Here is a 57,118-nt window from a genome sequence, read left to right as displayed (position 1 = left end):
CACGGTGCCACGCAGGGCGCGGTGGAAGGCGTGGCTGTGGGCGTTGGCGAGCCCGGGGAGGGTCAGCCCGCGCAGCGCCTCCGCGCCCGGTGGCGGCGTGGGCGTCCCGGTGCGGACGGCGGTGATCCGCCCGTCCGCCACGTCCACGGCCACGCCCGGCTCGACGTGGGTGCCGAGCCAGGCGTGCTCCAGCCAGTACGTCATCGGTGTTGCCTGCGGCGTCAGCGGCACGCCAGCCCCTCCAGTACGTCGGCGAGTGCGGTGACCCCGGCGACGCAGTCGTCCTCGGTCGCCGTTTCGGCGGGCGAGTGCGAGACGCCGGTGGGGTTGCGGACGAACAGCATGGCCGTGGGGACGGTTCCGGACAAAATACCGGCGTCATGGCCGGCGCCGGTGCCGAGGACGGGCACCGGCCGCTCGCCCTCCTTGCCGAGGATCGCGCCCAGTTCGTCCCGCAGGGCGTGCTGAAACTCCACGACCGGGGTGAAGGACTCCCGCACGACGCTCAGTTCGACGCCGTCGCGGGCGGCGCGTTCGGCGGCGGCCTGCTCGATGCCGGTGATCACGGTGTCCAGGGTGTCCTGGCCGGCGGCGCGGGCGTCCAGCCAGCCCCGGACCAGCGAGGGGATGGCGTTGACGCCGTTCGGCTCGACGCTGATCTTCCCGAAGGTGGCCAGGGCACCGGCCAGCCGGGCCTGCTCGCGGGCGGCGAGCACGGTCGCGGCGTAGGAGAGCATCGGGTCGCGGCGGTCTTCCAGCCGCGTGGTGCCGGCGTGGTTGGCCTCGCCGCGGAAGTCGAACCGCCAGCGGCCGTGCGGCCAGATGGCGGAGGCGATGCCGACCGGGTCGCCGGACAGGTCGAGGGCGCGGCCCTGCTCGACGTGGAGTTCGACGAACGCACCGATGGCGGCGAGCCGTTCCGGGTCCGGGCCGATGGCCTCGGGGTCGTGGCCGGCGCGCTCCATGGCTTGCGGGAGGGTGACGCCGTCGCCGTCGCGCAGCCGGTGGGCGGCCTCGGTGGTCAGCGCCCCGGCGGCGAGGCGGGAGCCGACGCAGGCCAGGCCGAAGCGGGCGCCTTCCTCGTCGCCGAAGTTGACGATGGCCAGCGGCCTGCCGAACTCCGCTCCCCGCCGCCGGAGTTCGTCGAGCGCGGCGAAGGAGGAGACGACGCCCAGCGGGCCGTCGAAGGCGCCGCCGTCCGGTACGGAGTCCAGGTGCGAGCCGGTGACGACGGCCTCGCCGGGGGCCACGTCCTGGGAGGTGGTCGCGCCGAGCCAGGCCCACTGGTTGCCGTTGCGGTCCAGTTCGTAGGCCAGCCCGCGGGCCTCGGCCTGCGCCCGGAACCACGCCCGGCAGTCGGTGTCCGCGCCGGTCCAGGCGAAGCGCCGGTAGCCCCCGGAGGAGGAGTCGCGGCCGAGGGGCCGCAACTCCTCCCACATCTCGTGGAACGAGGAGCTCACGCGCCCTCGCCCTCGCGCATGGGGATGCGGACGCCGCGCTCCGCGGCCACCTCTTCGGCGCGCTCGTAGCCCGCGTCGACGTGCCGGATGACGCCCATGCCGGGGTCGTTGGTGAGCACCCGGCGGATCTTCTCGCCGGCCAGCGGCGTGCCGTCGGCGACCGTGACCTGCCCGGCGTGGATCGAGCGGCCCATGCCGACGCCGCCGCCGTGGTGCAGCGAGACCCAGGAGGCGCCGGAGGCGACGTTGACCATGGCGTTGAGCAGCGGCCAGTCGGCGATCGCGTCCGAGCCGTCCTTCATGGCCTCGGTCTCGCGGTAGGGGGAGGCGACGGAGCCGCAGTCGAGGTGGTCGCGGCCGATGGCCAGCGGCGCCTTCAGGGTGCCGTCGGCGACCATCTCGTTGAACCGCTCGCCGGCCTTGTCGCGTTCGCCGTAGCCGAGCCAGCAGATCCGGGCGGGCAGGCCCTGGAAGTGGACCCGCTCCCCCGCCAGCTTGATCCAGCGGGCCAGCGACTCGTTCTCGGGGAAGAGGTCGAGGATGGCGCGGTCGGTGGCCGCGATGTCGGCCGGGTCGCCGGAGAGCGCCGCCCAGCGGAACGGTCCCTTGCCCTCGGCGAACAGCGGCCGGATGTAGGCGGGGACGAAGCCGGGGAAGGCGAAGGCGCGCTGGTATCCGGCGAGTTGGGCCTCGCCGCGGATCGAGTTGCCGTAGTCGAAGACCTCGGCGCCGGCGTCCATGAAGCCGACCATGGCCTCGACGTGCCGGGCCATCGACTCACGGGCGCGCTGGGTGAAGTCGGCGGGCTTCTCGGCCGCGTAGGCCGCCATGTCGGCGAAGTCGATGCCGACGGGCAGGTAGGCGAGCGGGTCGTGGGCGCTGGTCTGGTCGGTGACGATGTCGATCGGGGCGCCCTCGGCGAGCATCTGCGGGAGGAGTTCCGCGGCGTTGCCGAGCAGGCCGATGGAGAGCGGCCTGCGCTGGTCGCGGGCCTCGACGGCGAGCTGGAGGGCGTGTGGGAGGCTGTCGGCCTTCACGTCCAGGTAGCGGTGCTCGATGCGGCGCTCGATGGCGCGCGGGTCGCAGTCGATGCAGATCGCGACGCCGTCGTTCATGGTGACGGCGAGCGGCTGGGCGCCGCCCATGCCGCCGAGGCCGGCGGTGAGGGTGATGGTGCCGGCCAGCGATCCGCCGAACTTCTTGGCCGCGACCGCCGCGAACGTCTCGTAGGTGCCCTGGAGGATGCCCTGGGTGCCGATGTAGATCCACGAACCGGCCGTCATCTGGCCGTACATGGTCAGGCCGAGGGCCTCCAGGCGGCGGAACTCCTCCCAGTTGGCCCAGTCGCCGACGAGGTTGGAGTTGGCGATCAGCACCCGCGGCGCCCACTCGTGCGTCTGCATCACGCCGACCGGCTTGCCGGACTGGACGAGCATGGTCTCGTCCTGCTTGAGCGTGGTCAGGGTGCGCACCATCGCGTCGAACGAGCGCCAGTCGCGGGCGGCCTTGCCGGTGCCGCCGTAGACGACGAGCTGGTCCGGATGCTCGGCCACCTCGGGGTCGAGGTTGTTCTGGAGCATCCGCAGCGCTGCTTCCTGCTGCCATCCCAGAGCACTCAGCTCCGTACCGCGCGGTGCCCGCACGGGTCGCGGTCCCGACATGGGCCGTGCCTCCCTGACATCGAATGGATTGACCTATTCACATCTTGGCTTCGCTGAATAGCCCTAGTCAACAGGGCAGGGCGAGGTCGTTTCGACTTGCCCGCCAGGAAAGCCGGTGCTAACTTTCCCAGTAGGCAAGTAAACGCGGGGGCGGTCCGGCCTGATCCGGTCCGACGCGCCCCGGCGGTCCAGCAACGTCTTCGGGGAGGCGATGGCATGACCACGACGGTGGATGCCGAGCGGGCCTGGCAGGATCTCCAGCGGATCCGGGTGCCGCAGGAGCGGGTGTACGACGAGGTCGAGCGGTGCGCGCACGGCGATCCCAAGGTGACCTACGTCATGGCCACGGTCATGTGGGTCTACCTCGCCGCCATGGGGCTCAAGCTCCCGGGGTGGGGCATGTGGCTGACGATCGCCGCCTATGTCGGCATCCTGGGCACCCTGGCCGTCGTCTACAGCCGCCGCACCCGGGTGCGGCTGCACCGCTCCCGGTACAGCTGGCGCACCTACGCCACGTTCCTCGCGGGCATGGTCGTCACCGGCGGCACGATCCTGCTCTCCGACCAGCTGGCGGACTCCTTCGCCCTGCCCTACCCCAGCCTGATCACGGCCACCGCCGCAGTCACCGCGTTCGTCCTCTTCACGGGACCGGCGAACCGCTGGGCGGTCAGCCCGCTCCGCGAACGTGCGCTGCGCGACCAGGCCACAGAAGCCATCCACGAGGAGGCGGGCCCTTGAGCACCCCCACGGGATTCGACGAACTGATCCATCCCTCCACCCGGTTGTCGGTGGTGGCCCTGCTGGCCGCCACGGAATGGGCTGACTTCCCGTTCATCCGCGACAGCCTCTCGCTCAGCGACTCCGCGCTCTCCAAGCAGCTGCACACCCTGGAGGAGGCCGAGTACCTGGAGATCCGGAAGGAGGGCGGCGGACGCAAACGCCGCACGCGGGTACGGCTGACGGCCCGCGGGCGCACCGCCTTCGAAGGCCATGTCGCCGCTCTTCGCGCCATCGTCGAGGGCGCGAGCCCCGCGGCGGCGCAGCAGACGGCACCCCAACAGCAGCACGCGGAGGCGAGCCGATGACCGGCACCACGACCAGCACCCCCACCACCGCGGCCGGATCCCGCCAACCGGTCGTCTCCGCACGGGACGTGCGGATGTCGTACGGCAGCACCGAGGTGCTCCAGGGCGTCGACCTGGACATCCACCGCGGGGAGATCTTCGCCCTGCTGGGCCCCAACGGCGCCGGGAAGACCACCACCGTCGAGATCCTGGAGGGCTTCCGGCAGCGCTCCGGCGGCGAGGTCCGGGTCCTCGGGGAGGACCCGGCGCGCGGCGACGATGCCTGGCGCGGCCGGATCGGCCTGGTGCTCCAGTCGTGGCGCGACCACCGCCGCTGGCAGGTCGCCGAGCTGCTGCGGCACTTCGCGACGTACTACCCCGATCCGCGCGACCCGGAGGAGCTGCTGGAGCTGGTCGGCCTCACCCACCGGGCCGGGCACCGGGTCGACCAGCTGTCCGGCGGCCAGCGCCGGCGCGTCGACGTCGCGCTCGGCATCATCGGCCGCCCCGAGCTGCTCTTCCTGGACGAGCCCACCACCGGCTTCGACCCCGAGGCGCGCCGCGAGTTCCACGACCTGGTCGAGCGGCTGGCCCGCGACGAGGGCGTCACGATCCTGCTGACGACCCATGACCTGGCCGAGGCCGAGCGGCTCGCCGACCGCATAGCGATGCTGGTCAACGGCCGTATCCGGGTCTGCGGCACACCCGCCGAGCTGGCCGGTCGGGCCGCCGCCCAGGCGGAGGTCCGCTGGACGGGGGCGGACGGCGCCCCGCGCCGCGAGCGCACCGCGGACCCCTCCGGGCTGGTCTGGGAGCTGCACCGCGAGGCCGCCGGGCCGATCGCCGACCTGGAGGTCCGCCGGCCGACGCTGGAGGACACCTATCTGCACATGGTGCACGAGCACGCCGACGGCGCCACGGGCGCCCGTGCCACCGGGACATCCGGGAACGCCAAAACCGCCGGAACCGCCGGAACCGCCGGAACCGCCGAAAACACGGCCCTGGTGGGCGCCGGGACGGGGGAGGAACGATCCGTATGAGGGAGAGGGACATGACAGCGGTGCGGGACAGGACCGCGCGGGGCGGGGCCGGTGCGACGGACGGGACCGGCGCCCCGGGGCCGGGCCGCGCCCGCGGCCGGCGGCTGCGTTCATGGCAGGCGGGGGTGCGGCGCGGCGGTATCGAGGTGCGTCATCTCCTGCGCAACCGCAAGGAGTTCGTCAGCTATCTCAGCAATGTGGTCGTCGCCCTGATGGTCGCCTCCTTCATCCATGACGACCTGCCCGGCACCCACATCCCCGCGGCGCATCTGACGATCGCCGGGTTCGCCGCCTATCTGCTGTTCCAGGTGGGGCTGATCAACCTCCCGCAGATCCTGGTGACCGAGCGCGACGAGGGCACCCTGCTGCGACTGCGGGCCACGCCCGGCGGCATACCGGCCTATCTCGTCGCCAAGTCGGTGCTGATCGTCGTCATGGCGGTGGGCATCATGACGGTCCTGCTGGGCGCCGCCGCGCTGCTGGTGAACGGGCCGCTGCCGCACAGCCCCGCCGGCTGGCTGACGCTGATATGGGTCACCGCGCTCGGTCTGCTCGCCGTCGTGCCACTGGGCGCGGCCATCGGCGCCGTGCTGCCCAACGCCCGCGAGGCGCTGGCGATGATCATGCTGCCCGCGATGGCGCTGCTGGTGACCTCGGGCGCGATGTTCCCGATCAGTCATCTGCCGGTGGTGGTGCAGGACGTGGCGTCGGTCTTCCCGCTCCGGTGGATGGCGCAGGGCGTGCGCTCGGCCCTGCTGCCGGACGCCGCACGGGCCGCGGAGCTGTCCGGCTCCTGGCAGCTGCCGACGGTCGCGCTGGTGCTGGCCGGCTGGGCCGTGGTCGGCTTCCTGCTCGCCATCCCGCTGCTGCGCCGCGCCGCCCGCCGCGAGTCCGGCTCCCGGCTGACCGAGCGCCAGGGCAAGGCGCAGATGAGCGGTTCCCTCGCGGCGTAGCGGGCCGCACGCACGGCGGGCCGGGGCGGAATCCAGGGGTTGTCGTTCGGATCCTGCGAAGATCCGGAGGACAGGCCCCGGCCCGCCCCGCAGCTCGTGGCGCGACCCCCCTGCGCAATGATGAAGTTGAGCCATGACCTTCACGGACCGAGACCGTGCCGTTCAGGCAGCCATTGCGCAGGGGCTGGTCAGCCCGAGGCAGCCCGTTGCCGGGTTCCTCGACATCGCCGCGATCCGCAGATCGGCTGCCGAACTCCGCTCCGCCTTCGAGGAGTTCACCGCCCCCGGCACCCCGGTCCTGCACGCCTTCGCGGTGAAGGCCGCCTCGCTCGTGCCGGTGCTCAGACTGCTCGCGCAAGAGGGGCTCGGCTGCGAGGTGGCCAGCCCCGGCGAGCTGGCGCTGGCCCGGGCCGCCGGCGTCCCGGCCCGGCACACGGTCCTGGACTCCCCCGCCAAGACCCTCGCCGAGCTGCGTGAGGCGCTCGCCCTGGGCATCGCGGTCAACGTCGACAACCACGAGGAACTGGCCCGTATCGACCGGATGATGGCCTCGGCCCCGTCCACCGCGCCGATAGGGCTGCGGGTCAATCCGCAGCTCGGCGGCGGCGCCATCGGCGCGATGAGCACCGCCACCGACACCTCCAAGTTCGGCGTCCCGCTGCGCGACGCGGGCGCCCGGGACTGGATCGTCCGGGCCTTCCTCGACCGCCCGTGGCTGACCCGGCTGCACGGCCACGTCGGCTCCCAGGGGATGCCGCTGGAACGGATGGCCGAGGGCGTGCGGGCGCTGTACGAACTCGCGGAGGAGGTCAACGAGAAGGCCGGCCGGGCGCAGATCACCACCCTCGACATCGGCGGCGGCCTGCCGGTCAACTTCTCGTCCGACGCGGTCACCCCGACCTTCCGCGACTACGCCGCCCTCCTCCGCTCGGCGGTCCCCGGGCTGTTCTCCGGGCGCTACGGCCTGGTCACCGAGTTCGGCCGCTCACTGCTGGCGAAGCACGGCACGGTCCTGGCCCGCGTCGAGTACGCGAAGTGGGCCGGCGGGCGTCCCATCGCCCTCACCCACGCCGGCGCCCAGGTCGCCACGCGTACGGTCTTCGCCCCCGAGTCCTGGCCGATCCGGGTCGCGGCCTACGACGCCGCCGGCCGCCCCAAGACGGGCACCCCGGTGCCCCAGGACATCGCGGGCCCGTGCTGCTTCGCCGGCGACCTGGTCGCCGAGAACCGCCCGCTGCCGCTCCTGGAGTCCGGCGACCACGCCGCCCTCCTGGACACCGGCGCCTACTACTTCTCGACCCACTTCGCCTACAACTCCCTGCCCCGGCCGGGCGTTTACGGCTATGCGACCGCGCCCGACGGCAGCGTCCGCTTCGCCACCGCCCGCACCCCGCAGACCCTCGAAGAGATCACCGCGGAGAGCGGCGGCGCGCATGCGAACGAGCTGCGGAGGCTGGGGCTGGGCTGACGGCCGCGGGCCGGTCGGCACCGGCCCGCGGCTCACTCCACGAACAGGCCCCGCTCCGCCGCCTTCGCGTCGAACTCCTCCAGGCGCGCCTGGGCGTCCGGAAGGGCGTCGCACATGGCCTCCAGGAGGACACGGCCCAGGAGCATCGGGGCACAGGCCGTGTCGAAGGCCAGACCGGTGCCGACCGGCGTCGGCAGCAGCAGGTCGGTGTGGTGGGCGACGGGGGCGAAGGCGCTGTCGGCGACGGTGACGACGGTCAGGCCGGCGGAACGGGCGTACTCCAGCGCGTCGATGACCTCGCGCGGGTGGCGGGGCAGCGCGAAGCAGATCAGGGCGGTGGCGCCGGCGCGTACCGCGGCGTCGACGCGGTCGGTGAGCATCGTGCCGCCCTCGTCCAGGAGCCGGACGTCGGGGTGGACCTTGCGGGCGAAGTAGGCGAAGCCGGCGGCCTGGGCGGTGGCGGCGCGCAGTCCGAGGACCGGCAGCGGGCGGGAGGCCGCGAAGAGCCGGCCGGCCTCGATCACCGGCCCGGGGTCGGCGAGGGCGTCGGAGAGGTGCCGGAGGTTGTCGATCTCCTCCTGGACGGCCTGCTGGTACTCGTTGTACGTGCCGGTGTCGCCGGGCTTCTCGGCGGGGGCGACATCGCGCAGATGCCGGCGGAGCGCCGGGTAGCCGTCGAAGCCGAGGGCGACCGCGAAGCGGGTGACGGACGGCTGGCTGACCCCGGCCAGTTCGGCCAGTTCCACGCTGGAGAGGAACGGCGCGTCGGCGGCCCGGCGCACCATGCAGTGCGCGATCCGGCGCTGGGTGGGTGTCAGCCGGTGCCCCTCGAAGAGCCGCTGGAGGCGGGCGGCGGTCCCGATGGTGGCGGTGGCGTCGGCAGCCGCGTCCCACTCTGCGTCGCCGGCCGCACCGGGACGCACCGCCGGTGCCGTGCCGGCCGGCGCCGGGCCCGTACGCGTCTCGTCGGCCGCGGCGGTGCGGCCACCGTTGTCCCCGCTCATCGCCTCTTCTTCCCGCCCCGTTCGGGGCCTTGTCGTATGTCGACCGACTGTACGTAATTCCCGGCCCCGGCCGGTGCCGGCTACCCGTCGGGGACCGGATCCGGCCGGATCCGGGCGCAGGATCCCGAACGCCCGGACCGCGCGCCGCCCACCTCATCCCTCATCGCGCCACCCCCTCAGACCGCCGCCAGCCGGTCCAGCAGCGCCCCGGCCGCCGCGACGTCCTCCGTCAGCGGGCGGTCCGCCATCCGGGCGTCGAGGGCCCGGGCGGCGATCCGGAAGGCGCCGGCAAGCGGGACGTCCGGCTCGGGCTCCAGCGACCGCAGCCGCAACGCCCGTACCGCGGCGACGAGTTCGCAGGCCAGGACGTGCCGGTAGGGGCCGCAGGCGCGCAGCGTCTGCCGGGCGGCCAGGGAGGCGAAGCTGGCTTGCTCCTCGACGCCCCGGGAGAGGACGGCGTCGCCGAGGGAGGCCGGGTGGGAGACCGCCCGCAGCTCGCCGAGGGCGGCGCCGGCGGCATATTCGAGGATCATGACGCCGGAGCTGGCGGGGGCCGCGTCGCCCAGGAAGGGGCGCAGCCGGGTGAGGTCCGGTTCGGAGAGCGCGGCGAGCCGGGCGGTGGAGAGCCTGGCGGTCTGCAGGACGGCCAGCCGGAAGGCGTCCAGGGCGAGCGCGGTGTGCGCGGCGTAGAAGTTGCCGTGGTGGTAGGCGGCCTGGTCCTCGACGCTGATCAGGGGGTTCTCGGCGGCGGCGTTCAGTTCGACGGTCAGCACGGCGTCGAGCGCGTCGGCGGCGTCCAGGGCCGGGCCGTGGATCTGCGGGACGCAGCGGAAGCCGTACGGGTCCTGGATGCGGCCCAACGGCGCTGCGGGGCGGGCCGGGACGCCGGACAGGGTGCGGATGCGGGCCGCGGCGGCGGCCGAGCCGGGGTGCGGTCGGGCGAGCACGACGGGTTCGGCGAACGCTTCGTAGGAGCCGCCGACGGCGAGGAGGGAGAGCGCCGCGACGGGGAGCGCGGCGGCCAGCAGGCGGCGCAGTTCGTCGAGGGCGAGCGCGGACTGGCCGAGGGTGAGGGCGTTGCTGCTGATCAGGGCCAGTGCGTCGTTGTTGTCGAGCGGGACGGTGGCGGGCGGGTGGCCGCCGGGGGCGCAGCGCCAGGGGTGTTCGCCGGCGAGCGCGAGACCGGTCTGGGCGAGGGCGGCGAGGTCGCCGGTGCCGACCGCGCCGTATTCGTTGACGACGGGATAGGCGCCGGCGTCCAGGGCGGCGATCAGGGAGGTGATGACGGCGGGGTCGAGGCCGGCGCCGCCCGCCAGCAGCTGGTTGGCGCGGACCGCGAGCATGGCGCGGACCTCGCGGCCGGGCAGCGGGTCGCCGATGGCGCCGGCGTGGCTGCGCAGCAGGCGCAGTCCGTGGTCGGCGTCGGCGGCCCCGACGTCCTCGGTGCGGTTGGCGCCGACGCCGGTGCTGCGCCCGTAGACCCGGCCGGTGGCGGCGAGCCGGCGGGCGATACGCCAGGACTCCGCGGCGCGGGCGAGGGCCTGGGGTTCCGGGGCGGCGGGGCGGGCGGTGCGCTCGGCGAGGGCGGCGACATCGGCGGTGCGCAGCCCGCTGCCGTCGAGCGTGATGCGCCTGCCGGTGTCCGGCACGGGGGAAACCACAGGGCTCAACTCCCTTGCGCGGCGCCGTTCGCGGACGTGAGCCGGCCGCCTCGTTCCGTACGGTGAGCGGAAGGGACGGGCGGGGGAAAGGCCCCCGGAACGAGCGGTGCCGCCCGCGCCGCACCCACGCCCAACGCCTCGTATTCACTCAGCTATAACTCTGCATGACATTATGCAGGCCAGGCAAGGGAACGGGAACGAGATCCCGGGAACGAGATCTGCGGCTCCGGGCCGTAAGCCTCGGGCCGTAGCGGCGGGCCGCGTCAGCCGTCGTACCGCATCGGCAGCCCGAACAGCGGGAACAGCCGCTCGGTGTCCAGGAAGGAGTTGAGCGCGGTGATCCGCCCGCCGGCGCTCTCGACGACCTGGATCGCCCAGGGCGTGCCGTCCGAGCGGTACTGCCCGAAGGCCGGCATCCCGTTCGCGGACAGCGGCACCAGACGCGACCCCGCGCAGCCGCAGCCCGGCCCCAGCATCCACGCGATGACGTCCGCCCGGCCGCGCAGCCACAGCGCGTACGGCGGCATGGAGAGCGTGGAGTCCTCGTGGAGCACGGCCGTCAGCGCCGCCATGTCGAAGCGCTCGAAGGCGTCCACATAGCGCCTGAGGAGCTCCTGCTGCGCCTCGTCGAGCGGTTCCACCGGGGCGCCCGCGGTGTCGCCGGACGCGGCCAGGGTGGCGCGGGCCCGCTGGAGCGCGCTGTTGACCGAGGCGACCGAGCTGCCCAGCAGCTCCGCGACCTCGCTCGCCGACCAGCTCAGCACCTCCCGCAGGATCAGCACCGCCCGCTGCCGGGGCGCCAGCCGCTGGAGCGCGGAGACGAACGCCAGCCGGACCGACTCCCGGGCGACCGCGGTGTCCGCCGGGTCCCCGGCCCGGGCCAGCACCCGCTCGTCGGGCACCGGCCCGATCCAGGTCGTCTCGGGCAGGCCGGTCCCGACCGGGGTGCCCACGCCCGACGGGGACGCGAGGTCCATCGGGCGGGCGCGCCGCCGGCTGCCCTTGAGCAGGTCCAGGCAGACGTTGGTGGCGATCCGGTACAACCAGGAGCGCAGCGACGCCCGGCCCTCGAACCGGTCGTAGCCGCGCCAGGCCCGCACCATCGTCTCCTGCACGGCGTCCTCGGCCTCGAACGCGGACCCGAGCATCCGGTAGCAGTAGCCGGTCAGCTCCGTGCGGTGCGCCTCCAGCCGGTCCGCCAACTCCCCCGGCGCCGCCTGCCGTTGCGCGCCACCAGGCGCCGCGTCCGGGTCCGCCGCATCGCCGTGCCCGCTCGTCGTGGACCGCTTCATGAGAACCCCGCCATTCCGCCCGTCTGCCGGCCGCCGGCATGCGTGCCGCACGCTACCGGAGGGCCGGGCACCGGTCTTCGCCCCCACCCCGTACCCCACGACCGGGGCCGTAGGGGCCGCGGCGGGCCAGGGTCCGCCCGATGGGTCAGGCTCCGGCCGCCCCCGGTGCCCGCAGCGCCGAGCCCCGCTCCGAGAGGCGCGGGGCGCACAGGATCCGCTTGCGGCGGACCCGGCGGCCCTCGATGGCGGCCACGGCCAGCCGGGCGGCCTCCTTGGCGATCTCGGTCAGCCCCCAGTCGACGGTGGTCAGCGGCGGGGTGAGGACCCGGGAGACCGGGTGGTCGTCGAACCCGACGACGGAGACGTCGCGGCCGACGGCCAGTTCCGCCTCGGCGGCGGCCGCGTAGACGCCGTAGGCGATGGAGTCGGAGAAGCAGAAGACGGCGGTGGGCGGGGCGAGGGCGGCGGGGCCGGTCCGGCGGCGGCCGGCCGGGCTGTTGGTCAGCACCCGCCGGGCGACCCCGGTCGCCTCGCCCAGCTCCTGGGCGCAGGGCACGACCTGGACCTCGATGCCCAGGCGGTCGGCCGCCTCGCGGACGTACACGTCGGCGGGGCGGTCGGGGGTGGAGGGGCCGGTGGGGGTCAGCACGGTGACCCGGCGGTGGCCCAGGCCGCGGAGGTAGTCCAGTACGGCGTCGATGCCGGCGCGGTTGTCGAAGAGCACCTCGCCCGCCGTGCGGGCCTGGCTGAGCGCGTCGCCGATGGACACCACCGGCACCGCCTCGGCGATCTTCGCCCAGCCCTCGGCGGACGGGTCGACGGGTGAGACCAGCAGGCCGTCGACGCGCTGGTCACGCAGCTGCTTGGCGAGGGCCAGTTCGCGTTCCGGGTCGCCGCCGGCGTCGAGGATCAGCGCATAGCGGTCGCCGGCGAGCAGCTCGCGCCCTATGGCCGCCATCAGCTGCTGCTGCCACAGGTCCTGGAGGTCGCCGGCCAGCACGCCGACCGTGCTGGTCCGGCCGCTGGCGAGGGCGCGGGCGATCGGGTCGGCCTCGTAGCCGAGTTCGGCGGCGGCCTTCCGCACCCGCTCCTCGGTCTCCTTGGAGACGTGCTTGCCGCGCAGCGCGTAGGAGACGGCGGCGGTGGAGAGGCCGGTGGCCTCGGCCACCTCGCGGAGGGTGGTGCGCTTGTTGGGCCTGGCCATGTCCGGAAGCCTACCCAAACGGGCGGTCCGCACCGCGTACGCCCTTGACAGCGCCGCCGGTTAATCGCTTCACTTAAACGCATCAGTGAAGCGGTTAAGTAGTGATCGAGCAGTGCGCGACCACGCCGTGCGGGTAGCGGCCGAGCAGCGATCCGGCAGCCATCCGGCCGTGGTCCGGCTGCGGTCGGGTCCCCGGCGACGGCCCCCGCCCCCAGCCCCGCCCCGTACAGCCCCGCCCCGGCCCCGAGGGAGGGCCCGTGCCCGCCGACGTCCACCAGCACATCTGGCCGCCCGAGTTCGCGGGCCTGCTGCGCGCCCGCAGCACGCCGCCGCGGCTGGACGGCTGGACGCTGCACCTGCCCGGCGAGCCGCCGTACGCCGTCGACCCGGCCGACCACGACATCGCCGCCCGCACCCGGCTCGCCCGCGCCGACGGCCTCGACCTGGCCCTGGTGTCGCTCTCCAGCCCGCTCGGCGTCGAGTACCTGCCGCCCGAGGAGGCCGGGCCGCTGCTCGCCGCCTTCCACGACGGCGCGCTGGACCTGCCCGCCCCGTTCGGCGTCTGGGCCTCCCCCTGCCTGTCCGCTCCCGAGCCGGACCCCGGGGCGGTGCGCCGCGAACTGGCCCGCGGCTGCGCCGGGTTGCAGCTCCCGGCCACCGCGCTGCTCGACGCCGCGGGCTGGGCGCGCTGCGCCCCGCTGCTGGACGCCGTCGCCGCGCTGGACAAGCCGCTGTTCGTCCACCCCGGCGCGGCGCCGCCCGCCCCCGCGGGCACACCCCCCTGGTGGCCCGCCCTCGTCCCGTACGTCCAGCAGCTGCACGGCGCGTGGTTCGCCTTCCGCGCCTTCGGCCGGCCGCGCCATCCGCGGCTGCGGGTCTGCTTCGCCGCGCTCGCCGGGCTGGCGCCGCTGCACGGCGAGCGGCTGGTGGCGCGCGGCGGCGGCCGGGACCGCGGCCGGGTGGACCGCGACGCGTTCTACGAGACGTCCTCGTACGGGACGCGGGCGGTGGACGCGCTCATCCGGGCCGTCGGCATCGACGTCGTGGTCAGCGGCAGCGACCGGCCGTACGCCCGGCCCGCCGCGCTTCTCGATCCGGTGATCCCCGGCCTCGGCGGGGACGCCGCAGGCCACGCCCTGCGCACCGCCAACCCGGCCCGCCTGCTGGGCCCGACGAGAGGAACCCGCCGATGACCGACCGCACCGCCCCGGCCGGCGCCGCCGAGGTCTACGGCACCGGGGGCGACGGCTGCGCCGCGCCGTTCGCCGCGCTGCCCGAGCGCAACCTCGACAAGCGCGAACTGCGCGCGCTGGTCGACGCGTTGGCGGCCCGCCCGGAGCTGTGGCGGGACCAGGTCGCGTTCTCCGACACCGAGCGCCACTACGCGTCCCTGCACCGTGACACATTCGTCGACGTCTGGCTGCTGTGCTGGACCCGGCGGAACGACACCGGCTGGCACGACCACGACCTCTCCTCCGGCGCGGTCCGGGTCGTCCAGGGCGCCCTGACCGAGTCCAACCCGCGGATCGGCGGCGAGCACCTGGCCACCGCGGTCGGCGCCGGCGAGTCCTTCTGCTTCGGGCCCGACCACATCCACCGGCTGACCGGCGCCACCGACGACGCGGTCTCGGTGCACGCCTACTCGCCGCCGCTGTGGCGGCTGGGCCAGTACGACATCACCGAGGACGGGCTGCTGCGCCGGATCTCGGTGTCGTACGCGGACGAGCTGCGACCGGTGGGCGCGGCGGCGGGCGGCCGACTGGCGGCGGGCGCCACCCCGGCGGCCTGAGTCCGGCCGCACGCTCCCCTGCCAGGGTGACCCGCCACGGCGATCCGCGCGGCGACCGGCATCGCGGTCGGCGCCCGCCCATCGGCCTTCGCTCGGTGATCGCCGCCCGCCTATTGACCTTCCATTCACCGGCCATGATCCTGCATGAACTCATGCACGCGGCGTGGCGGGAAGAGGGGGCACCCATGGCAGGCGTGGTCGAACGGCACTCGATCGACGTGGTCCCGGACGGCGAACGGCACGGCAGCGCGGTCAGTCAGTTCACCCTCTGGCTGGGCGCCAACCTCCAGATCACCGCGGTCGTCACCGGCGCCCTGGCCGTGGTGTTCGGGGCGGGCGCCTTCTGGGCGCTGATCGGGCTGCTGCTCGGCAACGTCCTGGGCGGCACGGTGATGGCCCTGCACTCCGCGCAGGGCCCGCGGCTGGGCCTGCCGCAGATGATCACCTCGCGGGCGCAGTTCGGGGTGCACGGGGCGGTGGTGCCGCTGGCGCTGGTCATCGTGATGTACATCGGGTTCTTCGCCAGCGGCAGCGTGCTGGCCGGGCAGGCGGTCGGCGAGCTGACGCACCTCGGCGAGACGCCCGGGATCGTCCTCTTCGCCGCCGTCACCGCGGTCGCCGCGGCCGTCGGCTACCGCCTGATCCACCTCCTCGGCAAGGTCGCCGGCCTGGTCTGCGCGCTGGCCTTCGTCTACCTCGGCATCCGCCTCCTCCAGCGCGCCGACCTCGCCGCCCTGCTGCACGACCGCGGCTTCGGCCTGCCGGTCTTCCTGCTCGCGGTCTCGCTCTCGGCGTCCTGGCAGCTGGCGTTCGGCCCGTACGTCGCGGACTACTCGCGCTATCTACCGCGCCACACTTCGGCGCGCGCCACGTTCTGGTGGACGTTCGCCGGCTCCGTCCTGGGCTCGCAGTGGTCGATGACCCTCGGCGCGCTGGCCGCCGCCGCGGCGCCGGCCGCGTTCGTGGGGCACGAGGTCGGCTATCTCGTCGGCCTCGGCGGCACGGGGCTTCTCGCCTCGTTCCTCTACTTCGTCATCGCGCTCGGCAAGCTGACGATCAACATCCTCAACACCTACGGCGGCTTCATGTCGCTGGTCACCAGCGTCAGTGGCTTCCGCGGCCGGCGCACCCTGTCGCCGCGCGGCCGGTGCGCGTACATCGCCGGGATCATGGTGGCCGGCACCGCGGTCGCCCTCCTGGGCAAGGACTCCTTCCTCACCTCGTTCAAGGACTTCCTGCTCTTCCTGCTGACGTTCTTCACGCCCTGGTCGGCGATCAACCTCGTCGACTACTACCTGCTCTCCAAGGAGCGCTACGACATCCCGGCGCTCAGCGACCCCGCCGGCCGTTACGGCGCCTGGAACCTGCGCGCGCTGGCCGTCTACGCCCTCGGCGTCCTGGCCCAACTCCCGTTCCTGGCCACCGCGTTCTCCACCGGCCCGCTGGTCGCCCCGCTCGGCGGCGCGGACGTCTCCTGGCTGGTCGGCCTCGCGGTGCCCGCGGTCCTGTACTGGGCCCTCGCCCGCCGCGACACCGCGCGCCTCGCCGCCCCGGAGGCCGCGCAGGGGCGGCAGACCCCCGCGGGACTGGGGGGCTAGCCCTACCGCGCCGCCGCCTGCCCGGCCGTAATCTGACCGGTATGGCGACACATGACCGCGATCTGAAGAAGGAACTCGACGCGACCCTCCAGACGCGCAAGGAGCTGGGGCCGGAGTACGAGTCGGAGCTCGTGGAGTCCTTCCTGGAGAAGCTGGACCAGAACGTGGACCGGCGGGTGCGGCGGCAACTGGCCGAGCAGCAGATGCAGGTGGCGCGCGGTGCGCAGCCGCGCCGGACGGACGCCGGCAGCGAGTTCTGGCAGCGGTTCGCGGTCGCCGTGGTGTCGCTGGTGCTGGCCATCCCGCTGTCCGCGATAGCCGTGGCCGAGGCCGGGCTGGTCGGCCTGGTGGTGTGCTGGGCCGGCGTCGTCGGCGTCAACGCCGTCCACGGCCTGGTGCTGCCGCAGCGGCTGCGGGGCCGGGCGGAGCGGAGCGAGGGGGACTGGGACTGACCGGGACGGAACCGTCGGGCCCGCCTGCCGCGGAGGGAGTATTGCGGGGACCGCCGCACCCCGGCCGGAGCCGGGGGCGGGACGACGGCGGTCCCCGCAGGAGACGCGAGCCGGGTCAGGGCCGGTCGTCGCATCCTGGCGATCGGAGGTCCGGGAGCCGCTCCGGAGGTCCTGTCGCCTGCACATCAATGTGCCGCACGAGTGTTAAGCGCGTGCTGCCAGAACGTGACGCATACGTACACCTTGCGGCGACGGCCCTTTTCCTGACGGACACTTGACGCCGCGCCGGGTACCCCGCCCGGCGGCTACTTGGCCACCGCGCGCGCCAGATAGGCCAGCAGGTCCTGCCGGCTCACCACGCCCTTCGGCTTGCCCTCGACGAGGACGATCGCGGCGTCGGCGTCCTCCAGCACCGCCATCAGGTCGGAGACCGGCTCGCCCGAGCCGACCTGCGGCAGCGGCGGGCACATGTGCTTCTCCAGCGGGTCGGACAGCGAGGCGCGCTGGGTGAACAGGGCGTCCAGCAGCTCCCGTTCGACGACCGAGCCGACGACCTCGGCGGCCATCACATCGGGGTGCCCGGCGCCCGGCTTGACGATCGGCATCTGCGAGACGCCGTACTCGCGCAGCACCTCGATCGCCTCGCCGACGGTCTCCTCCGGGTGCATGTGGACGAGCGAGGGCAGCGCGCCCTCCTTGTACTGGAGCACCTCGCCGACCCGGGCCGCGGTGCCGCTCTCCTCCAGGAAGCCGTAGTCGGCCATCCACTCGTCGTTGAAGATCTTGGAGAGGTAGCCGCGCCCGCTGTCCGGGAGCAGGATGACCACCACGTCGTCCGGGCCGAGCCGCTCGGCGACCCGCAGCCCCGCGACCACCGCCATCCCGCAGGAGCCGCCGACCAGCAGCCCCTCCTCCTTGGCCAGCCGCCGGGTCATCTGGAAGGCGTCCTTGTCCGAGACCGCCACGATCTCGTCCGCGACCGTGCGGTCGTAGGCGGTCGGCCAGAAGTCCTCGCCGACGCCCTCGATCAGGTACGGGCGCCCGGAGCCGCCGCTGTAGACGGAGCCCTCCGGGTCGGCGCCGACGACCTTGACCTTGCCGTCACTGACGTCCTTCAGATAGCGACCGGTGCCGCTGATGGTGCCGCCGGTGCCGACGCCCGCCACGAAGTGGGTGATCCGCCCGTCGGTCTGCTCCCACAGCTCGGGACCGGTCGTCTCGTAGTGCGAGCGCGGGTTGTTGGGGTTGCTGTACTGGTCGGGCTTCCAGGCACCGGGCGTCTCGCGCACCAGGCGGTCGGAGACGTTGTAGTACGAGTCCGGGTGCTCGGGATCGACCGCCGTCGGGCAGACCACCACCTCGGCGCCGTACGCCCTCAGCACGTTGATCTTGTCCGTCGACACCTTGTCGGGGCAGACGAAGATGCACTTGTAGCCCTTCTGCTGGGCCACGATCGCCAGCCCGACACCCGTGTTGCCGGACGTCGGCTCCACGATGGTGCCGCCCGGCTGCAACTCGCCCGACTCCTCGGCGGCCTCGATCATCCGCACCGCGATCCGGTCCTTGACCGAACCTCCGGGGTTGAAGTACTCGACCTTCACCAGGACGGTTGCCTGGATCCCTTGAGTGACGTTGTTGAGCCGCACGAGCGGGGTGTTGCCGACAAGCTCAATCATCGAATCGTAAAACTGCACGGTGGTCTCCGCGGTCGGGGGCACGCTCTCCTGCGCCCGTACCGCCAGCCTATTGCCCACGTCCCCGAGCGGCCCGGCGCTCCCGGTCACCGGCTCCATTGGGAGCCCGGTGCGTTGCGCGGGGCACCGGAACGGGCATCACCCCGGTGAGGAGTTCTTGCCCTTTCAAGAGCGCGTCCGGCCCCCGGGGCCGCGGCGCGCCCGCGCTGCACGGGGAGGTGCCCGGCCGATGGCGACGACGGTGATGACGGGGTCCAGGGCGAGGGTGGCACGGCGGATCGCGACCGCCGCCGCGTTCGGCGGCGGCGGGATCGGGCTGCTCGGCGTCGCCGCCGTCGGCGTGCTGCTGACCGAGGTCCGGCTGGCCCGCCGCACGGTCGGCGGCTCCAGCGACATCCCCCCGTGCGCCGACGGCCGCTACGGCACGGCGTTCGAGACGTGCACCCACCCCGCCGACCGGCCGCCGCTGCGGCTCGGCTTCCTCGGCGACTCCACCGCCGCCGGCCAGGGCGTCCACCGGCCCTCCCAGACCCCGGGCGCGCTGCTCGCCTCCGGCCTGGCCGCGGTCGCCGAACTCCCCGTCGACCTGCGCAACGTGGCGCTGCCCGGCGCCCGCTCCGACGACCTGGCCCGCCAGGTGGAGCTGATGCTGGCGGACGGCGGGCAGCCCCCGGACGTCTGCGTCATCATGATCGGCGCCAACGACGTCACCCACCGGCTGCCGCCCGCCCTGTCCGTACGGCACCTGTCGGAGGCGGTCTGCCGGCTGCGCGCGGCCGGCTGCGAGGTCGTCGTCGGCACCTGCCCCGACCTGGGCACCATCGAGCCGGTCAACCAGCCGCTGCGCTGGGTGGCCCGCCGGCTCTCCCGCCAGCTGGCCGCCGCGCAGACCATCGGCGTGGTCGAGAACGGCGGCCGGACGATCTCGCTCGGCGCGCTGCTCGGCCCGGAGTTCGAGGCGCGCCCCCGGGAGCTGTTCGGACCGGACAACTACCACCCCTCGGCCGAGGGTTACGCCACCGCCGCGATGGCGGTGCTCCCCACGGTGTGCGCCGCACTCGGCCTGTGGCCCGAGGAGGAGCGGCCGGAGCCGGCCCGCCGCGAGGGCATCCTCCCGGTCGAGCAGGCCGCCGCGCGGGCCGCCTCCGAGGGCGGTACGGAGGTCACCGCCTCGCGCGCCCCGTGGGCCCTGCTCAAGCACCGCAGGCGCCGTCAGCTGCCGGCCCCGGAGACCGCGGACCGGCCGTCCGTCACGGGCTGAGGCCGGGCGCCCGGGACGCACCGTACGGCAAGCCTCGGTGGCGGCCGTGCGGGAAGCCTCGATGGCGGCCGTACGGGAAGCCCTTCGGGAATACGCGACGACCCCGCCGGGTTCTCATAAGCGCCCGCTTAGAAAAGAGGCCCGCATCACAGCGCGCACCCCGTGACCTCAGCACTACGTGCAGGTAACTTCCCTGAGAGTCCTGCCCATTCGCCACCCCTCAACGAGGTTCCCCCAGACTTCGTCGTCCGGGGGAACCCCCGCCGCACCGCCCGTTCACCCTTTGCCTCTTGGAGCCGTGTGATGCCCGAAGCCGTGATCGTCTCAGCTGCCCGCTCCCCGATCGGCCGCGCCTTCAAGGGCTCGCTCAAGGACCTGCGCCCCGACGACCTCACCGCGAAGATCATCGAGGCCGCCCTCGCCAAGGTCCCCGAGCTGGACCCGACCGACATCGACGACCTGATGCTCGGCTGCGGTCTGCCCGGCGGCGAGCAGGGCCACAACCTCGGCCGCATCGTGGCCGTCCAGATGGGGATGGACCACCTCCCGGGCTGCACCATCACCCGCTACTGCTCCTCCTCGCTCCAGACGACCCGTATGGCGCTGCACGCCATCAAGGCCGGCGAGGGCGACGTCTTCATCTCGGCCGGTGTCGAGACGGTCTCGCGCAGCGTGAAGGGCTCCTCCGACGGCCTGCCCGACACCCACAACCCGCTCTTCGCGGACGCCGAGGCCCGTACGGCCGCCCGTGCCGAGCAGGAGGGCGCGGACTGGCACGACCCGCGCGAGGACGGCCTGCTGCCCGACGCGTACATCGCCATGGGCCAGACCGCGGAGAACCTCGCCCGGCTCAAGGGCGTCACCCGCCAGGACATGGACGAGTTCGGCGTACGGTCCCAGAACCTCGCCGAGAAGGCCATCAAGGACGGCTTCTGGGAGCGGGAGATCACCCCGGTCGAGCTTCCGGACGGCACGGTCGTCGCCAAGGACGACGGCCCGCGCGCCGGCGTCACGCTGGAGGGCGTCCAGGGCCTCAAGCCGGTCTTCCGCCCCGACGGCCTGGTCACCGCCGGCAACTGCTGCCCGCTCAACGACGGCGCCGCCGCACTCGTGATCATGTCCGACACCAAGGCGCGCGAGCTGGGCCTGACCCCGCTCGCCCGGATCGTCTCCACCGGCGTCTCCGGCCTGTCCCCCGAGATCATGGGGTACGGCCCGGTCGAGGCCAGCAAGCAGGCGCTCCGGCGTGCCGGTCTGTCGATCTCCGACATCGACCTGGTCGAGATCAACGAGGCGTTCGCCGCCCAGGTGATCCCCTCCTACCGCGACCTGGGCATCGACCTGGACCGCCTGAACGTCAACGGCGGCGCGATCGCCGTGGGCCACCCCTTCGGCATGACCGGCGCCCGCATCACCACCACCCTCATCAACTCCCTCCAGTGGCACGACAAGCAGTTCGGCCTGGAGACCATGTGCGTGGGCGGCGGCCAGGGCATGGCGATGGTCATCGAGCGGCTGAGCTGAGCTGTAGCGGAGGGTTGGGGGTACTCCCCCAGCGCAGGCGAGGCTCAGCGCGACCACGAGCACCAGCGGCTGAGCCGGGCGCGGCGCCTTGTCGCCGTCGAGGGTGTGCGGGGAAACGGACCAACTCCCGTTTTCCGCGCACCCTTCGCTGTTGTCCGGACACCGTCGGCGAGACCGCGTGACCCGGATCACTCGTTGACAAGATCGCGACCCAATCGCCGCCCCGATTGTGACCAACATCCTGGGGCGGCGGCGTCCTTGCAGCTCAGGCAGGGGGCACCCTGGCATACGAAGCCCTGATGCCCGGCCATTTCGGGGCAAATTGCACCGCGAAAGGTCGCCGACCATGGCCAGGCTGATGTAGGAAGTCGGGGAACAATCTGCTAACGGGAGTACGCCGGTGAGCGAGCCGCTACAGCGAACGCGTGGGTCCGTGAGCGAGCGCATCAAGGGGGGCACCCCGGCCGACGGCCGGGGGAAGTCCGAGCGAAGCGAGGTTTCGGCATGAGCGTCACCACCCTCGTCCTGCTGCTGGCCGCGGCCGTCGCGGTGGTGCTGGGCGCCGTCGCCCTGCACACCGCCCGTACGCTGCGCCGCCAGATCGGCGCGCTGCACGCCGACCTCGTCGCCGCCCGCGCGGACGCCGAAGCCCGCGCCGAGGACGCGCGGCTGGCCGCCGCGGCGATCCCCGCTGCCCGTGCCGTCCCGGCCGCCGAGACCCCCCTCGCGGATATACGCGCCGCCGTGGCGGACGCGCTGGCCGAGGAACGGGAGCGCGAGCTGGCCGAGGCCCGCGCCTTCTGGGCCGCGCAGGAGGCGCGGGACTCCATGAACGCGACGGACACCCCGTCGCTGCTCGGCGGGCTGGCCGGCCTCGGCGACGAGGGTCCGCTCGACGGCCGCGAGGGCCGGCGCGAGCTGCCCGAGCGGCTGGAGCCGGACCGGCTCGACACCCAGCCGTTCGTGCCCCGCCAGGCGGATCTCGCCGGGCTGGAGCCGCTGCTGGGCCCGGAGGCGCTGGAGCCGCTGGCGGCACTGGAGTCGTTCGAGGCCCTGGAGTCCGTGGAGGCGCTGGAGGCTCTGGAGACGCCGGAGTTCGAGCTGGCCGAGGAGACCGAGTCCGCCGAGCTGGCCGCCGCCCGACGGCGCCACCCCTCGCACCCGGACTTCTCCCCCACCCCGGCGATCGGCGACCACGAGCGCACCGTCGCGCGCCTGGAGGAGCTGGCGCGCGAGAGCACTCCGCTCGTCGATGTGCGCCCCGGACCGCTGGGCACCCTGGACGTCTATGTCTTCGCCGACGGCACCACGCTGTGCCTGACCCCCGGGCACCGCGAGACCGCCGAGCGCGTCGCCGGCGCGCTGCACGCGGGCCACGCCCCCGTCCTCCTGGGCGGTTCGGGTGTCTCCGGCGGCTACGCCCTGACGTTCTCCTGGGGCGAGGACCCGGACGAGACCGTCTACATCCTCGCCGACCGGGTCATCGCCTCCCTCTGACCCGCCGGACCGGCAGCGGCCCGGCCCGGACCGTCCCCGGGGCCTTGCCGACCCCGACCCGCCGGACCCGCCCTAACAGCGTCCCGCCGCGTCCCGGACCCATCGCACGGCCTCCGCCAGGTGTTCGGCGGGGGCCACTTTCGCGTCAGCTTCGGCCACCGGCCCGGCGGCGTCCGGAGTCCCCGCGGCGGGCGCCGCCGCGGCGACGCGCAGGGCCTCGACGAGATCGTGGCCGGCCACCGCCAGCTGATCGCCGGCGGCGAAGATCCCCTCGTCCGGGAACTCGTGGGGCCGCTGTCCGGGGCGTTCGATCAGCTGCGCGCGGGTCGCCAACTTCCGCGCCAGGGCGAGCCCTTCGGCCGCGGCCCCGCGGCGCAGGGCGCTCTGCGGCAGCGACCGCAGGCGGTCGGCGAGCGCGTCCACGGCGGTCTGCAAAGGCATCACGTCAAGCACGTCGTGAGCCTATGCGCCACTCCCGGGTGGTTGCCAATGGCCCAACGCTCAGGCACGGTGAGCGAAAGAACCAGCATCGACCGCGTCCGGAGGCGCCGATGTCTCAGCTCCACTCCGAAGAGACCCACCGGAACATGCTCTCCCGTATCCCGCAGTGCACCGGCCGGGAAATCTCCGAATGGCTGCGCACTGTTGACGAAGGCCCCGCTCTCTTCCGCTTCGACGAAAAGGTCAGCTGGCTGCGCGGCGAACACAATCTCGCGCACGGACACGCCAAGGCGATCGTCCACGAACACGATCTCAGGCGCGCCGCCCGCAAGTTCTGATCCGGGTGCGGCAGTGCCCCCGGAATGCACAAAGGGCCCGCAGGCGGTTGCCTGCGGGCCCTTTGTGCGGTGTGCGGTCCGGCGTCAGTCGCGCAGGATCGAGATCAGCCGCAGCATCTCCCAGTAGATCCACACCAGGGTCAGGGTCAGGCCGAACGCGGCCAGCCAGGACTCCTCGCGCGGTGCGCCGTAGGCGATGCCGTCCTCGACGTGCTTGAAGTCCATGGCGAGGAACAGCGCGCCGAGGACCACGCCCACGATGCCGAAGACGATGCCCAGGCCGCCGCTGCGGAAGCCGAGGCCGTCACCCCCGCCGAACACCATGAACAGCACGTTCACCAGCGACAGCAGGACGAAGCCCAGTGCCGCGATCATCACGAAGCGGGTGAAGCGTTCGGTGACCCGCACGATGCGCGTCTTGTAGGCGACCAGCATGGCGACGAACACCGCCATCGTGCCCAGCACCGCCTGCATCGGGGCGCCGTTCATCTTCGGCAGGTCGTTGATGAAGCCGCTGAGCGCACCGAGGAAGACCCCCTCCAGCGCCGCGTAGCCCAGGATCAGCGCCGGGACCGGCTTGCGCATGAAGGACTGGATGAACCCCAGCACCATCGCGACCAGGCCGGCGCCCATGGCGAAGGCGAGCTGGCCGGTCAGGAAGACCCAGCCGACGGTGGCGCCGGCGATGACCGTGCCGAGCGTCAGTCCGGTGCGGGTGACGACGTCGTCCATCGTCATCGGTCGGGTCTGCGGGGTGTACTGCGGTGCGTACTGCGGCGCCTGGGTGGCGTACGGGTTGGCTCCGGCGTACGGGTTGGCTGCGGGGCCCCCGGCCTGCGGCGGTGCGTTGAAGCCCGCGTAGCCGGTGTCGCGGCTGAACCCCCGTCGCGAGAAGACCGGGTTGCTGCTCCTCATCTCACTCCTCCATGGCCGCCCTGCGCGGCCTTGACGCCAGCGTAATGGCTTGGCAAAGACACGTCTCTCGTACCTGGGCAGGATCTTCCCCTGAGTTACGGAGGACACATCTCCTGCATGGAGGACGTTCGGGAGGGCCCGGTGGTGCCCGTATCGGCCGGCGAGTTGCCGGGCGGCGCCGCCTTCGTCACATCTGCCGCTGTGTCATATGCCACTCCGCCGTCAACGCGGCGGCCGAGCGGACCCGCGTGCGGGTCCGGACAAAATCCGGGTAATCGATCTTTTCCCGTCGCGATCGAACGGGCATTTCCCGCAGTGTCAACTCCGGCAGCCCCGGGTCACCGGCATGATCGGAATCCGATAAATGTCTGATCGCAAGGCGCGGACGCAACCGATTGACCCCGGCCGCCGTCTTACCCACTAGCCGGAACCTGCCCTTCCTCGCGCACCACCCCGTCACCACCCGTAACGGACCGGGTGCGGGCGGTCGTAAACCCCGAGTGGAGATGGGGCTATTCTTGCCGGAAACAGCAGCGAAAGAGGGTTGAGGTGCCTGTGCCTGACGTCTCAGTAGTCGTCATTGTCTACAACGACGCCGACCGGTTGCCGACCGCGGTCCAGTCCGTACTGGATCAGACACTCCGGGACGTCGAGGTGGTGATCGTCGACGATTGCAGCACCGACCGTTCTTTCGACGTCGCGCAGCAGCTCGCAGCCACCCACCCCGAGCGGGTCAGGGCCTTCCAACTGCCGGAGAACAGCGGCGCCGGCGGCGAGCCGCGCAACGTCGGCATTCAGCACACCAGGGGACAGTACGTCATGTTCCTGGACAGCGATGACGTCCTGGAACACAACGCCTGCCGCAATATGCTGGAGGCCGCCGAGGAATCCGGCTCGGACATCGTCTCGGGTCTGTGTGTCCGGCTGCACAAGGACACCCGTAACCAGAAGCGCGACGAGTGGTACTCCTGGCTGTATTCCACGACCCGCACGCTGGATTCCGTTACCGAATTGCCGGACCTTTTTGTGTGGGACACCCTCTCCACCAACAAGTGCTACCGCCGCGATTTCCTCGTCGAGAACGATCTCCGTTTCCCCAAGGGGATGTTCTACGAAGACCTGATGTTTATCGCCGACGCTTATCTGGCGGCGAAGCGCATCACGCTGATTCCCAATCAGGTCTACTTCTGGCACGTCCACGAGCAGGCCACCGTGAAGTCGGTGACGAACCGACGGCACGAGATGACCAATTACATCCACCGGCTTGAGGTCCACCGGCGCATCGACGCCCTGCTGGAGCAGCGCGGCCTCACCGGCATGAAGCTCGCGAAGGACGTCAAATTCCTCAAGCACGACCTCGTGCTGCACCTGCGGGACCTGCCCTTCCGCGACGACGCCTACCGCCAGGAGTTCGCCGAGCTCTCCCGGGAGTACCTGGCGAGCATCGCGCCCGAGGCGTACGAGCGCGTCCTGCCGATTCAGGCCATCTGCGCCTACCTGCTCCAGAAGGGCGACTGGGAGAACCTGATCCCGGCGGTGGACACCCTCATCAACCGCGACAAGGTCTCCTCGCCGCTCGCCCAGCACGACGGCCGGATCTACTGGTGCGACGGCCACTTCGACGACGCCTTCGGCCGCCGGGTGCTGGACGTGACCGACGTCGGCTACCACGAGAAGCCGGTCAACCAGCTGTTCCTGCGCAACCAGATCACCCGTTTCTCCGAGGCGGGCAGCGCGGTCTCCCTGGCCGGGCGGATCACCAACCCGCTCGGCGTGATCCCCGAGGGCGCGAAGCTGAAGGCCGAGCTGGAGTTCAGCGCCCGCCGGCGCAGCCTCCAGTCGTTCACCTTCCCGGTCCGGACGGTGCGCCACGACGGCGACGCCATCCACTGGGAGACCACCGCGGACATCACCGCGCAGCTGCGCCCGCTGGGCATCGTCGACACCATCTGGGACGTACGACTGACCCTGGACGTCAACGGGGCGCGCACCACGTCCCGGCTCACCGTCTCCGACACCGAGCTGGCCGGCGGCCCGCTGCCGGTCCGGCCGCGGCTGACCCGGATGGTCGCCGACCACATCGAGCCGCATGCCTCCTCCAAGGGGCACCTGGCGTTCCGCCTGATCAGCGAGGGCCGCAGCGCCGAGCGCGTCCAGGAGTTCATCGCCAGGGGCGTGCGCGGCAAGCCGGGCACGCTGGCCAAGAGCGGCTTCCGCAAGGCGAAGGCGCTGCGCAAGACCCTCACCTCCGGGGACAGCAAGCTCCGGGCGTACCACGAGGTGTTCAGCCGGCTGCCGATCAAGAAGCGCACGGTGGTCTTCGAGAGCCACCTGGGCAAGCAGTACAGCGACAGCCCGCGCGCCATCTACGAGGAGATGCGCCGGCAGGGCCTGGAGTTCGAGGCGATCTGGGCGTACGCCGGGTCCCCGAAGGACTTCCCCAAGGACGCGACCCTCGTCAAGCGCTGGTCGCTGCAGTACCTCAAGGCGCTCGCGCAGGCCGAGTTCTGGGTGGATAACCAGAGCTACCCGCTCAAGCTGACCAAGCGCCCCGAGACCACCTACATCCAGACCTGGCACGGCTCGGCGCTGAAGAACATGGGCTTCGACCAGCCCTCGCTCAAGGCGCAGACCCGCCAGCAGCAGGCCGAGCAGCAGGAGTCGCTGGACCGCTTCGACCGGTTCCTGTGCCGGACCGAGCACGACGCCCGGACCCTGGCCAAGGCGTTCCGCCTCAAGGAGAAGACCCTGCTGCGGGTCGGCTATCCGCGCAACGACGCGCTGGTGCGGGCCCGCCAGCGGGAGGCCGAGCTGGGCCGCCGGGAGCGCGGTGCGCTGGCGGCGGAGCTGGGCATTCCGGCGGACAAGACCGTGCTGCTGTACGCGCCGACGTTCCGCAAGGCGGGGGGCCGGCACGGCCGGTTCGCCCTCCCCTTCGACGTGGAGCGCTTCGCCGACGAGTTCGGTGACCGCTACGTCCTGCTCGTGCGCTCGCACTACCTCAACCACGTGGTGCTGCCGCCGACGGTGCAGGGCCGGGTCATCGACGTGTCGGCGCAGCACGACATCTCCCCGATCCTGGAGCTGGCGGACGGCCTGGTCACCGACTATTCCTCGGTGATGTTCGACTACGCGCTGCTCGACCGGCCGCTGATGTTCTTCACCTACGACTACGACGAATATGTGCACGAGGGCCGCGGAACGTACTTCGATCTGCTGGAGCACGCGCCGGGCCCGGTGGTGCGCACCGAGGAAGATTTCTTCGAGACCATGCAGTCTTTCGAGACCCAGCAGCTGGAATACGCCAAGGACCGCAAGGAATTCGTCGCCAAGTTCGGGGAATACGACCGGGGCGACGCCGCACAGAGCATCGTCGACCAGTTCTTTGCGCAGTGGAGCCGTTGATGACCAAGTCGAACGCAGCCGGGCCGCGGGACGTCTTCTTCGTCTCCAACAGCGTCAACGAGCTGGGCGGAATCACCAGTTGGTCGCACCAGATGGCGCGCCTGTTCGTCGAGCAGGGCCATCACGTGCACGTCGTCGGCATCGTGCCGCCGCCCGAGGGGCGGGTCCACGAACTGGCCGCCGACCTGCCGTACGAGACCACCACGCTCTATGACGTGCACCCGCCGAGCGTCCGCCCCGTTCGCGGCCTCAAGGACAAGCTGAACCTCGTCGAGCAGCGTCGGCGGACCGCCCGCGAGGCCGGGATGCACGAGCAGGCGGCCAAGATGAGCGCGCTGTTCCGGGCGGCCCGGCCGGGCGGGATCGTGATCGTCACGCAGGTGTGGGCGATGGAGTGGGTCGCGCTCGCCGACACCGCGGGCCTCGCGGTCATCGGAATGAGCCACGAGTCCTTCGAGACCTGCCGCCGCTCGTCCCGGTTCGCGCGCGTCAAGCGGTTTTACCAGGACGTCGACCGGATGCTGCCGCTCACCCGTGAGGACGCCGACCAGTGGATCCGGCAGCGGATGGACAACGTCGGCTTCATGCCGAACCCGCTGCCCTTCTTTCCTGACGTCCCCTCGGACCGCTCCCGGAAGGTCGTGGCCAGCATCGGCCGGCTCCACGAGGAGAAGGGCGTGGACCTGCTCCTGGAGGCATGGGCCAAGGTCGCGTCGCAGCACCCGGACTGGACGCTGCGGATCTACGGCTCCGGTGAGGAGGCCGACGCGCTGCGCAAGCAGGCGGCCGAGCTCGGGGTGACCAATTCGGTCGAGTGGATGGGCCGGACGAGCGATGTGGCCGGGGCGCTGCGCGAGAGCGCGGTCTTCGCGCTGAGCTCGCGCGGCGAGGGCTTCCCGCTCGCTCCCATGGAGGCGATGGCCACCGCGGTGCCGTGTGTGGCGTTCGACGTGGCGCCGGGTGTCCGCGAGATCATCACGGACGGTACCGACGGCTTCCTGGCGCCTCCGGGCAATGTCACCGAGTTCGCCCGGCACCTGGACACCCTGATGTCCGACCAGGAGCTGCGGGACACGATGGGTGAAGCGGCCCGCGAGAACATCCAGCGGTTCTCGACCGACGAGATTGTCGGCCGCTGGGAGGCGCTGTTCGCGCTCGTGGAGCGCTGAGCCGCCGGTACTTAAACGCCGCGGGCCGCCGGTTTTCACCGGCGGCCCGTTCTCGTTGAAAATTCAGGTATGTGGTGGTCTTTGTCCCCGCTGCTCGCGGGGAGTGCCCGGAGCCGGACTTGAACCGGCACGGCCCGAAGGCCAGCGAGGTTTAAGCTCGCCGTGTCTGCATTCCACCATCCGGGCTTGGGGTCCCCCCATGCCGCCTCAAAGAAGGCAGCACGAGCGTAGCCCGCAGCGCACGGGGCACATCTGCCACTCATCCCGAGGTTGTCTTATTTTATTGGCAACTGAGGGTGCATCAGCCACCGCCAGGGCCTCCGGCACATGCCTGATGCCCATGTTCGGCGTTGCGTACCACGGCGAAATTCGACCCCGAATTGACGGAAAGTCGACGCCCCTCCGACGCCTGTTCGATCCGCCGTCCGACCCATGCGGCGCCGCCCGCCGGGCGCCCCGGAAGCTGTCACGGCATCAGGGTCCGACTCCTACCCAGGGATGACGGAGGCGTGGTCGGCTAATCCCCTGGGGTGGTCCAAGGACGGTCACACGGGTTGACGTACCGGCCCTGCTCCCTGCCGGACGATGGAAGCCGTTGTTCTTCTGCCCGCTTCGCCGGCCGCCCGGCCGGCACCGAGGCGGCCGGACCCCTCCCGACAGGAGCCCGTTCCCGTGACCACCACCCACTCCGGCGTCATCACCGCCGGCCGCAGCACCGCGGTGGCCGCCCGCGCCACGGATCTCACCAAGGTCTACGGACAGGGCGAGACCCAGGTGGTCGCCCTGGACGCGGTCTCCGTCGACTTCCGCCAGGCCCAGTTCACCGCGATCATGGGCCCCTCCGGGTCCGGCAAGTCGACGCTCATGCACTGCATGGCCGGTCTGGACTCCATCTCCGGCGGCTCCGCGCGGATCGGCGACATCGAGCTGACCGGGCTGAAGGACAAGAAGCTCACCCAGCTGCGGCGCGACAAGATCGGCTTCATCTTCCAGGCGTTCAACCTCCTCCCGACACTGACCGCGCTGGAGAACATCACCCTGCCCATGGACATCGCGGGCCGTAAGCCGGACCGGGCCTGGATGGACCGCGTCGTGGAGACCGTCGGCCTGTCCGGCCGCCTCAAGCACCGCCCCAGCCAGCTCTCCGGCGGCCAGCAGCAGCGCGTCGCGGTCGCCCGCGCGCTGGCCTCCCGGCCCGAGATCATCTTCGCCGACGAGCCCACCGGCAACCTCGACTCCCGCTCCGGCGCCGAGGTCCTGGGCTTCCTGCGCAACTCCGTGCGCGAGCTGGGCCAGACCGTGGTGATGGTGACCCACGACCCCGTCGCCGCGTCGTACGCGGACCGCGTCATATTCCTCGCCGACGGCCGGATCGTCGACGACATGCCCGACCCCAGCGCCGACATGGTGCTGGAGCGCATGAAGGGCTTCGACGCCAAGGGCCGTACGAGCTGACCGACAGCAGCCGACTCCGCCACCCCGGACCTCTCCTCCAGGACTGACCACCCATGTTCCGTACCGCCTTGCGCAATGTGCTCGCGCACAAGGCCCGGCTGCTGATGACCGTTCTCGCCGTGATGCTCGGCGTGGCCTTCGTCTCCGGCACCCTGGTCTTCACCTCGACCATCTCCGACGCGTTCCAGTCCAGCTCCCAGAAGGGCTTCGACAACGTCGACGTCGCCATCCAGCGGCATTCCTCCGACCCCGCGGCGGGCGCACCCGGCGCGCCCGGTGCTCCCGGCGCGCCCTCCCCGCTCGACCAGAAGCTGCTGGAGGCGGCCGCCGGCGTGCCCGGCGCCGCCTCCGCCACCGGCACCGTCTCCGGCTTCACCGCCATCGCCGACAAGAGCGGCAAGCTGATCGGCGACGGCTTCACGACCCGCGGCAGCAACTACTTCCCCGGCAAGGACGGCAAGGACGCCCGCTATCCGATGCGGGACGGCGCCGCCCCCAAGGGCGCCGACCAGTTCGCACTGGACGCCCACACCGCGGACCGGGCCGGCTACAAGGTCGGCGACACCGTCCGGATATCCGTCGACGGACCGGTCCGCGAGCAGAAGCTGACCGGCGTCTTCACCACCGACGACGGCACCGTCGCGGCCGGCGGCAGCCTCGCGCTGTTCGACACCGCCAGCGCCCAGAAGATGTTCGCGGCGCCCGGCGAGTTCAGCGAGATCGACGTCAAGGCCGCACCGGGTACGTCCCAGACGGCCCTGCGGGACGCGGTCGAGAAGGTGCTGCCCAAGGAGGGCGCCGAGGCGACCACGGGCAGGCAACTCGCCGACGACCAGGCCAAGATGATCGCCCAGAGCATGGACGGGATGAAGACCGGCCTGCTGGCCTTCGCCGGTATCGCGCTCTTCGTCGGCGTCTTCATCATCGCCAACACCTTCACCATGCTGGTCGCCCAGCGCACCAAGGAACTGGCGCTGATGCGCGCGGTCGGCGCCAGCCGCCGCCAGGTGACCCGCTCGGTGCTGATCGAGGCGTCCGTGGTCGGCGCGGTGGCCGCGGTGACGGGCCTGGTGGCCGGTATCGGCATCGGCGCCGGACTGCGCGCGCTGATGAGCAGCACCGGCGCGAAGGTGCCGGACGGCCCGCTGGTGATCTCGCCGTCCACGATCCTCACGTCCCTGCTGGTCGGCATCGTCGTCACGGTCCTGGCCGCCTGGCTGCCGGGCCGGCGCGCCGCGAAGATCCCGCCGGTCGCCGCGATGAACAGCGTGCACGCCACCGCCACCACCAAGTCGCTGGTGGTCCGGAACACCATCGGCGCGCTGTTCGCCGGCACCGGTACCGCCGCGGTCCTCGTCGCGACCGGCATGTCCGACGGCAAGGCCACCATGGCCGCCGGTGCCGCGCTGCTGCTGATCGGCGTGTTCATCCTGACGCCGCTGCTGTCCCGCCCGCTGATCGCGCTCGCCGCCCCCGTGCTGCGGATGTTCGGGATCTCCGGCGTCCTCGCCCGGCAGAACGCGGTCCGCAACCCGCGCCGTACCGCCGCCACGGCCTCCGCGCTGATGGTCGGGCTGACCCTGATCACCGGACTCACGGTGATCGCGGGCAGCGTGCAGCAGGGCATCAACAAGATGGCCACCGCCTCCCTGAAGGCCGACTACGTGGTCTCCATGGCAAGCCGGACACCGCTCTCCCCCGACGTGGCGAAGAAGATCGCCGGCATGGACGAGGTCACCGCGTCCAGCCCGCTGCGCAACTCCGTGTCCCGGATAGGCACCGGCACCGAGTATCTGACCGGCGTCAACGGCAGGGACTTCGGCAAGCTCACCGCGCTGGACTTCACCTCGGGCGCCCTCGGCACCCTCAGCGGCGACCGCGCCGTCATCGACGACACCACCGCCAAGGCGAAGGGCTGGCACACCGGCTCCCGCCTCCCGGTGACGTTCGAGGACGGCAAGCAGGGCACGCTCACCGTCGCGGGCGTCTACCAGGGCAACGAGATGATCCGCGGCATCATCCTCGACAACGCCACCCTCGCCCCGCACCAGAAGCACATCACCGACATGCAGGTGATGGTCAAGACCAAGGACGGCGCGACCGCCGCGTCCAAGGACAAGCTGGTCACCGCGCTCGGCAAGAACCCGGCGATCACCGTCGCGGACAAGAAGGACGTCTCCGACGCCATCGCCCAGGTCTTCACCCTGATGCTGAACATGCTCTACGGCCTGCTGGCCATGGCCGTGATCGTCGCGGTGCTCGGCGTCATCAACACCCTGGCGATGTCGGTCTTCGAACGGGCGCAGGAGATCGGCATGCTGCGCGCCATCGGCCTGGACCGCCGCGGCATCAAGCGGATGGTGCGCCTGGAGTCGCTGGTGATCTCGCTCTTCGGCGGGGTGCTGGGCATCGGCCTGGGCGTGTTCTTCGGCTGGGCGGCCGGTGAGCTGATCGGCGGCTCGCTGCCGACGTACCAACTGGTGCTGCCCTGGGGCCGGATGGGCGTCTTCCTGGCCATGGCCGCGGTCGTCGGCGTGCTGGCCGCGCTCTGGCCGGCGCGCCGGGCGGCCCGGCTGAACATGCTCCAGGCGATCAAGGCCGAGTAGTCACGGCGGCGGGAGCGCGCGGGGCCGCCGGGACGGCCGCGCGTGCTCCCGGGAGGGCCGGAGGGCCCCGGTGCCACGGGCAACGTGGCACCGGGGCCCTCGGCCGTACGCCGCCCGCCGCCGACCCCCACCGGGCCGTCCGCGGGGCCGCGCGGCGCCCGTTTCAGCCACGCCAGTCGCGCGCCCGCAGGCGCAGCCCGGAGGCGCCGGAGTCCGGCGTACGGACCGCCAGCACCTGGTTGACCCCTATGCGGTTCCGCTCGAACGACAGCGCACACGCGGCCATGTAGAGCCGCCAGACCCGGGCCCGCCCGGGGGACGTGACGCGTACCGCCGCCGCCCAGTGCGCCTCCAGATTGGCGACCCACCGCCGCAGCGTCAGCCCGTAGTGCTCCCGGATCGCCTCCACGTCGCGCACCTCGAAGCCGGCCTCCTCCAGCTGGCCGACGGTCCGCCCGACCGGCGCCAGCTCGCCGTCCGGGAAGACATAGCGGTCGATGAACGCGTCGACGCGGTACGTCTCCTCGTCGGCCAGCGGGCGGCGGGCGATCTGGTGGTTGAGCAGCCGCCCGCCGGGCTTCAGCAGGGCGTACAGGGCGCTCGCGTACTCCGCGTACCGGGCCCGGCCGACGTGCTCGGCCATGCCGATCGAGGAGATCGCGTCGAAGGGCTCGTCGCGGACCTCGCGGTAGTCCTGCACCCGGATCTCGATCCGGTCGGCGAGCCCGGCGTCGGCGATCCGCTTCCGGGCGTAGGTGGCCTGCTCCTCGGAGAGCGTGATGCCGACGGCCCGTACGCCGTACTCGCGGGCGGCGTGCAGCACCATCGAGCCCCAGCCGCAGCCCACGTCCAGCAGCCGCTGGCCCTCCTTGAGGCCGAGCTTGCGGCAGATCAGGTCGAGCTTGTCGCGCTGGGCGTCCTCCAGGGAGGCGGCGCCGCCTTCACCGGTCCCCCAGTACGCGCAGGAGTAGACCATCGACGGGCCCAGCACCAGCTCGTAGAAGTCGTTGCCGACGTCGTAGTGGTGGCTGATGGCCGCCTTGTCGCGCAGCAGGGTATGCAGCGGGCCGCGGTGCGGACGGGCCTCCTCGGCGGGCGGGGCGGGCGGGACGGGGGCGCCGGCCAGGGACAGCAGCTCCCGGGCGGCGGCGCGGATCTCGGGGCGGGCCAGCGCCCGCAGGACGGCGGCCCGCTGCGGCTTGGGGGCGGCGGCGCCGCGCTCCCAGATCAGTCCGGCGAGGCGGTCGAGCGCTTCGTAGAGGTCGCCGTCGATGTCGATGTCGCCGGCCACCCAGGCGCGGGCCAGGCCCAACTCGCCCGGCTTGAACAGCAGACGGCGCAGCGCGCGGCGGTTGCGGACCACCAGCACGGGTGCCCCCGGCGGGCCGGACTCGCTACGGTCCCAGGCGCGGATCCGCACCGGGAACGGGGCTCCCAGCACCTCCCCGGCGAGCTTGGTGAGCCGTACAGCGGCGTCGGCCATGTCGCACACCTCCGTGTTGACGAGTCGGGCAAAGAAGTTTCACCCACCACGTAAACGCCAAGTGGGCGCCCAGTTAGTCCCGTTCGCCAGCAAGAGAACCGCAATACGTCCGGTTTTCGCCACACCGGACACGCCAAAGGGCGCCCGCCCCACGGATGGCGGACGCCCTTCGGGCTGGTCGGAGTACCGACCGGAGAATTCAGGAAGCCTTGGCCTTCGGCTTGTCGCCACCGGCCGCCGCGGCCGGGGCGGGCGCCGGCTTGGCCGCCTCGTAGAACTCCTCGCGGGGGTTCTCCATGGCGCCGAGCGAGACCACCTCGCGCTTGAGGAACATGGCAAGGGTCCAGTCGGCGAAGACCCGGATCTTGCGGTTGAACGTCGGCATCGCCATGCCGTGGTACGCGCGGTGCATGTACCAGGCGAGACGGCCCTTGAGCTTGATCTTGGTCTTGCCCATGACGATCATCGCGACGCCCTTGTGCAGACCGAGACCGGCCACCGCGCCCTTGTTGGCGTGGCTGTACTCCTTCTGCGGGAAGCCGCGCATGCCGGACACGACGTTGTCGCCGAGGACCTTGGCCTGCCGCAGCGCGTGCTGCGCGTTCGGCGGGCACCAGGCGTTCTCGTTGCCGTTCTTGCGGCCGACCATGTCGGGGACCTGCGCGTTGTCGCCGGCCGCCCAGATGTAGTCGCTGCCCTGCACCTGGAGGGTGGCCGCGGTGTCGACGTGGCCGCGCGGGCCGAGCGGCAGACCGAAGCGGGACAGCACCGGGTTCGGCTTGACGCCGGCGGTCCACACGATGGTGTTGGAGACGACCTCAAGGCCGTTGTCGAGGACGACATGGCCGTCGACGCAGGACTTCATGCTGGTCTTGAGGTAGATCTCGACGCCCCGGGACTCCAGGTGCTCCTTGCCGTAGGCGCCGAGCTTCGGACCGACCTCGGGGAGGATCTTGTCCGCGACGTCGACCAGCAGGAAGCGCATGTCCTCGCGCTTGACGTTCTTGTAGATCTTCGCGGCGTCGCGGGCCATGTCCTCGACCTCGCCGACGGTCTCCGCACCCGCGAAGCCGCCGCCGACGAAGACGAAGGTCAGCGCCTTGCGGCGGACCTCCTCGTCGGTCGTCGAGTCGGCCTTGTCCAGCTGCTCCAGGACGTGGTTGCGCAGGCCGATGGCCTCCTCCACGCCCTTCATGCCGATGCCGTTCTCGGCCAGCCCGGGGATCGGGAAGGTACGGGAGACCGCACCCATCGCGATGACCAGGTAGTCGAAGGGCAGCTCGTACGCCTCGCCGACCAGCGGCGCGACGGTGGCGACCTTGCGGTCCTGATCGATGGTGGTGACCCGGCCGGTGAGGACCTCCGCCGTGGGCAGCACGCGCCGCAGCGGAACCACGACGTGGCGGGGAGAGATGCTGCCGGCCGCAGCTTCAGGGAGGAAGGGCTGGTACGTCATGTACGAGCGCGGGTCGACGACCGTGACGGTCGCCTCGCCGTACCGCATCTTCTTCAGAATGCGGCGCGCCGCGTACAGGCCAACGTATCCACCGCCTACAACGAGGATCCTGGGACGCTCCGTGGTGCTCATGCAATCGAGTATCCACCCCCACATGGGGGGTCGCTCGTGAGCCCCTTCACAAGAATGTAGGAGGCGTCTGCTACACTCCGCCGGCTCCGTGACCGACGCCATAGCGAAGTTGGGGAACCACGGTGTAACGCGACACGTTGGAGACCCCTGTTGATCAGGGCTTGTCCCGCCGCACACCGCCGAACCACGCCTCGTGCGCACACTCGCGTAACACACCGGAAACGCGCCGTAGACCCGGCAATTCGCGGGCGGGAGGGTCTTAGGACCTTCGAATGAGGGTCGGACGGACAGATAGTTCGCCCATGAGGCGGGTTTTTCATGTGAAGGATTTCACGAACTTTCTTTCCGACCGCCCGCCCGGAACCCCCGCAACCCGCCTGAAGGCCGCTCAGACGGCGGCCGGTCCGCTCAAAATCCCACTCGCCGGGGGTGGTTGCCGTGCCGCGAACCGCCCGGCGGCACCGGCCGCCGGAACGGGCCCCGGCACGGCGAAGAGGCCGGGGCCAAGGGGCTCAGACCATGCTCCAGGCGATGCCGTCCAGAATGTCGTGTTCGCTGACGACGACCTCTTCAGCGCCGATGCGCTCCATGATCGACAGGAGGACGAGGGCACCGGCGCCGATCACGTCGACCCGGCCGGGGTGCATGACCGGGCTGGCCGCGCGTTCGGCGTGGGTGGAGGCGAGCAGGTCCTCGGTGATCTCGCGGACCTTGGCGAGGGAGATCCGGGAGTGATGGATGGCCGCGGGGTCGTAGTGGTCCAGGCCGAGGGCGATGGCGGCGACGGTGGTCACCGAACCGGCCAGGCCGACCAGGGTGGCGGCCTCGCTCAGCGGGACGGTCTCCTCGGCGCGGTCCAGGGCCGCGGCGATGTCCGCCTTTATGGCGGTGATCTGGCCGGCAGCCGGCGGGTCGCTGATCTCCCCGCCATGGACGAGGTGGCGCTCGGTCATGCGGACGCAGCCGACGTCGACGGAACGGGCCGCCCGTACCGAGCCGTCGCCGAGGACGAACTCGGTCGAGCCGCCGCCGATGTCCACGACCAGGTAGGGCAGTGCGATATGGGGGTGGCCGGTCAGTTCCCGGGTGGCGCCGGTGAAGGAGAACTCCGCCTCCTGGTCGCCGGTGATCACCTCGGGCTCAACGCCCAGGATGTCGACGACACCGCGGACGAAGTCCTCGCGGTTCTCCGCGTCGCGGGAGGCGGAGGTCGCCACGAACCGGAGCCGCTCGGCGCCCAGGCCCTTGATCACCGCGGCGTACTCGCGGCAGGCCGCGAAGGTGCGCTCCAGCGCCTCGGGGGCCAGCCGTCCGGTCCGGTCGACGTCCTGGCCGAGCCGGACGATCTGCATCCGGCGGTCCAGGTCCTTGAGTTCACCGGTTTCGGGGTCCAGGTCCGCGACCAGCAGCCGGATGGAGTTCGTACCGCAGTCGATGGCGGCGACCCGCTTCACTTGGCGTCTCCTTCGGGGGCGTCGGAGGTTTCCGAGGTGTACCGGGTCGCGGCGGCCGGGGACTGCGCGTCCTCCGGGGCGTCGCCGCAGGGGGACACGCACGGGCCCTTGCGCCACCACTCCGGGAGCATCGCGAGGGCCTCGTCGCCGAGCGGGTTGACGCCGGGGCCGGCCGCCAGCGAGTGGCCGACGAGCACATGCAGGCACTTGACCCGGTCGGGCATCCCGCCCGCGCTCGGGAAACCCTGGAGCACCTCGATGGCGTCCCGGCGCCGGATGTAGTCCTCGTGGGCCGCGCGGTAGGCGGCGGCCAGCTCCGGGTCGGTGGCCAGCCGCTCGGTCATCTCCTTCATCACGCCGTCGGCCTCCAGCGTGCCGATCGCGGAGGCCGCGCGCGGGCAGGTGAGGTAGTAGAGCGTGGGGAAGGGCGTGCCGTCCTCCAGGCGCGGCGCGGTCTCGACGACGTCCGGCTGCCCGCAGGGGCAGCGGTGGGCGATGGCGCGCAGGCCGCGCGGCGGGCGGCCGAGCTGCTCCTTGAAGGCGGCGATGTCCGCGGCGGTGGGCTCGGTGGGCTCGGTCTGGGGCGGAGGCGTTTCCATGGGCGCTTTCGGTGAGGGCGGCGGGTTCTGTCCGGTGGCGGCGGTGCCGGGCGGGGCGGCGGACCGCCCCGCGGGGCCGGCCGGCCGCCGGGCCCGGTGCGTACCACCGCGGGGGTCGTGCGGGCGGGACCGTGCGGACGGTCCCGGTGTCGACAGTACGGGCTGGGGCCTGTCCGATGAGCCAGGGCCGGGTCCCCGGCCCAGCGGCCAGGGCCTACCGCTGGTCCGCGGCGTCGACACCGTCCCACAGCTTCTCGTACCAGGGCGGCTGCGTCGCCGCCGCCCCCTTCTGTGCCGCGTGCACGCCGGATCCGTCCTGGACGGTGTAGGCGGTCTCGCCCGGCATGACGTAGTGCAGGTGCCGGCGGGCCTGCTGCCGGACGAACTCCGGATCCTGCCAGCGGGCCTTCTCGTCGCGCAGCCGGTTCAGCTCGGCGCCGGCGTCCTGGGCCTTGCGGCGCTGGTCGGCGATGTCCGAACGCTGGGAGATGTACTGCCTTATCGGGTAGGCGAGGGCGACGACCAGGGAGCACATCACCAGCGCGAGCAGGGCGGCACGGCCGGTGAGGCGGTTGCGTCGGGGGCGCCGCTTCGCGCGGTAGACGCGGGCGGCGGCCTGTTCGCCGAGCGCCTTGAGCCGGGTCGCGGTGGAGAACCGGTCCGCGGGCACGTGGCCTCGCCTCCCCTTCAGATTCCGTCGTGCCGCCGTGTCGCCACAACGACGTACGTCCCCGGCAACGGTACGGGACCGGTGCCGGGGACGGACGGAAGACGTACGGACGCTGCCGCGGCTGCGGCCGTCAGCCCTTGAAGCGGCGGACCGCCGAGCGTTTCAGGGCGTCAGCCCTTGAAACGCGGGAAGGCGCTGCGGCCCGCGTAGACCGCGGCGTCGTCGAGGATCTCCTCGATGCGCAGCAGCTGGTTGTACTTGGCGACGCGCTCGGAGCGGGCCGGGGCGCCGGTCTTGATCTGGCCGCAGTTGGTGGCGACGGCGAGGTCGGCGATGGTGACGTCCTCGGTCTCGCCGGAACGGTGCGACATCATGCACTTGAAGCCGTTGCGCTGGGCCAGCTCGACGGCGTCCAGGGTCTCGGTCAGCGAGCCGATCTGGTTGACCTTCACCAGCAGGGCGTTGGCGGAGCCCTCCTCGATGCCGCGGGCCAGGCGCTCCGGGTTGGTGACGAAGAGGTCGTCGCCGACCAGCTGCACCTTGGCGCCGAGCCTGTCGGTGATGACCTTCCAGCCGGCCCAGTCGTCCTCGAACAGCGGGTCCTCGATGGAGACGAGCGGGTAGGCCGCCACCAGCTCCTCGTAGTACTCGGTCATCTCGGCGGCCGAGCGGTCCTTGCCCTCGAACTGGTACTTGCCGTCCTTGTAGAACTCGGAGGCGGCGACGTCCAGCGCCAGCGCGATGTCCTGGCCGGGGGCGTAGCCGGCCTGCTTGATGGCCTCCAGGATGAGGTCGAGTGCCTCGCGGTTGGAGCCGAGGTTGGGCGCGAAGCCGCCCTCGTCGCCGAGGCCGGTGGACAGGCCGCGCTCCTTGAGGACCTTCTTGAGGGTGTGGTAGACCTCCGCGCCCCAGCGCAGCGCCTCGGAGAAGGACTCCGCGCCGATCGGGGCGATCATGAACTCCTGGATGTCCACGTTGGAGTCGGCGTGCGAGCCGCCGTTCAGGATGTTCATCATCGGGACGGGCAGGATGTGCGCGTTCGGGCCGCCCAGGTAGCGGAACAGCGGCAGGTCGCTGGCCTCGGCGGCGGCGTGCGCGACGGCGAGGGAGACGCCGAGGATGGCGTTGGCACCGAGCGAGCCCTTGTTGTCGGTGGCGTCCAGGTCGAACATCGCCTGGTCGATCAGCCGCTGCTCGGTCGCGTCGTAGCCGACCAGCTCCGGGCCGATCTGCTCGATGACGGCGAGGACGGCCTTCTCCACACCCTTGCCCAGGTAGCGGTTCGGGTCGCCGTCGCGAAGCTCGATGGCCTCGAAGGCGCCGGTCGAGGCACCGGACGGCACGCCGGCACGGCCGGTGCTGCCGTCGTCGAGGCCGACCTCGACCTCGACCGTGGGATTACCTCGCGAGTCGAGAATTTCGCGGGCTACGACGACGTCGATGGACGGCACGTTGTCTCCTTCATGGGTGTCTGGAGTTCTGCAGCACGAGCCTAACGGCCCCGGGCGGATCCGCTCGCCCTCGGCCCGCTCCGTGGGACGGAAAAACCCAACAAGCAGGCCAAAGGCCCAGTTCACGGAATGTTTGGGTGCATTGTTCGCTGAGCGGGGAAAGCGGCGGAAGGCGCCCGTCGGGCGGGCTGCGCGATGTCACGGACGCGACGTCAGGGACGCGACGTCAGGGACGCGACGTCATGACGTCATGGAGAAGCCCCGCCGCGGCGCGCTCGGGGGAAGTACGCGCCGGGGCGGGGCAGGCTCGGACGGCCGGTCCGGATCGGGTCCGGCTCACGTTCGGCTCAGACGGCCGGGCCGGCCGAAGCGGCTCAGATGCTGAGCTTCTGGCCCGGGAAGATGAGGTTCGGGTTGCCGCCGACGACGGACTTGTTGGCCGCGTACAGCGCCTTCCAGTTGGTGCCGTGCGCCTTGGCGATCTTGGCGAGGGTGTCACCGGACTTCACGGTGTAGGTCTCGCCGGAGCGGTGCGAGTGCTGCGGGGCCGGCTGGGCCTTCTCGCGGACCGGGGCGGACTTCTTGGTGGTGCCCTCGGTCTTCTTGCGGGTCTCGGTGGTGCCCTGGCTCTTCTTGACGGCGGAGCCGGACGCGTCGACGTTGGCGGCCGGGCCACCGGCGGTCAGGTTGCCGGCGCCGGCGCAGGACCAGGCACCCGGGCCCTGGATGGCGAGCAGCTTCTCGGCGACGGCGATCTGCTGGTCCTTGGTGGCCAGGTCGGCGCGGGCCGCGTACTTGGTGCCACCGGCGGCGGCCCAGCTGGAGTTCGAGAACTGCAGGCCACCGTAGTAGCCGTTACCGGTGTTGATCGACCAGTTGCCGCCGGACTCGCACTGGGCGACCTTGTCCCAGGTGGCGACCGAGGCCGCGGAGGCGGAGGTGGCGCCCATCAGCGGGACGGCGACGGCGGCACCGGCGACACCGGCCAGGGTGGCGACGCGGACGGCCTTGGAGCTGCGACGGTGCTTGCCCTTGTTGATCAGCATGGTGCGTTCGTTTCCTCACCGACGCCTACGAGGTGAGCTGTCGGGTTCGGGCCATGTGAGTTGCCCGGCCGTGTGTGCTGCACACACGGCTTCACCCCAAGCCGGCTGACCCGCTTTCACGGGCGGGGCCGGCACCTACCTTGGGTCCCCCGCTCCTGCCTTCGGCGCTTGCGCGTCGGTTGCCTCCGACCGCCGGCAGGATTCGGCGTGCGATCGCAGAGCCCGCTTTGGCGAGCGGTCCCGACCGTAAGCAGTAACCCGCTTGGTGTTCAAACCCCATGTTCTGAACCAAGTTGACCGTTTTTGATCATCGCAGGTCACATTTCCGCAGGTCGGCACCGGTATGGCAACGGGGGGCGGGCCAGGACCCACCCCCCGCAACGAGAGCCTTGTCTCACTTTGGAGAAACCGGACGAACCGCCGGTAACTACCCTTCCCCGTGCCCGAGATCGAGCAGCTGACCTGGGCGAATCAGGTCCGCGTCGGCGCCGACGACGTCCTTGTTGTGCGCGTAGAGCGCGGGCCAGCCGCCGGGCAGGTCATGGCTCCCGGCGATCGCTGACAGGGTGTCACCGGGACGTACGAGGTACCGGTCGGCACCCGCCGGGGGCGTGCCGTGCGCGTCACCGCCGCGGGAGGCGTGGCCGCCCGGGGAGCCGGCGGGGTCGTCGCCCCGGTCCTCGTCCGGGCCCGCGCCGGTGCCGCGACCCTTGCCGCCGTCACCGCTGCCGTTCCTGCCGTCACCCTTGCCCTCGCCGTCGTCCGGGGCGCCGCGGTGCTTGCCCCGGCCGGGCGGCACGGACGGGGCCGGCCGGCCGTCGCCGGGCCCGGGAGAGGCCGTACCGGACGGCGACGGGGTCGCCGACGGGCCGGTGGGGTCGGTGGTGGGGTCCGTGGTGGGGTCGGCAGGGCGATCGCCCTTATCGCCCTTGTTCCCCTTGTCCCCCTTGTTGCCGTGGTCGCCCCGGTTGCCCTTGTCGCCATGGTTTCCGCGGTCGCCCTGGTTGCCCTGGCCACCCTGATCGCCCTGGTCGCCAGCGTCCGTGGAGCCCGGGGTGTCGGGTCCGGGCGCCGAACCGGACGGGCCGGCGGTGCCCGAGTCGTCGTCCGACCCGTCGGAGGGGTCGGCGGTGTGCGAGTGCGACGGGCGCGGGGAGGGCCTGGTCGTGCTGCCGGGGTCGACGTCCGGCGTCCGGCCGTCCTTGGTGAGGCCGGCGTTGGCCGCGCAGCCGGGGAAGGCGTCCGGGCCGCGGTCGTCGAGTATGGCCTCGGCCACGGCGATCTGCTGGGCGCGGCTGGCGAGGTCGGGGCGGGAGGCGTAGGCCGAGCCGCCGTAGCCGTCCCACATCTCCTGGGTGAGCTGCAGGCCGCCGTAGAAGCCGTTGCCCGCGTTCGCGCTCCACACCCCACCGCTCTCGCACTGGGCGACCTTGTCCCAGGTGGCGGTGTCGGCGGCGTGGGCGCCGCTGGCGGCGAACAGCGGCAGGGCGAGGCCCGCGCCGGTTACTCCTGCCGTGACAAAAATGGCCGGTGCTTGACGGGGTCGACGATGCCGGCCGTTCCCGGAACGCATGCGGTTGCCTTTCGCGCGGCGGTTGAGTTGTCGGATCGGCGCCACAGTGGCCCCGGCCGGTCCGCCGGGTCCTGCCGTCGGTCCGGCCGCCGGTCGAACATTCGACCGCGATCGTCCGTGGAAAGGTAGCCGGGGTCACGGGTAGTCACAAGTCGGTGTAGTGGAGATCACGCGTAGGTCACGCAGCTGACGTCATGTCAGGTTCGGCTGGGCTCGTCGACCTTCGCCGGTCAGCGGCCGTTCGGCGTGAACTCCACCGGCAGGGACCGCAGTCCGCGCATGATGAGCCCGCCGCGCCAGCGCAAATCATCCGGTTCCGCCGCAAGCCGGATGTCCGGGAGCCGGGTCAGCAGGGTGGCGAGTGCGGTCTGCCCTTCGAGGCGGGCCAGCGGCGCACCGAGGCAGTAGTGGATCCCGTGCCCGTATCCCAGGTGCGGGTTGTCACGCCGGGTGAGGTCGAGGACGTCCGGCTCGGTGAACCGCGCCGGGTCGCGGTCGGCGGCGGCCAGCACCACGAGCACCGGGTCCCCCTCGGCGATCCGCTGCCCGCCCAGCGTCAGGTCCCGGGTCGCGAACCGCCAGGTGGCCAGCTCCACGGGACCGTCGTAGCGCAGCAGCTCCTCGATGCCGGTGGCGAGCAGTTCGGTGTCGCCGGCCGCCATCGACTTCTGGAGCAGCTCGCGCTGGGCGGGGTGGCGCAGCAGCGCGTAGGTGCCGTTGCCGATGAGGTTGACGGTGGTCTCGAAACCGGCGAAGAGCAGGATGAAGGCCATCGCCGCGGCCTCGTTCTCGGTGAGGTGCTCGCCGTGGTCGGAGGCGCGGATCAGGCCGGAGATCAGGTCCTCGTCCGGGGCGGCCGTCGCACCCAGGCCGGCCCGCTTGCTGTGGATCAGCTCGGCCAGGTACGTGCGCATCTTCTTCACCGAGCGGGCGACGCCGCCGCGCGGCCCCCCGCCGGACCCGGCTTTGGTGTGTCGCAGCATCATGCCCGCCCAGTCGCGGAAGTCGTCCTGGTCCTCGGGCGGGACGCCGAGCAGGTCGCAGATCGCGTAGATCGGCAGCGGGAAGGCGAACTCGTGGATCAGGTCCGCGCTCCCCCGGGCCGCGAAGCCGTCGACCAGATGGTCCGTCAACTCCTGTATGCGCGGCGCGAATTCGGCGACCCGGCGGGGGGTGAACGCCTTCGAGACCAGGCGGCGCAGCCGGGTGTGGTCCGGCGGGTCGATGTTCAGCAGATGCGTCATCAGATTCGCGCTGCGCTCACCCGGGATGCCGATCCGGCCCTTGCCGTGGGCCGCCTCGGAGTGGTGCACCGGGTTCTTGGACAGCCGTGCGTCGGCGAGCGCCTGCCGGGCGTCCGCGTAGCGGGTGACCAGCCACGCCTCGACACCGCTCGGCAACGCCGTCCGGTGCACCGGCGCATGCTCCCGCAGCCAGGCGTACGCCGGGTACGGGTCGGCGGCGAACTCCCAGGTGAAGAGGTCGGGCGCGGGGGTGGCCACGGAAGCGGCGGGACAGCCCGCGGGCTCACCGGCGGGCGGGGCGTCGAGGTGGGCGTCGGGGTGGGCGTCGGACGTCTGCTGCACATATCGACCGTAACCGCTGCCCCACCCGCACCGCCCCACCCATGGGCCTCACCCCGGCTCGACGCCCAGCCCCGCCAGGAACGCCGCCGCGGCCGGCGACGGCCCCAGCCCGCTCCACACCACCCGCTCGGTGCGCTCCGGCGCGGGCCGTACCCGCACCGTGTGCAGCCCGGTCAGCTTCCGGGCGAACTCCTCCGGCACCATGCCGACGCCGAGCCCGGCCCGGACCAGCTTCGCCAGGAACTCCACGGTGGTCACCTCGAACGCCACCTCCGACGTCAGCCCCGCCGCCCGGAACGCCTCCTCGCGCTGGCGGCGGGCCGCCGAGCCCTCGGCGTAGTCGACGAACGTCTCGCGCGCCACCCGCGCCAGCGTCGTCCACTCCCGCCCGGCCAGCGGATGCTCCGGCGGCACCACCGCGACCAGTTCCCCGTGCGCCAGCACCTTCTCCCGCACACCGACCGTGCGCGCCCCGGGCACCAGCCCGACGAACGCCACGTCCAGCACGCCCGCCCGCACCCGCTCGATCAACGGATCGCTCATCTCCATCTGGAGGCCGATCCGCACCTTCGGATACCTCGTACGGAACGCGCCCAGCTCGCGGGCGAGATCGACCGCCTCCACGGTGGAGATCGCCCCCACCGCCAGCCGTCCGCGCACCTCGCCGGTCGCCGCCTCCACCTCGGCACGGGCCCGCTCGGCCGCCTGGAGCGCCTGCCGGGCGACCGGAACGAAGGCTTCCCCGGCGGCGGTCAGCCGCACGCTCCGGCTCGTCCGGTCGAAGAGCCGGGCCCCCAGCTCCTTCTCCAACCGGGCGACCTGATGGCTGAGCGCCGACTGCACCACATGGCAGCGCTCCGCGGCCCGGGTGAACCCACCGGTCTCGGCGACCGCGACGACGTACCGCATCTGCTGGAGCTCCATGCGCGCGATCGTAGGCGCGTGACCACCCGCACCCGCCGCGTGGCCACCCATCTCGTTTCACGATCGATGTGATGAAAACTATGTGTTGGACCGATGGATGCGGCAGCCCCGAGGCTGGGTGCCATGAGAACCGTCGCGCCGCGGGAGACCGCACCGGAGACCGAGCCGGACACCCCGCCCCGCCTGGGGCGCGGCACCCTGCTGCTCATGTCCGCCGCCGCCGGCCTGTCCGTCGCCGGCAACTACTTCGCCCAGCCCCTCCTGGACGTCATAGGCCACGACCTCCACCTCTCCGCCGGCACCGCCGCCCTGGTCGTCACCGTCGCCCAGACCGGCTACGGGATCGGCCTGCTGCTCCTCGTCCCCCTCGGCGACCTCCTGGAACGCCGCCGCCTCGCGGTCGTCCTCTGCGCCCTGACCGCCGCCTTCCTGACCGTGACGGCCAGCGCCCCGAACGCCGCGCTGCTGCTGACCGGCACCGCCCTGACCGGCTTGGCCTCGGTCGCCGCCCAGGTCGTCATGCCGTTCGCGGCGACCCTGGCCGCCCCCGAGGAACGCGGCCGGACCATCGGCACCGTGATGACCGGCCTGCTGCTGGGCATCCTGCTGGCCCGTACGGCGGCCGGGCTGCTCGCCGAACTCGGCGGCTGGCGCACCGTCTACTGGGTCAACGCCGCCCTGATGCTCCTGATGGCCGTCCTGCTGCGGCTCCGCCTCCCGGCGCTGCGGACCACGGCCGGACTGCGCTATCCCGCCCTGCTGCGCTCGACTCTGGCCCTGTTCGCACAGGAACCGGTGCTGCGCTGGCGGGCGGCGCTCGGCGCCCTGTCCTTCGCGGGCTTCAGCGTCCTGTGGACCGCGATGGCGTTCCTGCTGTCCGGGCCCGCGTACGGCTGGCAGGAGTCGGCGATCGGGCTGCTGGGGCTGGTCGGCGCGGCCGGTTCGCTCGCCGCCTCCGTCGCGGGGCGCCTCGCGGACCGCGGACTGGCCCACCGGGTCACCGGCGCCTGCGCGTTCCTGCTCCTGAGCTCCTGGGGCCTCCTCGCGGCCGGAGGCGCGGGCGGCGGCTGGTCGCTGGCGGCGCTGCTGGCCGGGGTGATCGTGCTGGACCTCGCCGCCCACGGCGTGCACGTCAGCAACCAGAACCTGGTGTACGGGGTCCGCCCCGAGGCCCGCAACCGCCTCAACTCGGCTTACATGACCAGCTACTTCGTGGGCGGCGCGGTGGGCTCGGCGCTCACCTCGGTCGTGTGGAGCCAGGGCGGCTGGAACGGCGTCTGCGCGTTGGGAGCGGGGCTGGCGGTTGCGGTGGTGGGGGTTTGGGTGGTGGAGCGGCTCAGGCGGAGAACTCCCCACTCCTGACGGCCGTTACGAACGCAGCCCAGCTTTCGGAGGGAAAGAGCAGCGCCGGGCCGGTGGGGCGCTTGCTGTCGCGTACGGGGATGTGGGCGTGGCCGCGGGCTACTTCCAGGCATTCGCCTTGATCGCCGCCACTGTGACTGGACTTGTACCACCCGGTGAGGATGGACGAGTTGGAGACGATGCCCTTAGTGCTGCCCATGCGCGTGTTCCTCTGCTGCCGCCCTGACGAGGGCCAGTGACTCCTGCTGCGACAACGCGTCGCCCAGAGCCAGAGCGTAGGCCGTCTGGCAGGCACTCACCAGGGCCGGGTCATCCATCAAGTTCCCGGTCACGAAGCCCTCGACGTAGGCCACCGGGGCCGAGTCCGCAAAGCTCATGAGCGTGAGCAAGCTCTGTTGGAGCGCATGCGCCCCCACGTTGTTCGGCAGTACGTGCAGGCGCAACCGCCCCGCCTCTGCCACGTCCGCGATCCTGTGCAACTGGTCGGCCATGACTCGCCCACCGCCGACGCGGCGCCGGAGAACGGCCTCGTCGAGCAGCGTCCACGCGACCGGCTGCATCGGTCCGTCGAGGATGCGGCGGCGTTTCGTTCGGATGACGACGAACTCGTCAAGCTCCTCGGCCGTGTAGTTCGGCCGGTAGGCGCGGAACAAAGCACCCGCGTAGTCGTCGGTCTGGAGCACGCCGGGGACCAGCGTCAGCGCGAAGTACTGGATCAGCGTGGCTTGTTGCTCCAACTCGGCAACGGCCGCGAAATGATCGGTGTACTTGGACTCCAGATCCTCCAGCCACCGGACGAAGAAACCGTCCGTCCCCAGCGCCTGGTCGATCCGCTGCGCGTCATCCGGCTTCGGAAGCCGCCTGCCCGCCTCGAAGTGACTGATCAGCGTCGGCGAGCACACCACGCGCTCACTCAGCGCCTCCTGCGTCATGTCGGCCGCAATGCGCCGAATCTTCAGCTCCTCCCCGTACTTCTCCCTGGGGGTGCGTGGCCGGTGTTCCCTCTTCATGGCTGAACTCCCCTGCTTGACGGCTACGTTGTCGGGCTCGCCCCACTAGAAGCGTAGCCAGAACGACCCGCACTCTGTGAGGGAACCACCACACAGCGTGAAGAAACGCAGGACCCTCGCGACCGGCGTGCACCGGCCCGAGGGCGTGGCCACCAACCCCACGGAGGTTGACGACATGAACGAGCCTAATCGAGGGCTCATGGACGGCGGGCGGCTTCTGCCATGGACCGGTCCGGAAGGGAAGCCGTGCTACCTCCTCCCGAGCGACGGGGCCGGATACGTCTCCCGCATGGCCGACCGGGTCGAGGCGGCGCAGCTCGACTCGGCGGCCGAACTCATCGAGGAAGCCGGGCACGTCCTTCGTGCTCGGACGTGGACGCCCGGCGAGATCCATCTGCTCGCGGCCGACCTGACCACCTCACTCGCCAACGTGCGCCGGGTGGCGGTGAGTCGGGGCGCCCGGTTGCCCACGCCCGCGTACGACGACGCCGACACCGGAGCGGACGGCGAGCGCACGGCGGATCACTTGCTCTGATCCGGTACGGGGTGGCCCAGGGCCGCGGCCTTGCGGTACCAGGCCGCGGCTTCGGCCTCGTCACCGTCCGCCTTGTGCAGCTCGGCGAGGCGGAACGCAGCGTAGGCGTCGCCCTGTTCGTAGCCCTTCAAGTACCAGGTGCGGGCCTCGTCGGGGCGGTCGCGGAGTTCCAGGAAGCGGCCGAGGTTGGCGGCCGTCAGCGGGTCACCGGCGCGAGCCATCTCCGTGAGTTCCTCTTCAGGGCCATACACCACACGGCCCTCCCCGAAGCCGAACCTCAGCATCGCGGCCGCCCTCTCGTCGCCGGAATCCGCGGCACGACAGAGCCAGACCTCGGTCTCGTCCTGGTCGTTGAAGAGCATCAGCACGCGGGCGACGCTCCTCGCCACCTCTGAGTACCCGGCCCGCATCGCGTCCACGTACGCGCTGTAGGCGTCGTCGTCATTGCCGTCCCCCACCCGCAGATCGCCGAGCAGATGCGCCGCTTCCGGGTTCCCGCCCTTCCACCCGACCGTGAACCAGCGCTCGGCCCGCGCCCGCAGCAGCTTGCCCAGCAGCGTCGCCGCCTCCGCGTCCCCCGCTTCGGCGGCGGTCTCCAGGAACGGCTCGGCGGCCTTGTCCTCCCCGCGCTCGGCCAGCATCCGCCCGAGTCGGCCCGCGGACCGCGCTTCGCCGGCCTCCGCGGCCTGCCGGAACCAGCTCTCGGCCGCCTCCCTCTCCTCCAGCGACTCGGCGAGCACGCCGAGGTTGTGGAGGGCGGAGGTGTCCCCCGCCTCGGCGGCGCACTCGAAGGCGGCGCGCGCCTTCGCCGCGACCTCCGCATAGTCGTACGCCGGGTCCGTACGGGCCGCCTCCAGTGCACAGCCCCACACCTGGCCGTCCACGGCGGGCAGTTCACCACGCCGGGCCGCCGTCGCGACGAGGAACGGCGCGGCCCGCCAGGTGTCGCCCGTGACACGGTCGAGCAGCCGCAGCAGCCCGTGGCGACGCTCAACCGCCCAGGCACGCGCGTCCTTGATGGACTCGCGGTCCATCCCGGTCACGTCCGCGTAGCCCTCGTGGACCTTGAGCAGGAGGTCCATGGGGAGGGGGCCGGTGAGCCCGCAGCGGGCGAGGTCGAGGGCGGCGCGGACCAGGGCGTGGCCGCGCGGGTGTCGGTCGGCGCGGCGGGCGCGCCACCATTCCTCCCAGAGGAGGGGGGAGAGGGTGAGGTAGGCGGGGACGCTTTCCGGGCCGCTGCAACGGGCGGCTTCGGCCAGCCGGGGGTCGCTGATGAGCTGGGCACAGCGCGCCAGCCGGTCTCGCTCCGTCGCGCTCCACTCCCGCGGCAGCTCGACGGTGTGCGCCAGGTCCAGGACCCGGCCGCGGGGCTCGGCGCGGCAGGCGTCGTAGGCGTCCTCGCGCATGGTGGCGAGGACGACGACCCGCAGGGCGGTCAACTGGGCCAGCAGGCGCGGCTCCAGTCCGCCGTCGGCTTCACCCAGGTGCTCGTCGAGGTCGTCGAGCCAGATGACACAGCGATCCTGGCGCCCGTACAGCAGGGCGGGCAGCCCCCGCAGGTCCGTGCGGCGGGCAGGTGCGAAGACACGGAAGCCGGCGAGCAGTTCCACCATCGCCGTCAGCGCCGCGCGGGACTTCCCGGCGAACGGCTCACCGAGCACCAGCACCAACCCGCCGCCCGAACGTGCCTGCTCCAGCGCCGCGTTGAGGTCACCGTCGCGCTCCCGGAGGACGTAGGGCGTCAGCGCGGGGTGACCGGGCACGCGCTCGACGGGGCGGACGCCGAGGGCGATGGGGTCGAGGTCCTCGGGCGTGGGCCAGCCCTGCGGATCGGGCAGGGCCCCGGGGAAGCCGCCCGACTGCAAGGTCACCGCCCCGATGGTCTCGGCCTGCACCACGCTGCCCATGCTGCCACCGGAGATCACGTTCTCCGTCCGCCGTGGCTTCTCACTGCTCACCCGCGCCCCCTCATCTACCGCTGCCCCAACGGTACTTAAGGAGCGCCCCTTCAGCGGCCTTCGGCCGCCACCACCGCATCCCGATACGTCCGGGCCGCCGCGCGCAGGGCCGCCTCCGGGTCGACGCCCTCGGATTCGGCGCGGACGGCCAGCGCCAGCAGCTCGTAGCCGATGCCCGGCCCCGAGGGCGTCGGGACGTCCAGGCCCGCGGTGCGGACCCGCGAGGCAAGTTTCGCCGCCAGGGCGAGGCCGGGCTGGGCGAGCGGAATGCCCTCGGTGACGGAGTCGCGCTGCTTCTCCTCGGCCTTGGTGCGGATCCAGTGGGCCTTGACGTCCTCGGGGGTCTCGGCGGTCTCGACGCCGAAGACGTGGGGGTGGCGGTGGAGCAGCTTCTCGACGATCGTGCCGGCCACGTCGTCGACCGAGAACGGCTCGTCGGGGTCGTCCTGGGCGATCCGGGCGTGGAAGACGACCTGGAGGAGCACATCGCCCAGTTCCTCGCGCAGCGCCTCGCGGTCGCCCTCCTCGATGGCCTCGACCAGCTCGTACGCCTCCTCGATGGCGTACTTGGCCAGGTCGCGGTGGGTGCGGATGCTGCTCCAGGGGCACTCGGCGCGGATCTGGTCCATGACCTGGACGAGGTCGAGCAGGCGGGCGCCGGGGAGGTCGTAGGAGCCGGGGAGCAGCTCCAGGTCGGGCATGGTTTCGCGGCCGGAGCCGGCGAGCCGGGCCAGGCCGTCGGTCAGCGCGCTCTCGCCGTCGGCGGAGGTGATGACGACGGCCGTACGGGCGCCGGATGGGGGCACCTCCCGTGCCGTCAAGGCTACGGGGGAGCAGTAGTCGACCAGTTCGCGGGCGGTGGGGGCGGCGATCTCGACGGTGACGCCGGCCTCGCGTAGGTAAGGCAGCTGCGGATGGTCCGGGTCGGCGCACAGCACCCGCTCGGCGGCCCGCACGATCTGCCACGCGGGCCAGGACAGCAGTCCGGGGGCGACCCGGTGGCTGGTCGTGAGCAGGACCAGGCGGCCGGTGCCGGCGCCCTGGGGGTGGGGCTCGGCGCCGGCGTCGGCGGCGGAGGAGGCGTCAGCGTTCACGCATCGAACGTAACGCAAGGGGGTGACAGAGACGCCGGTGCCCGCCCCCTTCCCAGGGGTCAGGCCCTAGACCTGCTGCTGTTGTGGCGCGGCCGGGGTGATCCACGGGTCCTTGGTCTCGCCGAGGATGACCTGCTGGTCGTCCCACTTGCCGAAGCGCGGGTTGACGTCGATGCCCATGTCCCGGGACGTCTTGGACAGCACCTGGGCCAGCTTCTGCTGGCCCTGCGGCAGGTTGCGGTCCGCGCCGAGGTGCCGGGCCAGGCCGTCCATCAGGAGCTGGTTGCGGGCCATCGCGTCGATCTCGTCGGGCGCGATGCCCTGCTGGATCCACATCAGCTTCAGCCGCTCCGCGCCGCCGGAGCGCTGCTCGGCCGTCTCCCGCCACTGCTGGACGTCGGAGCGGGTGACCCTCACCCCGGCGTCCTTCGCGGCCCGCGCCAGCACCTCGTCGAAGATCATGCCGTTGAGGGTGGCCAGGCTGAGCCGCCCGGTGTTCGTGACCAGCTGCTCGCCCTGCGGGGACGTGGCCTGCGCGGCGCGGATGTCCCTCACCCTGGACTGCAACTGCGCGACGGTGATCCGCTTTCCGTCGACGATGGCGGCGGCACCGGGATGCGCATCGGTGCCGCAGGCGGCGAGCAGGGGGGTCGCGGCCAGCAGAGCGGCGGCGGAAACGGAGAGCGCTGTCCTACGGCGGAACACTTGGCCTCCCGGCAGATCGTGCGACGACGGAACGGACGGAGACTCGACCTTGAAGGTCGATGCTATGGAGTCGGTGTGGCCCAGGGCCACCGCTTCGGCCAACGATCCGTGCGGGGGTCGGTTCTCCGGGTGGGGCCGGGCGAGGGCGGGGCGGGGGCGCGGGGCGTGAGCGGTGCGCCCCCGGGCCCACCGCTGGCCGCCGGCTCAGCCCTGCACACCTGGCTCAGCCCTGCACACCTGGCTCAGCCCTGCACCTGGCTCAGCCAGTACAGCGTGCGGCGGATCTCCGACGGGAAGGCGTGGTGCGGCCCGTGGAGGCGTTCGGCGTCGTAGAGGAGGCGGGAGAGGGCGTCCTGCGCGGCGGCGCGTTCGCCTTGGGCGAGGAGGAGGTGGCCTATGGAGCGGCGGATCTCCAGGGGGCGGATCGGGTCGTCGGCGTAGTGCTCGAAGTACGGGAGGAGGGCGCGGTACTCCTCCAGGGCCTGGGACACCTCGCCGAGCTGCTCCAGGCACTGGGCGGCCTCGTAGTGGAACTGGAGGGCCTGGCGGGTGGCACCGGCGCCGGACTCCTTGGCGAACTCCTCGGCCAGGAGCCGTAGTTCGGGCAGTGCGCGGCGGTACTGGCCGTCGTCCATGAGGGTGGCCGCGTACTGCTTGCGGAGGGTGCGGACGACCGGGGAGTGGGCGCCGTGGCGTTCGGCGGCGGCCGGGAGGATGCCGCCGAGGATGTCCACGGCGCGGGTGATACGGCCCTGGTCGAGGAGGTCCTTGACCTCGTCGACGGCGGCGGCCACGTCCGCAACGGCACCGGTGGACGAGGAGGGGGTGAGGGGGGCGGACCCGTGCGATGCGCCGGCGGAGCGCTCGTTCCGGTCGCTCTGGAGGGAGGTACGGGGATCGTGGACCGGGCGGGCGGGGGCGGCCGCCGCGGCGACCGGGCGGGCGGCCGGTGACGGCTCAGGGGCGCGGGGGGTGGACGCCGCCCCCGGGGCGGGTGCCGGGGCGCCTGCCGAGCGGGACGGCCACGGGGCGTGCGGCCGGCGGAAGGGGCGGGTGGGGTCCATCGGGGCCGGCGGGGTGGCCGGGGCCGGCGGGGCGTGCGGGCCCACGGAGGCGGTGGGGAGGAGGGGGGCCAGGGCCGCGTAGACCTCCTGGGCGTCGGCGGGGCGTGCCCGGGGGTCCTTGCGCAGGAGGTGCAGGACGAGCGCTTCGAGGGCTTCGGGGACGTCGGGGCGGAGCCGGCGGACCGGGACGGGCTCCTCGTAGAGGTGGCGGTGCAGGACGCCCAGCGCGGTGGAGCCGGCGAACGGGACCTCGCCGCTGAGGAGTTCGTGCAGCAGCACCCCGAGGGCGTACAGGTCGGTGTACGGGCCGACGGCGCCGCCCATCGCCTGCTCGGGCGCCATGTACGCGGGGCTGCCGATGGGCGAGCCGGTGTGGGTGAGGCGGGTGGTGTCGGTGTCCAGGGCGGAGGCGATGCCCAGGTCGAGGACGACGACGGAACCGTCCGGCCGGATCATGACGTTCCGCGGCTTGAGGTCGCGGTGGACGATCGGCACGGCGTGGACGGAGGCCAGTACGGCGCAGAGCTGGGCGGCGACGGAGACCGCCCACGGCCAGGGGTAGGGGTCGTGCTCGGCGAGGTGGTCGGAGAGGTCGGCGCCGTCGACGTACTGCATGACCAGGTAGAGGTCCTCGTCGTCGCTGCCGGCGTCGTGGACGGTGACGAGTCCGGGGTGGTCGACCTGGGCGGTGACCCGGCACTCGCGGACGAAGCGGCGGCGCATCTCCTCGCCGTCCGGCGTGCCCGCGACCCGGTCGGGGCGCAGCAGCTTGACGCCGACCCGGCGGTCCAGGCGGCGGTCGTAGCCGATCCAGACCTGGCCCATGCCGCCCTGGCCGAGCAGTACGGAGAGTTCGTAACGCCCGGCGATGACCCGGCCGTTCACCGTCCTTCCTCCTTGCGGAGGTAGTCGCTCAGTTCGTCGAGTTCGGCGCGGACGCGGTCGATGCGCTGGGGCTGCGGGCGCCGGTCGGTTCCGTAGGGCGCCGGGGGCGGCGGCGCGGGGTGGCCGGACGGCGGCGCGTACGGGGGGAGTCCGGTGGCGGTGACGGCGTACGGGTCGGCGGGGGCCGCGGGCGGGGGGTGCGGGGTGCCGTAGGGGTGCGGGGCGGCGGCCGGGGGCGTGGCGGGGTAGGCGGCGGCGCCGTATCCGCCCGTACCGGCGGCGCCGGGCCCGTAGCCGCCGGTACGGGCGGCGCGGATGTCGACGACGAGGTAGTAGGCCACGGCTCCCGCTATCTGGAGGAGCAGGCCGCCGACCGCCGCGTTCGTGCGCCAGTCGGTCGCGGGGTAGCTGGTGATCACCACGCAGCTGCCGAGGAACAGCGCCAGGCCGCCGCCGAAGACCCACCAGCCCTGCTGCCCGCGCTGCACGATGGCGGCCCGCAGCAGCGCGGCCCAGGCCAGGAAGCCCAGGCTGAGCACCGTGGCGGCCACGAAGACCACCCGCAGCGTGAGGACCGTCCCGCGCGCCGGGGGGCGGTGCGGCGGAGGGGCCTGGACGGGGCCGTGCATCACTACTCCTGAGGGATCGCTCGTGGCCGGGGCCGGGGGCCGCGCTGCCACGGCGGCCGTTGGAGGCGCCGCCCTGTTCGGGCGGAGCCGGGAACTCGGGGGCGTGCGGGGCCGGGCGTACCTGTGCGCGCACGTGCTTGCGAGCGTATAGACGACGCCGGGCGCATGTGCGGGGTTGTGCGGAATGGGGCGGGCGAATTGCCTTGCCCGGTGGGCTGGTTGACTCACCCGGGTAGGCGAATTGCCTTACCCGGGTAGGCGAATTGCCCTACCCGGCTGGCGCGTTCGGCCGCCCCGCGCGCACCACTGGGCCGCGGCTCCCGGACCGGCCCGGCTCAGCCGGCCCGGCCCGGCTCAGCTCGGCCCGACCGACCCGTCCGTCAACCCGTCGTGGAGCCCCTGTACCAGCTGCTCGCCCAGCCGGGACGCCAGCCGCAGGGCGCCCTCGAAGGCGGCCAGGTCGCCGAACCGCCGCCCGTAGCGCCGCTGTTCGGCCAGCGGGAGCCGGGGCAGCTGCAGGCGGCGGACGTCGAGCCGGGTGGCGGTGGAGGCGTAGCTGCTGGCCTGCCGGTTGTTGGCGGTGCCGCGCAGGAAGCCGGCGAGGAACCAGGGGTCGAGGGCGGTGGGGTCGGGGCGCAGCAGGGTGAGGTTGCGGCCGAGGGCGGCGCCGGCGGTGGCCTCGTCGACGACCCGGGCGATGGCGCCGCCGCCGAGGACCGGCACCACGACGTCGCCTTCCCGGACGAGCACCGGCTCCTCGGGCGGGCCGGCGGAGGGCGCTTCGGGGAGCGTGCCGGAGGGGGCGAAGCCACCGATGACGTCATGGTCGGTGAGGACCGCTGGGGCTCCGTCGGGTGCCGCCGTCCCGGCGCCGCCGGCGCGCAGCACGAGGGCGCCGGAGCGGGCCAGTTCGCCGACGGTGGTCAGCGGCCAGCGGGCGGCGGACGGCCCGGGGGCGGCGGTGCGCTCGCCGGGTCGCGGGGTCAGTTCGGTGGTACGGGCGAGGGCGGCGGTCAGCCGGTCGTGGACCCGGGCGAGTTCGCCGGGGCCGCCGGCCGCGGCGGGCGGCGGGAGGTGCCGGGCGGGTGCCAGGTCGACGTCGTCGCCGAGGAGGTCGATGGCGGCCAGCGAGCGCCGTACGCCGGGTACTTCCTCGATCTCGCCGTCGCGGTCGAAGAGCTGCCAGGCGTCGACCGCGGTGGCCCGTACGGTCTGCCAGTCGGGCTTGTCGCGGCCGGTGCCGCCGGCGAGCGGCGCGGCGGTGTCGACGACGAGCAGGTGCGGGGCCAGAGGGGTGGTGCCGCCGCGCAGCGGCGACGTTGAGGGGCGGTGGCCGGGCGACGGGTGGGCGCCGCCGCCGGGCTTGCGCAGCACCCACAGGTGCAGCGGGATGCTGTTGGGCGGTGCGGCGCCCGCGGGCAGCGCGATGACCGCCCGCAGCGCGCCGCGGCGCAGCAGGTCGGCGCGGATCCGGCGGCCGGAGCGGCGGGAGGCGGCGGCGGGCGGCATGAGGAGGACCGCGGTGCCGCCGGGCCGCAGCCGGGCCAACGCGTGCTGGACCCAGGCCAGTTCGGATTCCGTACGGGCCGGGAAGCCGTACTCCCAGCGGGGGTCGTAGGCGAGTTCGTCGTGGCCCCAGTTGCGTTCGTTGAACGGCGGGTGGACGAGGACGGCGTCCGCGGCGAGCTGCGGGAAGGCGTCGGCGCGCAGGGTGTCGGCGGCCCGGACGCGGACCTCGGCGCCGGGCGCCTCCAGGGCGAGGCGGAGCGCGCTGAGGGCGGCGAGGTCGGGGTCGGCGTCCTGGCCGTGGAGGGTGGGCGGGGCGGCGCCGGGGGCCTCGTCGCGGGCGGCGGCGAGCAGCGCGCCGGCGCCGCACGCCGGGTCCAGGACGGTTCCCAACGGGCCTGCGACTGCGGCCAGTTCGGCCATCAGCGCGGCCGGTCCGGGCGGCGTGAGGGTGTACTGGCGGGGGTTGGCGTCCAGGTGCCGGCCGAGCAGGAAGGCGTACGCCTCGGGGGCGCCATCGGCGGTCGCGAGGTCGCCGGCGGCTCGTACCAGGGCGGCGGACGGGGCGAGCGCCTCGCAGGTCAGGCCCCGTACGGGGTGCTCCGCGCCGAGCCGGGCGGCCAGGACGGATTCCAGCATCGCGGGCAGCACACCGGTCAGTTCGGCGTCGTCGGCGGCGGCGCGCAGCTGCCGCCAGGCGGCGGGCCGCTCGTGGACCAGCAGCAGCACGGCACCGGCCTGGCGGAGTGCGGCGGCGGCCCCCGCCGGGTGCCCGACGAGCTGCTGCCAGACCCGCTCGCGCGGTGGCACCTCGGCGATTTTGCCCTGGTCGCGCAGCCACTGCTCGATGTCGCGGAGGGCGAAAGCGGGGCTGGTCTCGGTGCCGCCGACCGGCTTGGGGAAGTCGGCGTGCCGGCGCCGCCAGTTGCTGACCGCGGCCCGGCCGACGCCGGCGAGCCGGGCGATGCCGGCGGCGGTCACCTCGGTCGGGCGGCCGTCCGCCCCGCTTTCCGCGCTCGCGCGGGCGTCCGCGGCGCCGCGGGAC

At 72.6% G+C, this 57,118-nt stretch carries 47 protein-coding genes, 1 tRNA gene and 1 riboswitch (1 of these 49 running past the window's edge); of the genes, 19 read left to right on the top strand and 29 right to left on the bottom strand.

Annotation, left to right across the window (positions count from 1 at the left end):
• The 3 genes in view from ACO1BR_RS23745 to hutU are tightly spaced (at most 17 nt apart) and all read right to left on the bottom strand, a layout consistent with a single transcriptional unit that may run on beyond the window.
• On the bottom strand, positions 1-204 hold the 5' end (the start) of the coding sequence (locus ACO1BR_RS23745) for a formimidoylglutamate deiminase (RefSeq protein ID WP_426797127.1). 1,188 nt of this gene lie to the left of the window's left edge; 204 of the gene's 1,392 nt are visible here — the first part of the coding sequence; the start codon lies at positions 202-204; its stop codon lies beyond the left edge, outside the window.
• Positions 205-221: 17 nt separating this feature from the next.
• Positions 222-1,439: an allantoate amidohydrolase gene (locus tag ACO1BR_RS23740; RefSeq protein ID WP_426797126.1), complete on the bottom strand. Its 1,218-nt coding sequence runs from the start codon at positions 1,437-1,439 to the stop codon at positions 222-224.
• A 17-nt stretch (positions 1,440-1,456) separates the two neighbouring features.
• Positions 1,457-3,121 (bottom strand): urocanate hydratase, encoded by a 1,665-nt coding sequence (hutU, locus tag ACO1BR_RS23735; protein ID WP_426797102.1) that lies wholly within the window; start codon positions 3,119-3,121, stop codon positions 1,457-1,459.
• 216 nt (positions 3,122-3,337) lie between these two features.
• Here hutU and ACO1BR_RS23730 point away from each other — a divergent pair, with 216 nt between their 5' ends.
• The 5 genes from ACO1BR_RS23730 (at position 3,338) to ACO1BR_RS23710 (ending at position 7,646) form a co-directional block, all read left to right on the top strand.
• Positions 3,338-3,859 carry a DUF1097 domain-containing protein gene (locus tag ACO1BR_RS23730; protein WP_426797101.1) on the top strand — a complete coding sequence of 174 codons (522 nt, stop codon included), beginning with the start codon at positions 3,338-3,340 and terminating at the stop codon, positions 3,857-3,859.
• The gene (locus tag ACO1BR_RS23725; RefSeq protein ID WP_426797100.1) at positions 3,856-4,206 is read left to right on the top strand and encodes a transcriptional regulator; all 351 of its coding nucleotides are present in this window, start codon (positions 3,856-3,858) and stop codon (positions 4,204-4,206) included. The genes ACO1BR_RS23730 and ACO1BR_RS23725 overlap by 4 nt, the downstream gene beginning before the upstream one ends.
• On the top strand, positions 4,203-5,225 hold the full coding sequence (locus tag ACO1BR_RS23720) for an ABC transporter ATP-binding protein (RefSeq protein WP_426797099.1): 1,023 nt from the start codon (positions 4,203-4,205) through the stop codon (positions 5,223-5,225). Before ACO1BR_RS23725 ends, ACO1BR_RS23720 begins: the two co-directional genes overlap by 4 nt.
• Before the next feature lie 11 nt (positions 5,226-5,236).
• Positions 5,237-6,178 (top strand): ABC transporter permease, encoded by a 942-nt coding sequence (locus ACO1BR_RS23715; protein WP_426797098.1) that lies wholly within the window; start codon positions 5,237-5,239, stop codon positions 6,176-6,178.
• A 133-nt stretch (positions 6,179-6,311) separates the two neighbouring features.
• Positions 6,312-7,646, top strand: coding sequence for a diaminopimelate decarboxylase (locus ACO1BR_RS23710; protein ID WP_426797097.1), 1,335 nt, complete (start codon positions 6,312-6,314; stop codon positions 7,644-7,646).
• A gap of 32 nt (positions 7,647-7,678) precedes the next feature.
• Here ACO1BR_RS23710 and ACO1BR_RS23705 read toward each other — a convergent pair whose 3' ends face one another.
• The 4 genes from ACO1BR_RS23705 to ACO1BR_RS23690 form a co-directional block, all read right to left on the bottom strand.
• The gene (locus ACO1BR_RS23705) at positions 7,679-8,650 is read right to left on the bottom strand and encodes a MurR/RpiR family transcriptional regulator (RefSeq protein ID WP_426797096.1); all 972 of its coding nucleotides are present in this window, start codon (positions 8,648-8,650) and stop codon (positions 7,679-7,681) included.
• 176 nt (positions 8,651-8,826) lie between these two features.
• Positions 8,827-10,311 (bottom strand): aromatic amino acid lyase, encoded by a 1,485-nt coding sequence (locus tag ACO1BR_RS23700; RefSeq protein WP_426797095.1) that lies wholly within the window; start codon positions 10,309-10,311, stop codon positions 8,827-8,829.
• A gap of 263 nt (positions 10,312-10,574) precedes the next feature.
• A complete protein-coding gene (locus ACO1BR_RS23695) occupies positions 10,575-11,603 on the bottom strand; it encodes a sigma-70 family RNA polymerase sigma factor (RefSeq protein ID WP_426797094.1) in 1,029 nt (342 codons plus the stop codon).
• Between the two features lie 145 nt (positions 11,604-11,748).
• Complete coding sequence (locus ACO1BR_RS23690) at positions 11,749-12,807, bottom strand: LacI family DNA-binding transcriptional regulator (protein ID WP_426797093.1); 1,059 nt, start codon at positions 12,805-12,807, stop codon at positions 11,749-11,751.
• A gap of 257 nt (positions 12,808-13,064) precedes the next feature.
• On the opposite strand from ACO1BR_RS23690, the gene ACO1BR_RS23685 reads away from it, so the two are divergent.
• The 4 genes from ACO1BR_RS23685 to ACO1BR_RS23670 all read left to right on the top strand — a co-directional run bounded on the left by ACO1BR_RS23685 (position 13,065) and on the right by ACO1BR_RS23670 (position 16,646).
• The gene (locus ACO1BR_RS23685; RefSeq protein WP_426797092.1) at positions 13,065-14,000 is read left to right on the top strand and encodes an amidohydrolase; all 936 of its coding nucleotides are present in this window, start codon (positions 13,065-13,067) and stop codon (positions 13,998-14,000) included.
• Positions 13,997-14,596 carry a cysteine dioxygenase gene (locus ACO1BR_RS23680; protein ID WP_426797091.1) on the top strand — a complete coding sequence of 200 codons (600 nt, stop codon included), beginning with the start codon at positions 13,997-13,999 and terminating at the stop codon, positions 14,594-14,596. The genes ACO1BR_RS23685 and ACO1BR_RS23680 overlap by 4 nt, the downstream gene beginning before the upstream one ends.
• Positions 14,597-14,781: 185 nt before the next feature.
• Positions 14,782-16,194, top strand: coding sequence for a purine-cytosine permease family protein (locus tag ACO1BR_RS23675; RefSeq protein ID WP_426797090.1), 1,413 nt, complete (start codon positions 14,782-14,784; stop codon positions 16,192-16,194).
• 41 nt (positions 16,195-16,235) lie between these two features.
• The gene (locus ACO1BR_RS23670) at positions 16,236-16,646 is read left to right on the top strand and encodes a hypothetical protein (protein ID WP_426797089.1); all 411 of its coding nucleotides are present in this window, start codon (positions 16,236-16,238) and stop codon (positions 16,644-16,646) included.
• Between the two features lie 305 nt (positions 16,647-16,951).
• On the opposite strand, the gene ACO1BR_RS23665 is transcribed toward ACO1BR_RS23670, so the two are convergent.
• Entirely contained in the window at positions 16,952-18,340 is a 1,389-nt protein-coding gene (locus tag ACO1BR_RS23665; protein WP_426797088.1) for a cystathionine beta-synthase, read from the bottom strand.
• A gap of 229 nt (positions 18,341-18,569) precedes the next feature.
• On the opposite strand from ACO1BR_RS23665, the gene ACO1BR_RS23660 reads away from it, so the two are divergent.
• The 3 genes from ACO1BR_RS23660 (at position 18,570) to ACO1BR_RS23650 (ending at position 22,622) form a co-directional block, all read left to right on the top strand.
• Positions 18,570-19,601 (top strand): SGNH/GDSL hydrolase family protein, encoded by a 1,032-nt coding sequence (locus tag ACO1BR_RS23660; RefSeq protein WP_426797087.1) that lies wholly within the window; start codon positions 18,570-18,572, stop codon positions 19,599-19,601.
• A gap of 303 nt (positions 19,602-19,904) precedes the next feature.
• Positions 19,905-21,125 (top strand): acetyl-CoA C-acetyltransferase, encoded by a 1,221-nt coding sequence (locus tag ACO1BR_RS23655; protein WP_426797086.1) that lies wholly within the window; start codon positions 19,905-19,907, stop codon positions 21,123-21,125.
• A 504-nt stretch (positions 21,126-21,629) separates the two neighbouring features.
• Positions 21,630-22,622: a hypothetical protein gene (locus tag ACO1BR_RS23650; RefSeq protein ID WP_426797085.1), complete on the top strand. Its 993-nt coding sequence runs from the start codon at positions 21,630-21,632 to the stop codon at positions 22,620-22,622.
• A 72-nt stretch (positions 22,623-22,694) separates the two neighbouring features.
• Here the strand turns inward: ACO1BR_RS23650 and ACO1BR_RS23645 are convergent, their stop codons facing one another.
• Positions 22,695-23,075 (bottom strand): hypothetical protein, encoded by a 381-nt coding sequence (locus ACO1BR_RS23645; protein WP_426797084.1) that lies wholly within the window; start codon positions 23,073-23,075, stop codon positions 22,695-22,697.
• Positions 23,076-23,173: 98 nt separating this feature from the next.
• On the opposite strand from ACO1BR_RS23645, the gene ACO1BR_RS23640 reads away from it, so the two are divergent.
• Positions 23,174-23,401 carry a DUF4287 domain-containing protein gene (locus ACO1BR_RS23640; RefSeq protein ID WP_426797083.1) on the top strand — a complete coding sequence of 76 codons (228 nt, stop codon included), beginning with the start codon at positions 23,174-23,176 and terminating at the stop codon, positions 23,399-23,401.
• A gap of 84 nt (positions 23,402-23,485) precedes the next feature.
• Here the strand turns inward: ACO1BR_RS23640 and ACO1BR_RS23635 are convergent, their stop codons facing one another.
• On the bottom strand, positions 23,486-24,316 hold the full coding sequence (locus ACO1BR_RS23635; protein ID WP_426797082.1) for a Bax inhibitor-1/YccA family protein: 831 nt from the start codon (positions 24,314-24,316) through the stop codon (positions 23,486-23,488).
• A 555-nt stretch (positions 24,317-24,871) separates the two neighbouring features.
• Between ACO1BR_RS23635 and ACO1BR_RS23630 the strand changes: the two genes are divergently transcribed.
• Positions 24,872-27,721, top strand: a complete 2,850-nt coding sequence (locus tag ACO1BR_RS23630; RefSeq protein ID WP_426797125.1) for a bifunctional glycosyltransferase/CDP-glycerol:glycerophosphate glycerophosphotransferase — start codon at positions 24,872-24,874, stop codon at positions 27,719-27,721.
• Complete coding sequence (locus ACO1BR_RS23625) at positions 27,721-28,890, top strand: glycosyltransferase (RefSeq protein ID WP_426797081.1); 1,170 nt, start codon at positions 27,721-27,723, stop codon at positions 28,888-28,890. Before ACO1BR_RS23630 ends, ACO1BR_RS23625 begins: the two co-directional genes overlap by 1 nt.
• Before the next feature lie 104 nt (positions 28,891-28,994).
• Here the strand turns inward: ACO1BR_RS23625 and ACO1BR_RS23620 are convergent.
• Positions 28,995-29,076, bottom strand: a tRNA-Leu gene (locus tag ACO1BR_RS23620).
• A gap of 486 nt (positions 29,077-29,562) precedes the next feature.
• On the opposite strand from ACO1BR_RS23620, the gene ACO1BR_RS23615 reads away from it, so the two are divergent.
• Both ACO1BR_RS23615 and ACO1BR_RS23610 read left to right on the top strand, forming a co-directional pair.
• The gene (locus tag ACO1BR_RS23615; protein ID WP_426797080.1) at positions 29,563-30,345 is read left to right on the top strand and encodes an ABC transporter ATP-binding protein; all 783 of its coding nucleotides are present in this window, start codon (positions 29,563-29,565) and stop codon (positions 30,343-30,345) included.
• 53 nt (positions 30,346-30,398) lie between these two features.
• Entirely contained in the window at positions 30,399-32,951 is a 2,553-nt protein-coding gene (locus ACO1BR_RS23610; RefSeq protein WP_426797079.1) for an ABC transporter permease, read from the top strand.
• 163 nt (positions 32,952-33,114) lie between these two features.
• On the opposite strand, the gene ACO1BR_RS23605 is transcribed toward ACO1BR_RS23610, so the two are convergent.
• The 10 genes from ACO1BR_RS23605 to ACO1BR_RS23560 form a co-directional block, all read right to left on the bottom strand.
• Positions 33,115-34,434, bottom strand: a complete 1,320-nt coding sequence (locus ACO1BR_RS23605) for a class I SAM-dependent methyltransferase (RefSeq protein ID WP_426797078.1) — start codon at positions 34,432-34,434, stop codon at positions 33,115-33,117.
• Positions 34,435-34,633: 199 nt separating this feature from the next.
• A complete protein-coding gene (locus ACO1BR_RS23600; RefSeq protein ID WP_426797077.1) occupies positions 34,634-36,022 on the bottom strand; it encodes an NAD(P)/FAD-dependent oxidoreductase in 1,389 nt (462 codons plus the stop codon).
• 512 nt (positions 36,023-36,534) lie between these two features.
• Positions 36,535-37,476: an exopolyphosphatase gene (locus ACO1BR_RS23595; RefSeq protein WP_426797076.1), complete on the bottom strand. Its 942-nt coding sequence runs from the start codon at positions 37,474-37,476 to the stop codon at positions 36,535-36,537.
• Complete coding sequence (locus tag ACO1BR_RS23590) at positions 37,473-38,075, bottom strand: DUF501 domain-containing protein (RefSeq protein ID WP_426797075.1); 603 nt, start codon at positions 38,073-38,075, stop codon at positions 37,473-37,475. Before ACO1BR_RS23590 ends, ACO1BR_RS23595 begins: the two co-directional genes overlap by 4 nt.
• A gap of 214 nt (positions 38,076-38,289) precedes the next feature.
• The gene (locus ACO1BR_RS23585) at positions 38,290-38,745 is read right to left on the bottom strand and encodes an FtsB family cell division protein (RefSeq protein WP_159503407.1); all 456 of its coding nucleotides are present in this window, start codon (positions 38,743-38,745) and stop codon (positions 38,290-38,292) included.
• A 170-nt stretch (positions 38,746-38,915) separates the two neighbouring features.
• Complete coding sequence (eno, locus tag ACO1BR_RS23580) at positions 38,916-40,196, bottom strand: phosphopyruvate hydratase (RefSeq protein WP_426797074.1); 1,281 nt, start codon at positions 40,194-40,196, stop codon at positions 38,916-38,918.
• 374 nt (positions 40,197-40,570) lie between these two features.
• Positions 40,571-41,242 carry a transglycosylase family protein gene (locus ACO1BR_RS23575; RefSeq protein WP_426797073.1) on the bottom strand — a complete coding sequence of 224 codons (672 nt, stop codon included), beginning with the start codon at positions 41,240-41,242 and terminating at the stop codon, positions 40,571-40,573.
• A 7-nt stretch (positions 41,243-41,249) separates the two neighbouring features.
• Positions 41,250-41,419, bottom strand: a riboswitch (cyclic di-AMP (ydaO/yuaA leader).
• Between the two features lie 250 nt (positions 41,420-41,669).
• Positions 41,670-42,815, bottom strand: a complete 1,146-nt coding sequence (locus ACO1BR_RS23570) for a transglycosylase family protein (protein WP_426797072.1) — start codon at positions 42,813-42,815, stop codon at positions 41,670-41,672.
• A gap of 230 nt (positions 42,816-43,045) precedes the next feature.
• Positions 43,046-44,401, bottom strand: coding sequence for a cytochrome P450 family protein (locus tag ACO1BR_RS23565; RefSeq protein ID WP_426797071.1), 1,356 nt, complete (start codon positions 44,399-44,401; stop codon positions 43,046-43,048).
• Between the two features lie 48 nt (positions 44,402-44,449).
• Positions 44,450-45,325 (bottom strand): LysR family transcriptional regulator, encoded by an 876-nt coding sequence (locus ACO1BR_RS23560; RefSeq protein WP_426797070.1) that lies wholly within the window; start codon positions 45,323-45,325, stop codon positions 44,450-44,452.
• A 123-nt stretch (positions 45,326-45,448) separates the two neighbouring features.
• Between ACO1BR_RS23560 and ACO1BR_RS23555 the strand changes: the two genes are divergently transcribed.
• The gene (locus ACO1BR_RS23555) at positions 45,449-46,687 is read left to right on the top strand and encodes an MFS transporter (RefSeq protein ID WP_426797069.1); all 1,239 of its coding nucleotides are present in this window, start codon (positions 45,449-45,451) and stop codon (positions 46,685-46,687) included.
• Here ACO1BR_RS23555 and ACO1BR_RS23550 read toward each other — a convergent pair.
• Both ACO1BR_RS23550 and ACO1BR_RS23545 read right to left on the bottom strand, forming a co-directional pair.
• Positions 46,662-46,886, bottom strand: coding sequence for a DUF397 domain-containing protein (locus ACO1BR_RS23550; protein WP_426797068.1), 225 nt, complete (start codon positions 46,884-46,886; stop codon positions 46,662-46,664). The two genes, ACO1BR_RS23555 and ACO1BR_RS23550, sit on opposite strands and share 26 nt — an antisense overlap.
• A complete protein-coding gene (locus tag ACO1BR_RS23545; protein ID WP_426797067.1) occupies positions 46,873-47,697 on the bottom strand; it encodes a helix-turn-helix domain-containing protein in 825 nt (274 codons plus the stop codon). The genes ACO1BR_RS23550 and ACO1BR_RS23545 overlap by 14 nt, the downstream gene beginning before the upstream one ends.
• Before the next feature lie 97 nt (positions 47,698-47,794).
• Between ACO1BR_RS23545 and ACO1BR_RS23540 the strand changes: the two genes are divergently transcribed.
• Positions 47,795-48,232, top strand: coding sequence for a hypothetical protein (locus tag ACO1BR_RS23540; RefSeq protein ID WP_426797066.1), 438 nt, complete (start codon positions 47,795-47,797; stop codon positions 48,230-48,232).
• Here the strand turns inward: ACO1BR_RS23540 and ACO1BR_RS23535 are convergent.
• The 6 genes from ACO1BR_RS23535 to ACO1BR_RS23510 form a co-directional block, all read right to left on the bottom strand.
• Positions 48,220-50,190, bottom strand: a complete 1,971-nt coding sequence (locus tag ACO1BR_RS23535; RefSeq protein ID WP_426797065.1) for a hypothetical protein — start codon at positions 50,188-50,190, stop codon at positions 48,220-48,222. The two genes, ACO1BR_RS23540 and ACO1BR_RS23535, sit on opposite strands and share 13 nt — an antisense overlap.
• A 50-nt stretch (positions 50,191-50,240) precedes the next feature.
• Positions 50,241-51,284 (bottom strand): nucleoside triphosphate pyrophosphohydrolase, encoded by a 1,044-nt coding sequence (locus tag ACO1BR_RS23530; RefSeq protein WP_426797064.1) that lies wholly within the window; start codon positions 51,282-51,284, stop codon positions 50,241-50,243.
• A gap of 66 nt (positions 51,285-51,350) precedes the next feature.
• On the bottom strand, positions 51,351-51,989 hold the full coding sequence (locus tag ACO1BR_RS23525; protein WP_426797063.1) for a SurA N-terminal domain-containing protein: 639 nt from the start codon (positions 51,987-51,989) through the stop codon (positions 51,351-51,353).
• A gap of 242 nt (positions 51,990-52,231) precedes the next feature.
• On the bottom strand, positions 52,232-53,938 hold the full coding sequence (locus ACO1BR_RS23520; RefSeq protein WP_426797062.1) for a protein kinase domain-containing protein: 1,707 nt from the start codon (positions 53,936-53,938) through the stop codon (positions 52,232-52,234).
• The gene (locus tag ACO1BR_RS23515) at positions 53,935-54,567 is read right to left on the bottom strand and encodes a hypothetical protein (protein WP_426797061.1); all 633 of its coding nucleotides are present in this window, start codon (positions 54,565-54,567) and stop codon (positions 53,935-53,937) included. The genes ACO1BR_RS23520 and ACO1BR_RS23515 overlap by 4 nt, the downstream gene beginning before the upstream one ends.
• A gap of 354 nt (positions 54,568-54,921) precedes the next feature.
• A complete protein-coding gene (locus tag ACO1BR_RS23510; protein WP_426797124.1) occupies positions 54,922-57,054 on the bottom strand; it encodes an N-6 DNA methylase in 2,133 nt (710 codons plus the stop codon).
• Positions 57,055-57,118: the final 64 nt, after the last annotated feature.

The organism is Streptomyces sp. YGL11-2 (genome assembly GCF_050054615.1).
Taxonomy (GTDB): domain Bacteria; phylum Actinomycetota; class Actinomycetes; order Streptomycetales; family Streptomycetaceae; genus Streptomyces.
The sequence above is the reverse complement of the archived record's forward strand: the minus strand, read 5'-3'. Positions and strand labels throughout refer to the sequence as shown.

What these genes read in the sequence shown, in the direction of transcription:
- ACO1BR_RS23740 (WP_426797126.1), bottom strand. Translation starts at nt 1,439, where the DNA reads ATGTGGGAGGAGTTGCGGCCCCTCGGCCGCGACTCCTCCTCCGGGGGC.
- hutU (WP_426797102.1), bottom strand. Translation starts at nt 3,121, where the DNA reads ATGTCGGGACCGCGACCCGTGCGGGCACCGCGCGGTACGGAGCTGAGT.
- ACO1BR_RS23730 (WP_426797101.1), top strand. Translation starts at nt 3,338, where the DNA reads ATGACCACGACGGTGGATGCCGAGCGGGCCTGGCAGGATCTCCAGCGG.
- ACO1BR_RS23720 (WP_426797099.1), top strand. Translation starts at nt 4,203, where the DNA reads ATGACCGGCACCACGACCAGCACCCCCACCACCGCGGCCGGATCCCGC.
- ACO1BR_RS23715 (WP_426797098.1), top strand. Translation starts at nt 5,237, where the DNA reads ATGACAGCGGTGCGGGACAGGACCGCGCGGGGCGGGGCCGGTGCGACG.
- ACO1BR_RS23710 (WP_426797097.1), top strand. Translation starts at nt 6,312, where the DNA reads ATGACCTTCACGGACCGAGACCGTGCCGTTCAGGCAGCCATTGCGCAG.
- ACO1BR_RS23705 (WP_426797096.1), bottom strand. Translation starts at nt 8,650, where the DNA reads ATGAGCGGGGACAACGGTGGCCGCACCGCCGCGGCCGACGAGACGCGT.
- ACO1BR_RS23695 (WP_426797094.1), bottom strand. Translation starts at nt 11,603, where the DNA reads ATGAAGCGGTCCACGACGAGCGGGCACGGCGATGCGGCGGACCCGGAC.
- ACO1BR_RS23690 (WP_426797093.1), bottom strand. Translation starts at nt 12,807, where the DNA reads ATGGCCAGGCCCAACAAGCGCACCACCCTCCGCGAGGTGGCCGAGGCC.
- ACO1BR_RS23680 (WP_426797091.1), top strand. Translation starts at nt 13,997, where the DNA reads ATGACCGACCGCACCGCCCCGGCCGGCGCCGCCGAGGTCTACGGCACC.
- ACO1BR_RS23675 (WP_426797090.1), top strand. Translation starts at nt 14,782, where the DNA reads ATGGCAGGCGTGGTCGAACGGCACTCGATCGACGTGGTCCCGGACGGC.
- ACO1BR_RS23670 (WP_426797089.1), top strand. Translation starts at nt 16,236, where the DNA reads ATGGCGACACATGACCGCGATCTGAAGAAGGAACTCGACGCGACCCTC.
- ACO1BR_RS23660 (WP_426797087.1), top strand. Translation starts at nt 18,570, where the DNA reads ATGGCGACGACGGTGATGACGGGGTCCAGGGCGAGGGTGGCACGGCGG.
- ACO1BR_RS23655 (WP_426797086.1), top strand. Translation starts at nt 19,905, where the DNA reads ATGCCCGAAGCCGTGATCGTCTCAGCTGCCCGCTCCCCGATCGGCCGC.
- ACO1BR_RS23650 (WP_426797085.1), top strand. Translation starts at nt 21,630, where the DNA reads ATGAGCGTCACCACCCTCGTCCTGCTGCTGGCCGCGGCCGTCGCGGTG.
- ACO1BR_RS23640 (WP_426797083.1), top strand. Translation starts at nt 23,174, where the DNA reads ATGTCTCAGCTCCACTCCGAAGAGACCCACCGGAACATGCTCTCCCGT.
- ACO1BR_RS23635 (WP_426797082.1), bottom strand. Translation starts at nt 24,316, where the DNA reads ATGAGGAGCAGCAACCCGGTCTTCTCGCGACGGGGGTTCAGCCGCGAC.
- ACO1BR_RS23625 (WP_426797081.1), top strand. Translation starts at nt 27,721, where the DNA reads ATGACCAAGTCGAACGCAGCCGGGCCGCGGGACGTCTTCTTCGTCTCC.
- ACO1BR_RS23610 (WP_426797079.1), top strand. Translation starts at nt 30,399, where the DNA reads ATGTTCCGTACCGCCTTGCGCAATGTGCTCGCGCACAAGGCCCGGCTG.
- ACO1BR_RS23605 (WP_426797078.1), bottom strand. Translation starts at nt 34,434, where the DNA reads ATGGCCGACGCCGCTGTACGGCTCACCAAGCTCGCCGGGGAGGTGCTG.
- ACO1BR_RS23600 (WP_426797077.1), bottom strand. Translation starts at nt 36,022, where the DNA reads ATGAGCACCACGGAGCGTCCCAGGATCCTCGTTGTAGGCGGTGGATAC.
- ACO1BR_RS23590 (WP_426797075.1), bottom strand. Translation starts at nt 38,075, where the DNA reads ATGGAAACGCCTCCGCCCCAGACCGAGCCCACCGAGCCCACCGCCGCG.
- ACO1BR_RS23575 (WP_426797073.1), bottom strand. Translation starts at nt 41,242, where the DNA reads ATGCTGATCAACAAGGGCAAGCACCGTCGCAGCTCCAAGGCCGTCCGC.
- ACO1BR_RS23570 (WP_426797072.1), bottom strand. Translation starts at nt 42,815, where the DNA reads ATGCGTTCCGGGAACGGCCGGCATCGTCGACCCCGTCAAGCACCGGCC.
- ACO1BR_RS23560 (WP_426797070.1), bottom strand. Translation starts at nt 45,325, where the DNA reads ATGGAGCTCCAGCAGATGCGGTACGTCGTCGCGGTCGCCGAGACCGGT.
- ACO1BR_RS23555 (WP_426797069.1), top strand. Translation starts at nt 45,449, where the DNA reads ATGAGAACCGTCGCGCCGCGGGAGACCGCACCGGAGACCGAGCCGGAC.
- ACO1BR_RS23550 (WP_426797068.1), bottom strand. Translation starts at nt 46,886, where the DNA reads ATGGGCAGCACTAAGGGCATCGTCTCCAACTCGTCCATCCTCACCGGG.
- ACO1BR_RS23545 (WP_426797067.1), bottom strand. Translation starts at nt 47,697, where the DNA reads ATGAAGAGGGAACACCGGCCACGCACCCCCAGGGAGAAGTACGGGGAG.
- ACO1BR_RS23515 (WP_426797061.1), bottom strand. Translation starts at nt 54,567, where the DNA reads ATGCACGGCCCCGTCCAGGCCCCTCCGCCGCACCGCCCCCCGGCGCGC.